This is a genomic window from Pseudonocardia sp. DxW (assembly GCF_058448985.1).
The window spans coordinates 1-55,731 of sequence record NZ_JBZFLK010000011.1; the positions used below are offsets into that span (position 1 = coordinate 1).

General features: G+C 75.3%; 55 protein-coding genes and 1 pseudogene (1 of these 56 only partly in view). 40 read left to right on the forward strand and 16 right to left on the reverse strand.

What is annotated here, in order from left to right; genetic code table 11:
• The first annotated feature begins 160 nt into the window (after positions 1-160).
• Positions 161-550, forward strand: a complete 390-nt coding sequence (locus ACVJO7_RS17995; RefSeq protein ID WP_344017535.1) for a DUF2267 domain-containing protein — start codon at positions 161-163, stop codon at positions 548-550.
• 8 nt (positions 551-558) lie between these two features.
• On the opposite strand, the gene ACVJO7_RS18000 is transcribed toward ACVJO7_RS17995, so the two are convergent.
• Complete coding sequence (locus ACVJO7_RS18000) at positions 559-1,698, reverse strand: hypothetical protein (RefSeq protein WP_491673842.1); 1,140 nt, start codon at positions 1,696-1,698, stop codon at positions 559-561.
• 113 nt (positions 1,699-1,811) lie between these two features.
• Between ACVJO7_RS18000 and ACVJO7_RS18005 the strand changes: the two genes are divergently transcribed.
• From ACVJO7_RS18005 to ACVJO7_RS18030, 6 genes are all read left to right on the forward strand, one after another.
• The gene (locus ACVJO7_RS18005) at positions 1,812-2,807 is read left to right on the forward strand and encodes a methylenetetrahydrofolate reductase (protein ID WP_491673843.1); all 996 of its coding nucleotides are present in this window, start codon (positions 1,812-1,814) and stop codon (positions 2,805-2,807) included.
• Between the two features lie 28 nt (positions 2,808-2,835).
• Complete coding sequence (locus ACVJO7_RS18010; RefSeq protein ID WP_491673844.1) at positions 2,836-3,603, forward strand: class I SAM-dependent methyltransferase; 768 nt, start codon at positions 2,836-2,838, stop codon at positions 3,601-3,603.
• Between the two features lie 72 nt (positions 3,604-3,675).
• Complete coding sequence (locus ACVJO7_RS18015) at positions 3,676-4,869, forward strand: alcohol dehydrogenase catalytic domain-containing protein (protein WP_491673845.1); 1,194 nt, start codon at positions 3,676-3,678, stop codon at positions 4,867-4,869.
• A 60-nt stretch (positions 4,870-4,929) separates the two neighbouring features.
• Entirely contained in the window at positions 4,930-6,303 is a 1,374-nt protein-coding gene (locus ACVJO7_RS18020; RefSeq protein ID WP_491673846.1) for a DUF2252 domain-containing protein, read from the forward strand.
• A 61-nt stretch (positions 6,304-6,364) separates the two neighbouring features.
• Positions 6,365-7,270: a hypothetical protein gene (locus ACVJO7_RS18025; protein ID WP_491673847.1), complete on the forward strand. Its 906-nt coding sequence runs from the start codon at positions 6,365-6,367 to the stop codon at positions 7,268-7,270.
• 34 nt (positions 7,271-7,304) lie between these two features.
• On the forward strand, positions 7,305-8,159 hold the full coding sequence (locus ACVJO7_RS18030) for a universal stress protein (RefSeq protein ID WP_491673848.1): 855 nt from the start codon (positions 7,305-7,307) through the stop codon (positions 8,157-8,159).
• On the opposite strand, the gene ACVJO7_RS18035 is transcribed toward ACVJO7_RS18030, so the two are convergent.
• From ACVJO7_RS18035 to ACVJO7_RS18060, 6 genes are all read right to left on the reverse strand, one after another.
• Positions 8,134-9,105: a heme-dependent oxidative N-demethylase subunit alpha family protein gene (locus tag ACVJO7_RS18035; protein ID WP_491673849.1), complete on the reverse strand. Its 972-nt coding sequence runs from the start codon at positions 9,103-9,105 to the stop codon at positions 8,134-8,136. The two genes, ACVJO7_RS18030 and ACVJO7_RS18035, sit on opposite strands and share 26 nt — an antisense overlap.
• Positions 9,102-10,022 carry a PDR/VanB family oxidoreductase gene (locus ACVJO7_RS18040; RefSeq protein ID WP_491673850.1) on the reverse strand — a complete coding sequence of 307 codons (921 nt, stop codon included), beginning with the start codon at positions 10,020-10,022 and terminating at the stop codon, positions 9,102-9,104. Before ACVJO7_RS18040 ends, ACVJO7_RS18035 begins: the two co-directional genes overlap by 4 nt.
• Positions 10,019-10,516 (reverse strand): dimethylamine monooxygenase subunit DmmA family protein, encoded by a 498-nt coding sequence (locus ACVJO7_RS18045; protein WP_491673851.1) that lies wholly within the window; start codon positions 10,514-10,516, stop codon positions 10,019-10,021. Before ACVJO7_RS18045 ends, ACVJO7_RS18040 begins: the two co-directional genes overlap by 4 nt.
• A gap of 97 nt (positions 10,517-10,613) precedes the next feature.
• Positions 10,614-11,657 carry an ABC transporter ATP-binding protein gene (locus ACVJO7_RS18050; RefSeq protein ID WP_491673852.1) on the reverse strand — a complete coding sequence of 348 codons (1,044 nt, stop codon included), beginning with the start codon at positions 11,655-11,657 and terminating at the stop codon, positions 10,614-10,616.
• Complete coding sequence (locus ACVJO7_RS18055) at positions 11,657-13,207, reverse strand: ABC transporter permease (protein ID WP_491673853.1); 1,551 nt, start codon at positions 13,205-13,207, stop codon at positions 11,657-11,659. The genes ACVJO7_RS18050 and ACVJO7_RS18055 overlap by 1 nt, the downstream gene beginning before the upstream one ends.
• Before the next feature lie 2 nt (positions 13,208-13,209).
• Positions 13,210-14,283: an extracellular solute-binding protein gene (locus tag ACVJO7_RS18060; protein ID WP_491673854.1), complete on the reverse strand. Its 1,074-nt coding sequence runs from the start codon at positions 14,281-14,283 to the stop codon at positions 13,210-13,212.
• 218 nt (positions 14,284-14,501) lie between these two features.
• Here ACVJO7_RS18060 and ACVJO7_RS18065 point away from each other — a divergent pair, with 218 nt between their 5' ends.
• From ACVJO7_RS18065 to ACVJO7_RS18090, 6 genes are all read left to right on the forward strand, one after another.
• Entirely contained in the window at positions 14,502-15,113 is a 612-nt protein-coding gene (locus ACVJO7_RS18065) for a hypothetical protein (protein WP_491673855.1), read from the forward strand.
• Between the two features lie 309 nt (positions 15,114-15,422).
• Positions 15,423-16,994, forward strand: coding sequence for an ABC transporter substrate-binding protein (locus ACVJO7_RS18070; protein ID WP_491673856.1), 1,572 nt, complete (start codon positions 15,423-15,425; stop codon positions 16,992-16,994).
• Positions 16,995-16,996: 2 nt separating this feature from the next.
• Positions 16,997-17,929, forward strand: coding sequence for an ABC transporter permease (locus ACVJO7_RS18075; protein ID WP_491673857.1), 933 nt, complete (start codon positions 16,997-16,999; stop codon positions 17,927-17,929).
• Entirely contained in the window at positions 17,926-18,807 is an 882-nt protein-coding gene (locus tag ACVJO7_RS18080; protein WP_491673858.1) for an ABC transporter permease, read from the forward strand. The genes ACVJO7_RS18075 and ACVJO7_RS18080 overlap by 4 nt, the downstream gene beginning before the upstream one ends.
• Positions 18,804-20,213 carry an ABC transporter ATP-binding protein gene (locus tag ACVJO7_RS18085; protein WP_491673859.1) on the forward strand — a complete coding sequence of 470 codons (1,410 nt, stop codon included), beginning with the start codon at positions 18,804-18,806 and terminating at the stop codon, positions 20,211-20,213. The genes ACVJO7_RS18080 and ACVJO7_RS18085 overlap by 4 nt, the downstream gene beginning before the upstream one ends.
• Positions 20,206-20,901, forward strand: coding sequence for a hypothetical protein (locus ACVJO7_RS18090; RefSeq protein WP_491673860.1), 696 nt, complete (start codon positions 20,206-20,208; stop codon positions 20,899-20,901). The genes ACVJO7_RS18085 and ACVJO7_RS18090 overlap by 8 nt, the downstream gene beginning before the upstream one ends.
• Here the strand turns inward: ACVJO7_RS18090 and ACVJO7_RS18095 are convergent.
• Positions 20,874-21,005 carry a hypothetical protein gene (locus tag ACVJO7_RS18095; protein WP_358488202.1) on the reverse strand — a complete coding sequence of 44 codons (132 nt, stop codon included), beginning with the start codon at positions 21,003-21,005 and terminating at the stop codon, positions 20,874-20,876. The genes ACVJO7_RS18090 and ACVJO7_RS18095 overlap by 28 nt on opposite strands.
• Positions 21,006-21,264: 259 nt before the next feature.
• On the opposite strand from ACVJO7_RS18095, the gene ACVJO7_RS18100 reads away from it, so the two are divergent.
• Both ACVJO7_RS18100 and ACVJO7_RS18105 read left to right on the forward strand, forming a co-directional pair.
• Positions 21,265-22,434: a serine hydrolase domain-containing protein gene (locus ACVJO7_RS18100; protein ID WP_491673861.1), complete on the forward strand. Its 1,170-nt coding sequence runs from the start codon at positions 21,265-21,267 to the stop codon at positions 22,432-22,434.
• Positions 22,435-22,667: 233 nt separating this feature from the next.
• The gene (locus tag ACVJO7_RS18105; RefSeq protein ID WP_491673862.1) at positions 22,668-24,095 is read left to right on the forward strand and encodes an AI-2E family transporter; all 1,428 of its coding nucleotides are present in this window, start codon (positions 22,668-22,670) and stop codon (positions 24,093-24,095) included.
• Positions 24,096-24,175: 80 nt separating this feature from the next.
• Here the strand turns inward: ACVJO7_RS18105 and ACVJO7_RS18110 are convergent, their stop codons facing one another.
• Positions 24,176-26,683, reverse strand: coding sequence for an HAD-IC family P-type ATPase (locus tag ACVJO7_RS18110; RefSeq protein WP_491673863.1), 2,508 nt, complete (start codon positions 26,681-26,683; stop codon positions 24,176-24,178).
• A gap of 293 nt (positions 26,684-26,976) precedes the next feature.
• Between ACVJO7_RS18110 and msrA the strand changes: the two genes are divergently transcribed.
• Positions 26,977-27,489, forward strand: a complete 513-nt coding sequence (gene msrA / locus ACVJO7_RS18115) for a peptide-methionine (S)-S-oxide reductase MsrA (protein ID WP_344017562.1) — start codon at positions 26,977-26,979, stop codon at positions 27,487-27,489.
• A 94-nt stretch (positions 27,490-27,583) separates the two neighbouring features.
• Here the strand turns inward: msrA and ACVJO7_RS18120 are convergent, their stop codons facing one another.
• Positions 27,584-27,763 carry a hypothetical protein gene (locus ACVJO7_RS18120; RefSeq protein WP_344017563.1) on the reverse strand — a complete coding sequence of 60 codons (180 nt, stop codon included), beginning with the start codon at positions 27,761-27,763 and terminating at the stop codon, positions 27,584-27,586.
• 183 nt (positions 27,764-27,946) lie between these two features.
• On the opposite strand from ACVJO7_RS18120, the pseudogene ACVJO7_RS18125 reads away from it, so the two are divergent.
• The 9 genes and pseudogenes from ACVJO7_RS18125 to ACVJO7_RS18165 all read left to right on the forward strand — a co-directional run bounded on the left by ACVJO7_RS18125 (position 27,947) and on the right by ACVJO7_RS18165 (position 36,910).
• Positions 27,947-28,878: pseudogene (locus tag ACVJO7_RS18125) on the forward strand (universal stress protein).
• Between the two features lie 145 nt (positions 28,879-29,023).
• Complete coding sequence (locus ACVJO7_RS18130; RefSeq protein WP_491673864.1) at positions 29,024-29,617, forward strand: Rv1733c family protein; 594 nt, start codon at positions 29,024-29,026, stop codon at positions 29,615-29,617.
• 103 nt (positions 29,618-29,720) lie between these two features.
• Positions 29,721-30,692, forward strand: coding sequence for a LysR family transcriptional regulator (locus ACVJO7_RS18135; protein WP_491673865.1), 972 nt, complete (start codon positions 29,721-29,723; stop codon positions 30,690-30,692).
• Positions 30,693-30,775: 83 nt separating this feature from the next.
• On the forward strand, positions 30,776-32,083 hold the full coding sequence (locus ACVJO7_RS18140; RefSeq protein ID WP_344017567.1) for an FAD-dependent oxidoreductase: 1,308 nt from the start codon (positions 30,776-30,778) through the stop codon (positions 32,081-32,083).
• An 81-nt stretch (positions 32,084-32,164) separates the two neighbouring features.
• Positions 32,165-33,445: an aconitase X gene (locus ACVJO7_RS18145; RefSeq protein ID WP_491673866.1), complete on the forward strand. Its 1,281-nt coding sequence runs from the start codon at positions 32,165-32,167 to the stop codon at positions 33,443-33,445.
• On the forward strand, positions 33,442-33,873 hold the full coding sequence (locus ACVJO7_RS18150) for an aconitase X swivel domain-containing protein (protein ID WP_491673867.1): 432 nt from the start codon (positions 33,442-33,444) through the stop codon (positions 33,871-33,873). The genes ACVJO7_RS18145 and ACVJO7_RS18150 overlap by 4 nt, the downstream gene beginning before the upstream one ends.
• A gap of 29 nt (positions 33,874-33,902) precedes the next feature.
• Positions 33,903-34,943: an ABC transporter substrate-binding protein gene (locus ACVJO7_RS18155; RefSeq protein WP_358488221.1), complete on the forward strand. Its 1,041-nt coding sequence runs from the start codon at positions 33,903-33,905 to the stop codon at positions 34,941-34,943.
• 38 nt (positions 34,944-34,981) lie between these two features.
• Positions 34,982-35,809 carry an ABC transporter ATP-binding protein gene (locus tag ACVJO7_RS18160; protein WP_344017572.1) on the forward strand — a complete coding sequence of 276 codons (828 nt, stop codon included), beginning with the start codon at positions 34,982-34,984 and terminating at the stop codon, positions 35,807-35,809.
• Between the two features lie 333 nt (positions 35,810-36,142).
• On the forward strand, positions 36,143-36,910 hold the full coding sequence (locus tag ACVJO7_RS18165) for an ABC transporter permease (RefSeq protein WP_358488222.1): 768 nt from the start codon (positions 36,143-36,145) through the stop codon (positions 36,908-36,910).
• Between the two features lie 30 nt (positions 36,911-36,940).
• On the opposite strand, the gene ACVJO7_RS18170 is transcribed toward ACVJO7_RS18165, so the two are convergent.
• Positions 36,941-37,678 (reverse strand): sulfite exporter TauE/SafE family protein, encoded by a 738-nt coding sequence (locus ACVJO7_RS18170; protein WP_491673868.1) that lies wholly within the window; start codon positions 37,676-37,678, stop codon positions 36,941-36,943.
• Positions 37,679-37,825: 147 nt separating this feature from the next.
• On the opposite strand from ACVJO7_RS18170, the gene ACVJO7_RS18175 reads away from it, so the two are divergent.
• Positions 37,826-38,410, forward strand: a complete 585-nt coding sequence (locus ACVJO7_RS18175) for a DUF4232 domain-containing protein (protein WP_491673869.1) — start codon at positions 37,826-37,828, stop codon at positions 38,408-38,410.
• Between the two features lie 86 nt (positions 38,411-38,496).
• Here ACVJO7_RS18175 and ACVJO7_RS18180 read toward each other — a convergent pair whose 3' ends face one another.
• Together ACVJO7_RS18180 and ACVJO7_RS18185 are read right to left on the reverse strand one after the other, a co-directional pair.
• Complete coding sequence (locus ACVJO7_RS18180; RefSeq protein WP_491673870.1) at positions 38,497-39,099, reverse strand: NADPH-dependent FMN reductase; 603 nt, start codon at positions 39,097-39,099, stop codon at positions 38,497-38,499.
• A 96-nt stretch (positions 39,100-39,195) separates the two neighbouring features.
• A complete protein-coding gene (locus ACVJO7_RS18185) occupies positions 39,196-40,701 on the reverse strand; it encodes a PucR family transcriptional regulator (RefSeq protein WP_491673871.1) in 1,506 nt (501 codons plus the stop codon).
• A 105-nt stretch (positions 40,702-40,806) separates the two neighbouring features.
• On the opposite strand from ACVJO7_RS18185, the gene ACVJO7_RS18190 reads away from it, so the two are divergent.
• The 10 genes from ACVJO7_RS18190 (at position 40,807) to ACVJO7_RS18235 (ending at position 50,576) form a co-directional block, all read left to right on the forward strand.
• Positions 40,807-43,209, forward strand: a complete 2,403-nt coding sequence (locus tag ACVJO7_RS18190; protein ID WP_491673872.1) for a xanthine dehydrogenase family protein molybdopterin-binding subunit — start codon at positions 40,807-40,809, stop codon at positions 43,207-43,209.
• A gap of 22 nt (positions 43,210-43,231) precedes the next feature.
• Positions 43,232-43,954 carry a LamB/YcsF family protein gene (locus ACVJO7_RS18195; protein ID WP_344017580.1) on the forward strand — a complete coding sequence of 241 codons (723 nt, stop codon included), beginning with the start codon at positions 43,232-43,234 and terminating at the stop codon, positions 43,952-43,954.
• Positions 43,955-43,965: 11 nt separating this feature from the next.
• Positions 43,966-44,211: an acetyl-CoA carboxylase gene (locus tag ACVJO7_RS18200; protein ID WP_344017581.1), complete on the forward strand. Its 246-nt coding sequence runs from the start codon at positions 43,966-43,968 to the stop codon at positions 44,209-44,211.
• A gap of 10 nt (positions 44,212-44,221) precedes the next feature.
• Positions 44,222-45,574, forward strand: coding sequence for an acetyl-CoA carboxylase biotin carboxylase subunit (locus ACVJO7_RS18205; RefSeq protein ID WP_491673873.1), 1,353 nt, complete (start codon positions 44,222-44,224; stop codon positions 45,572-45,574).
• The gene (locus ACVJO7_RS18210; RefSeq protein WP_344017583.1) at positions 45,574-46,446 is read left to right on the forward strand and encodes a 5-oxoprolinase subunit B family protein; all 873 of its coding nucleotides are present in this window, start codon (positions 45,574-45,576) and stop codon (positions 46,444-46,446) included. Before ACVJO7_RS18205 ends, ACVJO7_RS18210 begins: the two co-directional genes overlap by 1 nt.
• Positions 46,443-47,423, forward strand: a complete 981-nt coding sequence (locus ACVJO7_RS18215; RefSeq protein WP_491673874.1) for a 5-oxoprolinase subunit C family protein — start codon at positions 46,443-46,445, stop codon at positions 47,421-47,423. Before ACVJO7_RS18210 ends, ACVJO7_RS18215 begins: the two co-directional genes overlap by 4 nt.
• A gap of 123 nt (positions 47,424-47,546) precedes the next feature.
• Positions 47,547-48,476 (forward strand): hypothetical protein, encoded by a 930-nt coding sequence (locus ACVJO7_RS18220; RefSeq protein WP_491673875.1) that lies wholly within the window; start codon positions 47,547-47,549, stop codon positions 48,474-48,476.
• 107 nt (positions 48,477-48,583) lie between these two features.
• On the forward strand, positions 48,584-49,285 hold the full coding sequence (locus tag ACVJO7_RS18225) for a hypothetical protein (protein WP_491673876.1): 702 nt from the start codon (positions 48,584-48,586) through the stop codon (positions 49,283-49,285).
• A gap of 88 nt (positions 49,286-49,373) precedes the next feature.
• Complete coding sequence (locus tag ACVJO7_RS18230) at positions 49,374-49,841, forward strand: hypothetical protein (protein ID WP_491673877.1); 468 nt, start codon at positions 49,374-49,376, stop codon at positions 49,839-49,841.
• A 69-nt stretch (positions 49,842-49,910) separates the two neighbouring features.
• A complete protein-coding gene (locus ACVJO7_RS18235) occupies positions 49,911-50,576 on the forward strand; it encodes a hypothetical protein (protein WP_491673878.1) in 666 nt (221 codons plus the stop codon).
• Positions 50,577-50,580: 4 nt separating this feature from the next.
• On the opposite strand, the gene ACVJO7_RS18240 is transcribed toward ACVJO7_RS18235, so the two are convergent.
• Both ACVJO7_RS18240 and ACVJO7_RS18245 read right to left on the reverse strand, forming a co-directional pair.
• On the reverse strand, positions 50,581-51,237 hold the full coding sequence (locus tag ACVJO7_RS18240) for a pentapeptide repeat-containing protein (RefSeq protein ID WP_344017590.1): 657 nt from the start codon (positions 51,235-51,237) through the stop codon (positions 50,581-50,583).
• 38 nt (positions 51,238-51,275) lie between these two features.
• A complete protein-coding gene (locus tag ACVJO7_RS18245) occupies positions 51,276-52,232 on the reverse strand; it encodes an esterase/lipase family protein (protein WP_491673879.1) in 957 nt (318 codons plus the stop codon).
• Positions 52,233-52,373: 141 nt separating this feature from the next.
• On the opposite strand from ACVJO7_RS18245, the gene ACVJO7_RS18250 reads away from it, so the two are divergent.
• The gene (locus ACVJO7_RS18250; protein ID WP_491673880.1) at positions 52,374-52,562 is read left to right on the forward strand and encodes an antitoxin VbhA family protein; all 189 of its coding nucleotides are present in this window, start codon (positions 52,374-52,376) and stop codon (positions 52,560-52,562) included.
• The gene (locus ACVJO7_RS18255; RefSeq protein ID WP_491673881.1) at positions 52,559-53,134 is read left to right on the forward strand and encodes a Fic/DOC family protein; all 576 of its coding nucleotides are present in this window, start codon (positions 52,559-52,561) and stop codon (positions 53,132-53,134) included. The genes ACVJO7_RS18250 and ACVJO7_RS18255 overlap by 4 nt, the downstream gene beginning before the upstream one ends.
• A gap of 2 nt (positions 53,135-53,136) precedes the next feature.
• On the opposite strand, the gene ACVJO7_RS18260 is transcribed toward ACVJO7_RS18255, so the two are convergent.
• On the reverse strand, positions 53,137-53,871 hold the full coding sequence (locus ACVJO7_RS18260; protein ID WP_491673882.1) for a 2-phosphosulfolactate phosphatase: 735 nt from the start codon (positions 53,869-53,871) through the stop codon (positions 53,137-53,139).
• A 94-nt stretch (positions 53,872-53,965) separates the two neighbouring features.
• Here ACVJO7_RS18260 and ACVJO7_RS18265 point away from each other — a divergent pair, with 94 nt between their 5' ends.
• Entirely contained in the window at positions 53,966-55,363 is a 1,398-nt protein-coding gene (locus tag ACVJO7_RS18265; protein ID WP_491673883.1) for an APC family permease, read from the forward strand.
• Between the two features lie 171 nt (positions 55,364-55,534).
• A protein-coding gene (locus ACVJO7_RS18270; RefSeq protein ID WP_491673884.1) for an antibiotic biosynthesis monooxygenase crosses the window boundary here: on the forward strand, positions 55,535-55,731 show its 5' end (the start). 445 nt of this gene lie beyond the right edge of the window; the window shows 197 of its 642 coding nt (coding positions 1-197); the start codon lies at positions 55,535-55,537; the stop codon falls past the right edge of the window.

A 55,731-nucleotide genomic window follows, 5' to 3' on the forward strand; every position in this document is an offset into this window, starting at 1 on the left:
TCATCATGTCTTCGCAAACACGATCATCGCAGGTCAGCGGGCACCTATCGTCATCTCCCCACCGGCAGGCCCGTCGCTACTCGCGGATTCGGGTCTGACCGGCCGGACCGATGACCGCCCGGCAGGTGTCGGGGACCGGTGGCCCGGGTAGCCCCGGGTGATGCAGTACGAGATGTTCCTCAGCACCGTCCGCGACAGCGCCGAGCTGCCCGACCAGGCCGCCGCCGACCGCGCCGTCCGATCCACCCTGCGCGTGCTCGGCCATCGGCTGGCCGGCGGCCGGCCGGGGAACCTGGCGGCGCAGCTGCCCGGCGACCTCGGTGCCGCACTGGGCTCCGAGGGGGCCGGCGAGCGGTTCGACCTCGACGACTTCTACCGCCGCGTCGCCGACGACGCGGGCGTCCCGCAGCCGCAGGCCCGCCGGAACGCCCGCGCCACGATGGCCGCGATCTCGGTCGCGGTGACCGACGAGGAGTACGGCAAGCTCGCCGCGCAGCTGCCCGCCGAGTACGCCGACCTGCTCCTGACCGACGCGGTGCGGCACCGCTGAGCGGTCCCTCAGCGGCCGGACCCGGACTCGTCCTCCCGGTCGAGCCGGGCCCGCCGCTCCTGCTCGCGGCGGCTGTACGCGGCCTGCCGGACGGCGCCCTCGTCGGCGAAGCCCGATCCCAGCGCACCGGCGATGGTCCCCATCGACGCCGACAGCACGGCGATCATCAGGTAGTCGCCGATCCCGGCCTCGCGCATGATGTTCGTGCCGAGATAGTCCGGCGGGATCACCAGCACCGCCGCGGTCAGCGTGATCCCGAACAGCAGCACGTACATGGTGAGCACGCCGAACGCGACCGTCAGCACCGTCGACAGGTTCGACAGCAGCATCTCCTCGCGCAGCGACCGGCTGCGCCGGGACTCCCACAGTCCGTTGTCCAGGATCAGCCAGGTGGTCATGCCGGTCAGCGCGACCAGCATGATCGTGGCCTGCCTGCCGACGCTCAGCGCGCTCGCCAGCTCCCAGATGTTCGAGTAGAAGATGCCGAACGCCGCTCCCGCGGCCGCCGCCGCGATGGCCGGCGACAGGCTGGGCACCAGCCGCCACGGCCGGTTTGCCCGGACCAGCCCGGCGAGCAGCCGGACCCGGCCGCGCAGACCGGTGAGGGAGAGCCGGACGTCGACCTCGTCCTCGACGCCCGCGCTGCCGGCGCCGTCGTCGGGAGAATCGCTGTCGGCGGGATCGAGCCGGGTCAGCGAGCCCGCCCGGCCGGCATCGCTGTCCTGGCCGACCCCCGCGCGCTCACGGGATGGGAACAGGTGCCGGGTGACCAGCCGGACCACGGTGTCCCGGCAGCGCCGGTACTGGTCGAACGCGCCCAGCGCGGGCAGCGACACCAGCCCGACCCGGGCGCCGGTGGCACCGTCGGCGACGACCGGGTCGCTGCCCGCCCGCCGCGGCAGGTCGGTGATCAGGACGACCGCGTCGAGACCGTCCTGCTCCCGGGCCCGCTCGCCGATCTCGATCATCGGCAGCGCGCCGTGCCGGTCCAGCGCGATCCGGTGGTCGGTGACCCGGACCTCCCAGCTGCCGTCGGCGTCGCGATCGAGCAGCTCGGGCAGGTCGCGGGCGAGCCGGTGGGCGAACTCGGTGGGCAGGCCGGGATCGGCGAGGAGGCCGAGGACGGTGGGACGGGACGATTCGGTCACGGCGCGGCACGGTAGGCGCCGGGCGCGGTCCCGCGCATCCCGGGGCCACCGGTGTCACGATCGGCGATCACGAACATCGATCACGAAGGGCCTTCACGGAAGGGGTGACGCCGGTGTCCGGCGACTGTCCGAAGCGGATGCGCTTCGGGCCCTGCGGCGGGGTCCGGCCGGACCTGGGCTGTGAGCTCGGGACCGGCCCCTGCCCGTTCACCGCGGGCTCGGTGGTGCGTTGGCCGGACCCGCCCGGGCGGTCCGCCCGCCCACGGGCGCTGGCCGGGGTCGGCCCGGTGGTGCTCGCCGACCTGACCTCCCCGCCCTACGACGCCGCGGCGCTCGCCCGGCACGCCCGGATCCTGTCCGGCAGCTGTGACGCGCTGCTGATCGGGCAGTACCACGACGCCCCGGACTTCCCGCCGACGCTGCTCGCCGCGCTGGTCCGGGAGGCCGGCGGGCGGCCCTGGGTGACGCTGACCTGCCGGGACCGCAACCGGGTCGTCCTGGAGCAGGACCTCGCCGGACTGGCCGCCGCGGGCACCGACGCCGTGTTCTGCGTGACCGGCGACGCCCGCGCCCCCGGCGTGCGCCCGGACGTCAGCCAGGTGTTCGACCTGGACGGCACCCGGCTGGCCGGGCTGGCCGCCGGGGCCGGGCTGGCCGCCGTCGTGCCGGAGTCGCCCGCCGCGCCGCCGGTGGACCTGCGGCCGGCCCGGCTCGCCGAGAAGCAGCGGGCCGGGGCCGGCGCCGCCGTGCTCAACCACGCCGGATCGCCGGCGCGGGTGGCCCGGTTCGTCGACCGGGCCCACGGCGCCGGCGCGACCCTGCCGGTGCTGGCCGGGGTCGCCGTGTTCACCGACGAGGCCGGTGCGCGGACCCTGCAGGCGTTCCCCGGCCTGGAGCTCGATCCGGCCACGGTGCGGGCGGTGCTGGCCGCACCGGACCCGGTGGAGGCCGGGATCGGTGCCGCCGTCGACGAGGCCGTCGCGCTGCTCGCGGTGGACGGCGTCGCCGGGGTGAACCTGTCCGGCCGCGGCACCTCCGCCGACGACACCGCCGCCACCGGGATCAAGGCCGAGATCGCCCGCCGGATCCGGGACCGGGTCCGCGGGTAGACCGCCCGGCACCGGGTAGCCCGCACGCATGGCCGATCCCGTCCCGGAGCGCATGGAGCTCGAGTTCGACACCGTCGCCGGCTGGACCGGCCACGCGGTCGCCGAGCTCGGCGACGACCATGCCGAGCCGGCCGCCTGCCGCGGCAGCGCCAGCCCGGCCGGGCTGGACTGGCTGGCCGCGCGGTGCGGGCTGCGCCCCCGCGACCTGCTCGCCGACGTCGGCGGCGGCACCGGCGGCCCGGCCGCCTACGCCCGGCGGACCACCGGTGCCGCCCCGGTGGTGATCGACCCGATGCCGGCGGCGTGCCGGGCGGCCGCGACGATGTTCGGCCTGCCCGCCGTGGTCGGCGGCGGCGACGCGCTGCCGCTCGCGACGGTGTCGGTGCGCGCCTGCTGGAACCTCGGCGTGCTGTGCACGGTGCGCGACAAGGCCGCGGTGCTCGCCGAGGCGCACCGGGTGCTGCGTCCTGGCGGATCGCTGGGCCTGCTGGTGTTCGTCGCGGACCGGCCGCGCCCGCCCGGCGCGCCGGACGGGAACCTGTTCCCGGCCCGGACCGCGGTGCACGAGCTGCTGGCGGCGGCCGGGTTCGCCCGCACCGCCGAGGTGGCGCTGACCGAGCTGCCGCTGGCCCCCGCGGCGTGGCGGCAGCGGATCGACCGGGTCGAGAGTGTCCTGGACCGCGACCACGGCGACGACCCGCGGTTCGCCGCCGCCCAGGAGCAGTCCCGGCGGATCGGCGCGCTGATCGCCGACGGCGTCGTCGAGGGCAGGCTGCTGCACGCGACCGCCCACTGATCGGTTGTGCACCAGCGGTTTTCACCGGACGGACCCGGGTAGGCGGCGGGCAGCCGACAACGAGGAGAACACATGCGCGCACTGACCTGGCACGGCCACCGCGACGTCCGGGTGGACACCGTCCCGGACCCGGTGATCGAGCAGCCCGACGACGTGATCGTCCGGATCACCAGCAGCGGGCTCTGCGGCTCCGACCTGCACCTCTACGAGGTGCTCAGCCCGTTCCTCGATCCCGGTGACGTGCTCGGTCACGAACCCATGGGGATCGTCGCCGAGACCGGGTCCGCGGTGACCGCGCTGTCGGTCGGGGACCGGGTGGTGGTCCCGTTCAACGTGAGCTGCGGGAACTGCTGGACCTGCGGGCAGGGACTGCAGTCGCAGTGCGAGACCACCCAGAACCGCGAGATGGGGATGGGGGCGTCGCTGTTCGGCTACACCAAGCTCTACGGCCAGGTGCCCGGCGGGCAGGCCGAGTACCTGCGCGTCCCGTTCGGCAACTCGCTGCCGATCGCGGTGCCGGAGGGCCCGGCGGACGACCGCTTCGTCTACCTGTCCGACGTGCTGCCCACCGCCTACCAGGCCGTGCAGTACGCGGACACGCCGAAGGACGGCACGCTCGTCGTGCTCGGCCTCGGGCCGATCGGCGACATGTGCACCCGGATCGCGCGCCGGCTCGGCGTGGCCCAGGTGATCGGCGTCGACCTGGTCCCGGAGCGGCTGCGCCGGGCGCAGGCCCGCGGCACCACCGCGCTCGACCTGCGCGACGGCGACGACGAGGTGCGCGAGGCCGTCCAGGGGCTGACCCACGGCCGCGGCGCCGACGCCGTCATCGACGCCGTCGGGATGGAGGCGCACGGCTCGCCGCTGGCGAGCACCGGCCAGAAGCTGGCCGCGGTCGCGCCGTCCGGCATCGGGCAGACCCTGATGCAGAAGATGGGCGCCGACCCGACGACGGCGCTGGAGCTGGCGATCTCGCTGGTCCGCCGCGGCGGCACCGTGTCGCTGTCCGGCGTCTACGGCGGCAGCGCCACCCCGCTGCCGATGCTCACCCTGTTCGACAAGCAGATCCAGCTGCGGATGGGCCAGGCCAACGTGTGGCGCTGGGTGCCCGAGCTGCTTCCGCTGCTCGGCGACGACGACCCGCTGGGCGTCGACGACTTCGCCACCCACCGGCTCCCGCTGGAGCAGGCGCCCGACGCCTACGCGATGTTCCAGGAGAAGTCCGACGACGCGGTGAAGGTGCTGTTCACACCAGGCGCCTCCTGATCGGACCGGTCCTCCCCGTGGCTATCGTGATCGTCTGTCACACCCTCGGGGAGGAACCGGATGACGACCGTGCGGGACGGGGCCAAGCGGGCCAGGACGAACCTGAAGCGCCGTGACCAGGCGCGCCTGGTGCTGCCCGACGACCGCGACCCGGTCGGGCTGCTGGAGGGCCAGCACGCCTCCCGGCTCCCCGATCTCGTCCCGGTCCGGGTCGGGCGGATGCTCCAGTCGCCGTTCGCCTTCTACCGCGGCGGCGCCGCGCTGATGGCCCGGGACCTGCGCGACGCGCCGGTCTCCGGGATCGACGTGGTGCTGTGCGGCGACGCGCACATCTCCAACTTCGGGTTCTACGCCTCGCCGGAGCGCGAGCTCGTGTTCGACCTCAACGACTTCGACGAGGCCGGCGTCGGGCCGTGGGAGTGGGACGTCCGCCGGCTCGCGGCGAGCGTCCACATCGGCGGCCGGGACATCGGCCTGTCCGAGGACACCTGCTCGGACGCGGTGGTCGCCGCCGCCGACTCCTACCGCCGGGTCCTGCGGCAGTTCGTCGAGCTGTCCGCGGTGGAGCGCTACTTCTACCGGGTGGACACCTCCGACGTCGCCGAGCGGCTCGGCGAGGCGGGCCGCCGGACCTGGCTCAAGGCCACCGACAAGGCCCGCGGCCGCACCTCGGAGCAGGTGCTGCGCAAGCTCACCGTGCAGTCCGAGAACGGCGTGCTGCGGATCGACGACCAGCCGCCGGTGCTGCAGCACGTGAACCACGCGTCCGCCGACGACATCCCGGAGCTGTTCGACCAGTACCGCTCCACGCTGCGCGAGGACGTCGCGTTCCTGCTGGCCCAGTTCCGGCCGGTGGACTTCGCGCTGCGGGTGGTCGGCGTCGGCAGCGTCGGGACCCGCTGCTACCTGATCGCGCTGGAGGGGCCGGCCGGGGAGGTGTTGTTCCTGCAGGCCAAGGAGGCGCAGGCGTCGGTGCTGACCAGCCACGGCGGCCGCCCGGCGGTGATCCCCGGTTACGAGGGCGCCGCCGACCACGTCGAGGGCCACCGGGTGGTCGCCGGGCAGCGCATCCTGCAGGCCACCTCGGACCCGTTCCTCGGCTGGATCACCGGCTGGGCGGGGGAGTCCGACGACCGGCCGCGGGTCGACTACTACTGGCGCCAGTTCCGCGACATGAAGGGCTCGATCGACCCGGCCGCGCTGTCCCCGGTGGAGTTCCGCGCCTACGGCGCGCTCTGCGGGGCGCTGCTCGCCCGCGCGCACGGGCAGTCCCCGGGCGGCCGGGTGATCGCCGGCTACCTCGGCCGGTCCGAGCGGTTCGCAGTGGCGACGGCCGGGTGGGCCGCCGGGTACGCCGACGTCGCCGAGGCCGACTTCGAGGCGGTCACCGCCGCCGTCGCGGCCGGCCGGCTGCCGGTGGAACGCGGCGTCTGATCCCGCCGGCCCGTAGTGCTACGCAGGTGGCGGCGCGCGCCGGGGGGCTAGGTTGCGGCGCATGAGCCGAGCCGAGTCCGTGACCTCCGCCGGGACCGTGCGCGGGGTGCGCCGTGCGATGATCGTCGCGGTGGTCGGGGCGCTGCTCGTCGCCTCCCTGCTGGGCATCGTCGCGCTGCTCGGCGGGGACTTCGGCGAGCTGCAGTTCCGGATCGTGCTGACCACGCTGGTGGTCGCCGCGTTCGGCACGACGGCGCTGTGCCATCTCGCCGTCGTCACCCGCGCCGTGCGGGTGGTCGGCTTCGCCGGGATCGTCGCCGGCGCCGGGGCAGCGGTCTGTGCGCTGGCGCTGATCTGGCGGGACTGGGCGTCGACGACCGGGCCCGAGGAGGGCATGTTCAAGTCGTTCGTCGTGCTCAGCGTGCTCGCGGTGAGCCTGGCGCACGCCAACCTGCTCCTGCTGCTCGCCGGCAACCGGCACCGGGTGATCCGGGCCGGGCTGGCGGCGACGCTCGCCGCGATCGCGGTGGTCGCGACGATGATCCTGCTCCCGGTGCTCACCGACGGCGCGATCCCGGGCAGCGGCGACGACGGGTACTGGCGGTGGCTGGGGGTCGCCGGGATCGTCGACGCGCTCGGCACCATCGCGCTGCCGGTGCTCGCCGCGGTGCTGCGCCCGCGCCCGGCACCCGACGGCGGGGCCCCTGACCCGGCCACGGCACCGGCCCAGGTCGGTGGCGGGACCGGGGCCGGGGAGCCGGTCCGGCTGCGCCTCGACCTGCCCGCCGGCCTCGCCGACCGGCTGGCCCGGCACGCCGGCGGCGGCGCCCTGGAGAACGCCGCGCTGGACGCGATCGACCGCGGGCTCGCCGCCGCCGAGTCGTCCCGGCCGGTTCCGGTGGGCGACCCGCCGACCCGTTCGGTGCCGGATCCGGCGCGCCCGGCCCCGGATGTGCCAGGGTCGTAGCCCCTACGCACGCGCGAACGACCGAGGAGGCCGCATGACGGAGGCGACCGGGGAGGCGACCGGGACCGAGATCGCGGTGGCGGTCGACGGTTCATCGGGCGCGGCCCGGGCCGCCCACTGGGCGCGTGACCTGGCAGAGGTGTGGCGGATGCAGGTCCGCCTGCTGCACGTCACCGCCGGGCCGGACGCGCCGGCGGACCTGGAGCGGCTGGCCGGGGAGACCGGTGCCGGGCTGCAGCTGCTGCCCGCACCGCCCGGCGCGGGCACCGACGGGATCGCCGACGCGGTGCTGGCGGCGACCGGGCCGGCCCGGATGCTCGTCGCGGGCAGCCACGGTGCCGGGGCGACCGGCGCGATGCTCGCCGGCCGGTTCGCCGACCGGGTGGCGCGCAGCGCACCGGTCCCGGTGGCGATCGTGCGGGACGCCGAGCCGGGGGCCGAGGGGGTCGTCGCCGGCGTCGGCGGCGGCGAGTGCGACCACGACGAGGCCGTCGTCGCCGAGGCCGCCGCGCTGGCCGCCGCCTGGGCGGCCCCGCTGACCCTGGTGCACTCCTGGTCGGACGTCGTCGCCCGGGCGGGCACCCGGCTGCACCGGGTGCAGGCCGACCGGGAGACGGTCGCCGGTGCGGCGCACGCGGCGCTCGAGGCCGCGGCCACCACCGCCCGCGACCTGGTGCCGGACGTGCACACCCGGATCGTCGAGGGCACCGCACTGCGGGCGCTGCTCGACGTCGCCGGGACCGCCAGGGCGGTGGTGGTCGGCCCGTACGGCGCCACGCCGCCGGTCGGGATGCAGCTCGGTTCGACGAGCCGGTCGCTGGTCGCGTTCGCGCCCTGCCCGGTCGTCGTGCTGCCGGCCCGGGTCAGCGCCGCAGGTACGCCAGGGTGAGCGCGGCCAGCGGGCCGAGATCCTTGTAGTCGGCCACCTCGGGCGGCAGCGTCTGCAGCACCGACACCAGCCGGTCGCGCCACGCCGGTACCCGTTCGAGCCGGTCCAGCGCGAGCAGCCGGATCCCGATCAGGAACAGCACCGAGCCGGTCAGCGGGAGCCGGACCAGGTGCTGCACCTCGGTCCGCAGGTGGATCTCCCGGCCCGGGTCGGTGACCCGCAGCGGACGGCGGGCCGGTGCCCAGGACGGCGCCGCGTCCAGCGACAGGTCGAGCCGGTCGTCGGGCTGCAGCCCCCAGTTGAGCCGCCGGTAGACCTCGCCCGGCGCCATCCGCAGCAGGAACCCCTCGGCCCGCTCGAACACCCCGCCGGGACCGTTCCCGGGCACCGGGCCGTGCAGCTCGCGGAAGCTCATCCCGGCGTCGAACCCGACCGACCAGACCGACGCGGCGGCGACCGCGCCGGCGTCGAGCCAGAGCCGTCCCTCGCGGGCGCCGAGCACGACGACGTCCTCGGTGAGCTGCCTGGAGGCGAACCGCAGCGGATGCTCGGGCAGCGTCGACCCGTCGCCGAACACGAACTCCTGATCGACGCCGAGCCGGGTGTTGCGGAAGCGGTACCGGTCGCCGTCGCGGACCAGTGAGCAGGTGTCCGGCTGCTCGGCGGCGAGCCTGCCGGTGAGGTGGAGCAGCGCGTCCCAGCAGGCGGCCCGGCTGTGCCCGGCGGCGACGAACCGGGCCGGTTCCCGGTCCAGGATCGCGGCCCGCTGCGCCGCGACCGCCTCGTAGCCGTCGGCGGAGCCGGGGACGTGCAGGACCGTCCCGCCCCACGAGCCGGCCTCGGTCGGCCGGGCGACACCGGCCGGCTCGACGTTCGCGCTGATCCGGTAGGTGCTGTGCGGCAACGGGAACGGGTAGGACGCCAGGTCGTCCGGGTAGGCGGTCACAGGTCCAGCTCCAGGACCGGGCCGGCGGCCCGGGACACGCAGAGCGCGATCCGGCCGTCCCGCCCGGCGTGCACGGCGTCCCGGTGCTCGACGGCGCCGTGGCGGACCGGGGTCAGGCACTCGCCGCAGACGCCGCTGCGGCACAGGCTGGGCGCGGCGACCCCGATCCGGTGCACCGCGTCGAGCAGCGACTCGGCGGCCCCGACCTCGACGGTCCGCCCGCTGCGCCCCAGCACCGCCCGGAACGGCCGCCCCGGGTCGGTCCGCGGCTCGAAGGTCTCGCTGTGCACCCGGGCGTCCACCCAGTGCGCGTCCCGGGCGGCCGCCCCGACGGCCGCCGTCAGGCCGGGCGGGCCGCAGCTGTACAGGTGGCTGCCGAACGGCGCCGTCGTCACCAGCCGGTGGATCCGCCCGGCCGCCGCCGTGCGCCCGGTGACGGTGGTCAGCCGGTCCCCGCAGAGCTCCCGCAGCTCGTCCAGGTGCGGCGCGGCACCGGGCCGGTGCACGTACAGCGCCGAGAACGGGTTGCCCCAGAACGTGTGCCAGCGGACGTGCGACAGCACCGGCGTCACCCCGATCCCGCCCGCGACGAGCAGGTGCCTGCGCGCCGTGTCGACCGGGGCGAACCCGCTGCGCGGCATCGTCGCCCGCATCCGGTCACCGGGCCGCAGCCGGTGCATCCGGCGGGACCCGCCGGAGCCGTCCGGGCGCAGCGCGACCGAGATGTGCCACCGGTCCGGGGTGATCGACGGGCCGGTCAGCGAGTAGGCGTTCCAGCGCCCGGGCGCCCACTCCAGGCCCAGGTGGCTGCCCGGCGGGTAGGACGGCGGCGGCCCGCCGTCGGCGCGGGTGAACGCGACCGAGCGGACCCCCGGGCACGCCTCGGTCACCGCGTCGACCCGCAGCTCCAGCGTCACACCGGGCTCCCGAGGAACGCGGCGTGCGTGCGCGAGTGGTGGTGCGCGACGACCAGCCGGTGGGCGCATCCCGGGCAGCGCACCGGGCCGCCGATCGCGGCGGTCGCGGCGAACCGCAGGTGGCAGTGTCCGCAGTGGATCGTGCGCGGCCGGGCCCCGTGCGGGTCGGTGTCCACGTCGGTCGGCCGCAGGTCCAGTTCGGAGTCCAGCGCGCCGCGGGCCAGCGCCGCCGCCCGGACCTGCTGGGCCTCGCTCTCGGTGCCGGTGACCAGGATCCGCCAGCCGGTGACCATCGTGGGCAGCTCGGCGTCGAGCAGCCCGCCGGCGTCCGCGGCGGTCCCGAGCACCCGCAGCCGGTCACCGGCGCGCAGCGGCGGCGGCACCGCGGTGCCCACCGCGACCACCAGGTGCGGGGCGGCGGAGCGGCCGGCCGCGGGATAGCGGGGCAGCGTCGTCTGCTCCACCGCCAGGTACGGCGGGACGGGCGTGGGCATGGCGGTCCTGTCCTGGGCACGGGCTGTGCCGGTCTGTGCCGGGCTGTACCGATCCGGGCCGATCCGGGGCCGGGCCGATCCTACGGCGGCCCGGGGCTCAACCGCTGCCGTGCCCGGCCGGGAAGAATCGCCCTTCGCCCGCGACCTCGACCACCACCCGGTCGCCGGGCCGCACGTCCGACCGGCCCGGGACCCTGGCCAGCAGGCCGGTGCCGTCGAGATCGAGCACCACCGTGGCGTCCGGGCCGTGGAAGACGACGTCGGAGACCTTGGCGGTGGGTTCGCGGTCGCCGTCCGGGGCCCGCAGCCGCAGCTGCTCGGGACGCAGCAGCAACCGGCCCGGCCCGGTGCCGGCCGGGACCGGGATCCGGCCGAGCACGGTGCCCGCGGCGCCGTCGGCGACGTCCGCGGCGAGCACCACGGCGTCGCCGACGAAGCTGCCCACCCCGACGTCGGCGGGGGAGTCGTAGAGGGTGCGCGGCGGCGCGCACTGCACCACCCGCCCGCCGCGCAGGACGGCGACCAGATCGGCGGTGCCCAGCGCCTCCTGCTGGTCGTGGGTGACCAGCACCGCCGTCGCACCGGCGGCGGTGAGCGCGTCGCGCACCTGACCGCGCACCTCCGCGCGCAGCCCGGCGTCCAGCGCGACGAACGGCTCGTCGAGCAGGACCAGCGCCGGGGCGGGCGCCAGCGCCCGGGCCAGCGCCACCCGCTGCTGCTGGCCGCCGGACAGCTCGGCGGGCATCCGGTCGCCGTACCCGGCGAGCCCGACGAGCTCCAGCACCTCGCCGATCCGGTCGCCGCGGCGGGCCCGGCGGTCCAGCCCGAACCCGACGTTCGCCGCGACGTCGAGATGGCCGAACAGCGCGCCCTCCTGGGAGACCAGGCCGACCCGGCGGCGCTCCGGGGCGACGGCCACGCCGTCCCCGGCGACCAGCCGGCCGCCGAGCCGGATGCTGCCCCGCTCGGCCGGATGGAACCCGGCGACCGTGCGCAGCAGCGTCGTCTTGCCGCAGCCGGAACCGCCGAGCACGGCGGTGAGCGTCCCGGCCGGCACGGCCAGGTCCACGCCGGACAGCACCGGGGTTCCCGGATGTCCGGCGTGGACACCGTCCAGCACCAGTGCGGGCTCCTCGTCCATCAGTCCCCTCCCCTGCGCCGGAGCACCCGGTCGAGCACGAGCGTCGGAATCGCGGCCAGCAGCACCAGCAGCACCGCGTACGGGGCGGCCGCGGCGAACTGGCTCGCCCCGGTCCGCGACCAGATCGCCATCGCCAGGGTCTCGGTGCCGGTCGGCCGGAGCATCAGCGTGGCGGGCAGCTCGCGGGCGACCGACACGAACACCAGCGCCGCCGCCGCCACGATCCCGGGCGCCGCCAGGGGCACGGTCACCCTGGCCAGGGTCTGCAGCCGGCCGCGGCCCAGCGACCGGGACGCCTCCTCCAGCCGCACCGGGGCGTCGGACACGGCGGTCCGCACGATGCCGACGGCCAGCGGCAGGAACAGCACCGCGTAGCCGGCGATCAGCATCGGCAGCTGCTGGTAGAGCTGCGGGAAGACCCGGATGCCCAGGTAGACCAGCGCCAGCCCGACGGTGACGCCGGGCAGCGCGAACCCGAGATAGGTGACGTTCTCCAGGGCCCGCACCAGCCGCCCCCGGTGCCGGGCGGCGAGCACCCCGACCGGCAGCGCCAGCGCGACGGTGAGCAGCGCGCCGAGCCCGGCCACCTGGAAGGTGTCCAGCGCGGTCGCGGCCAGGTGCGGGAGGTCGATGCCGGCCGACGCGCCGGCGATCGTCCAGACGGTGAGGCTGTAGGCCGGGACGCCGAGCGAGATCCCGATGACGACGAGCACGAACAGCAGCCCGGCCGGCGTCCACCGGCCCAGCGGGGTCGGCCCGGCCCGGCGGCCCGCGCCGCGCCCGACCCGTTCGGTGGACCGGCCGCGCACCCGGGCCTCGGCGATCGTCACCACGATCGCCAGCGCGACCAGGGCCAGCCCGAGCACCGCGGCCGGCGTCGGGTCGAAGGTGGACCGGTAGCGGGTGAAGATGCCGAGGGTGAAGGTGTCGAAACGCATCAGCGACGGCACCCCGAAGTCGCTGATCACCGAGAGCGCGACCAGCAGCGCCCCGGCCAGGACGGCCGGCCACACCCGGCGCAGCGTGACGGTCAGCAGGACCCGCACCGGGCCCAGGCCGAGCGACCGGGCAGCCTCCTCCATGCCGGCGTCGCCCCGGGAGAGCGTGGCCGACACGGCGAGGAAGACGTAGGGGAAGCTGACCGAGCTGAGCACCAGCAGCGTCCCGCCGAAGCCGACGATCCCGGGGAAGCCGGAGATCCAGCCGAATCCGGCGACGTAGGACGGCACGGCCAGCGGCAGCGCGAACAACACCCCCCACACCCGGCGTCCGGGCAGGTCGGTGCGCACCACCAGCCACGCCGCGACGGTCCCGACGACCATGCAGACCAGTGTCGCGCTCACGGTCAGCACGACCGTGTTCGCGAACAGCTGTCCGGTCCGCGGCCGGGTCAGCACGTTCACCACGTAGTCCGGGCCGCGTTCGAACGACCGGATCGCGAGATAGACCAGCGGGGTGAGCATCAACAGCCCGGCCAGGGCGGCACCGGCGACCAGCGCCGGTGCCGGTGCCGCCCCGCCGGACCGCCGTCGGACGGCGCTGCGGAGCACGATCAGCTCATGCCGGCTTCTTGCAGCATCTCCAGGGTCTCCTCCAACGTCCGGAGATCCGCCAGGTCGATGTCGGGCTGCTCCAGCTCGGTGATGTCGGGCATGTCGTAGACCGTGGAGGTGATCCCGGACCGGACCGCGTACTCGCCGGAGGTGTCGACGAAGTACTGCTGGGCGACCTCGGAGGTCAGGAACGCGACCAGCTCCTGGGCGCGGGCCGGATCGTCGGCGGTGTCCATCACGCCCGCTCCGGCGACGTTGACCAGGCCGAGCGGATCACCGCCGACGTGGTGGTTGCGGGTGCGCAGGTTCTCCTCGCCGAGCTCCTCCATCTTGGAGTAGATGTAATAGTGGTTGACGAGTCCGATCTGGATCTGGCCGTTCTCGATCCCGTCGATCACGCCGTGGTTGTTGTTGAACCGCTCCGGGTTCTGCGCGTCGAAGTCCGCGAGCCACTGCCGCGCACCGTCGTCGCCCCGGTCCAGGCGGACCGCGGTGACGAAGGTGTTCCACGACGAGTTGCCCGGCGGGAAGCCGATCTGGCCCGCCCAGCGCGCATCGAGCAGATCGTCGAGGCTCTGCGGCAGCTCGTCGGGGGTGAGGTCCTGCGAGTCGTAGGCGATCACCCGGGCGCGCGCGGAGGTGGCGGTCCAGGAGCCGTCGGCGGCGACGTAGCCGTCGACGACGCCGTCGTACACCTCGTCGTCGAGGGGGACCAGCCGGCCGGCCTCGGACAGTGCGCCGAGCGCCCCGGCGTCCTGGGCGAAGAACACGTCGGCCGGGCTCGCCTCGCCCTCCTCCAGGACCTGGGCGACGAGCTCGGCGGTGTCGCCGTACCGGATGTCGAGCGGGATGCCGGACTCGGCCTCGAACTGGTCGAGGAGCTCCTGGACCCGGCTCTCCGAACGTCCGGAGTAGACGGTGAGCGGGGCGGCGTCGCCGGCGGTGGTTCCGTCCGGTGGTGCGGCGGCGTCGTCGGCGGGGGCGCCCGCGCAGGCGGTGAGGGCCAGTGCAGCTGCGGCTCCTGCGGCCAGCAGTCTCCAGTGGTGGGACGTCGGTCGTTCGGTGATCTGCATTGATCGCTCCGGGGTCGTGTCACGACGGTCGCCGGCGCGACGCTACCTCCCAAACGTACATTCAGGATGAAACAGATCTTGCGGATTGATCAGTCCAACCGGTCACCCCGGACGGGTGACCGGGGTCACCAGGACTGATGAACTCCGGCCCGCGGAGCTAACGCTGCTGGTCGGAGCGCGATGAACCGGCATCGGAGGCGACCGGGAGGGGGTGCGTCGTGGAACAGCACGGACCGTCGTACCGCCCGCGACACGCCGCGCCCGGGACGCGCCCGGCGGCGCCGGTCGAGCCCGCAGCGGGCCCGGGCCCCGACGGACGGCTGCCCGGGTTCCCGGACGCGCTGCTGCCCCGCCGGCGGTCGCCGCGACTCGTCGGCGCCGGGCTGGTCGCCGCGATCGCCGGCCTGCTCGCCGTGTTCACCGGGGTGGTCGTGGCTGCGGACCGGGCCGGGCCGGCCGCCGGGCCCGCCGCGGCGGCGACCGCGGCGATCACCGAGTGGCGCGACGGCGGTGGGCAGGTCCGGGTCACCCGGATCACCGAGGATCTCGCCGCGATCACCCGGGCGGCCGATCTCGCCACCATGCGGGACGCGTGCCGCGACCTGCGCGACGACGTCGCCACGGCCCGCGCCTACCCGCCGATCCCGGACCCGCGCGCCCAGGCGTCCTGGGGTGCGGGGCTGGACGCCGGTGCCGACGCGGCCCGGAACTGCGTCGCCGGGGCCTCGCTGGGGGACGCGGGGCTGCTCGGGGCGGCCGCGGACGACCTGGACGGGATGAGCGGGCACCTCGCCGACGTCGCCGCCCGGATCGCGGAGCTCGCGGCCTGAGCCGACCCGGCCGGGCCCGGCCGGACGAACCCGCACCTGCCTCACCGAGATGCAGCTCAGCGGGAATTGTCGATCTCCGCGGCCCGCTGAGCTGCATCTCGGCGACCGGAGGGGTGCGGCGGGGCGAGCAGCGGCGCGCGAAGGGCGTGGCGCCGGACGTCGCCGGCGGGGGAGTGCCGGTTCCCGCGCGCGGCGAACATCACTAAATATGCCCAGTTGTTCAAGTGTGGGGTATGACTCTCTCCGATCGGTCGCGATCATCCGGTTCGTCCGGTGCGCGGCCCGCCCGACGCAGCGCAGGAGGACCCCGTGACCCGCATACGTGCCCTGACCCGGCTGGCCGCCGCCGCGGCCGCGGTCCTGCTCACCGCGGGATGCGTGCAGACCACCGGCGGCGGCGAGGCCGGCGGCCACCCGCCGAACACCGTCACCTTCGCGACCGGATTCGCGATCGACGACCTCGATCCGCTGGAGAACGGCTTCTGGGGCCCGGAGTTCGGCTACGTCGAGCTGCTGATGCGCCCGGACCGGGCGGGCGAGCCGACCCCCTGGGTGCTGACCGACCTGACCTCGACCGGCCCGACCACCTGGGAGCTGACCCTCCCCGAGGGTGCCAGCTTCGTGAACGGCACACCGCTCGACGCCGACGCGCTCGCCGCACTGCTCACCTTCCAGCTCGCCGAGAACGCCTCCTTCGCGGCGGCCCTGCCCGGCGCCACGGCCGAGGCGACCGGACCGCTGGCGGTCACACTCGTCACCTCGCGGCCGGCGCCGAACGTCCCGGCACTGCTGGCCGACGAGTCGATGGTCCCGGTCTTCGACGTCGCCGCCTACCGGGAGCACCGCGACTCCGGCGCACCCGCGTCCGAACTGGTCGGTGCGGGCATCTACACCGGACCGTACGTCGTCGACTCGCTCGACGGGGCCGCCGCGCAGCTCTCGCCGCGGGCCGACCACTGGCAGGGCCCGCCCGCGCTCGCCGCGGTGACCGTGCGGTTCGTGCCCGAGGCGTCCGCCCGGATCCAGGCCGTCCAGTCCGGCGAGGTGGACATCGCGCTGTACCCGCCGACCGCCACGGCCTCCACCCTGGAGGGCCGGGACGACGCCTTCTACGTCACCGGGGCGACGAGCGGCCCGACCTTCCAGCTCGAGTTCAACCACCGCGCGGCCCCGTTCGACGACGCGCAGGTCCGGCGGGCCGTCTACCGGGCGATCGACTACGACGCACTCGCGAACGACGTGATGAACGGGCTGTACCTGCCGGTGACCGGGATCTACGACGAGTCCCGCCCCTGGGCCGAGCCGACCACGACGACCGACCCGGCCGGTGCCGCGCGCCTGCTGGACGAGGCGGGCTGGACCCGCGACGGCGACGGCCCGCGCACCCGCGACGGCGCCGAGCTGCGGTTCTCGATGCTGACCTACCCGCAGCAGCCCGACTCCGACGCCCTCGCACTGGCCGTCCAGGCGCAGCTGGCAGCGCAGGGCATCGGCGTCGACATCCAGCAGGTACCGGACATCACCGACGCCGTGGAGCAGCCGACCGGCTGGCAGGCGTCGGTCCGGGCGAGCGGGATGCTGTCGTTCGGCGGCGACTACGTGCTCCCGCTGGTCAACACCGTGCGCAGCGACGGACCGAAGAACTACACCGGTACCGCGGATCCCGAGCTGGACGCGCTGATCGACCAGGTCGCGGTCGAGCTGGACACGGCGGCCCGGGACGATCTGCTCCGCCGTATCCAGCACCGGATCGCCGACGGCGGCCACCTCGGCTACATCGGGCAGCGCAGGGGTGCGGTCATCACCGGACCGGCCTGGCAGGGCTACGAGATCGAGGGCTCCAACCTCTGGGTCTCCCGCGACACGGCACCGACCGGCTGACCGTGCTCGCCGTCCTCAACCGGGTCGGCCAGGCAGTGCTCACCCTGGCCGCCGCAGGCGCGCTCGTCTTCGGGATGCTCGCCGTCACCCCCGGCGACCCGGCGCAGCGGGTGCTGCAGGCGCGCGGGATCACCGAACCGACCCCGGCCGCGGTCGCCGCAGTGCGCGCCGAGCTGCGGCTCGACGAGCCGCTGCCGGTCCGGTTCGGGCGGTGGGCGGGCGACGCCGTCCGCGGCGACCTCGGCGTCTCGTGGCGGACCGGCCGGCCGGTGAGCACCGAGTTCGCCGACCGGCTCCCCGCGACGCTGCGGCTGACCGTGGCCGCGCTCGGCCTGGCCGTCGGGGCGGCGCTGCTGCTCGGCACGGTCGCCGCACTCGGCGCCGGCCGGTGGCCGGACACCCTGGCCCGCGGGATCGCGCTCGGCGCGCTGGTGGTGCCGAGCTTCGTGCTCGGCGTGGTGCTGATCGACGTCCTGGTGGTCCGGGCCGGTCTCGGCCGGGTGATCGCCGACGGCACCTGGGCGACCGTGTTCCTGCCCGCGCTGGTGCTCGCGCTCGGCTCGGTCGCCACCTGGTCCCGGGTCCTGCGCACCAGCCTGCTGGAGGCCGGCTCGGCGACGCACCTGCGGGTCGCCGCCGCCCGCGGCGCGGGCCCGGTCCGGCTGCTGCTGGTGCACCAGCTGCCGAACGCGCTCGCCCCGTTCCTCACCATGGTCGGGCTCGGCACCGCGTCGCTGATCGGCGGCGCCGCGATCGTCGAGAGCGTGTTCACCTGGCCCGGGGTGGGGCGCTTCACGGTCGAGGCGATCAACGGCCGCGACATGCCGGTGGTCGTCGGGTTCACCCTGGTCGCGGTGGTCGCCTACGTCCTGGCGAGCCTGCTGATCGACCTGCTGTGCGCCGGGATCGACCCGCGCCTGCGGAGCCCGCGGTGACCGGCGCGGGGATCCTCACCCCGGTCGCCGAGCCGCCGGTCCGGGCGGTCGGGCGCGGGCTCGGCCGGGCGCTGCTCGCCCGGCCCGCAGCCCGGGTCGGCCTCGCCTTCGCGGTGCTGCTGGTGGCCGCCGCCGTCGCCGGGCCGTGGTTGCTGCCCGATCCGGACCTGCCCGACTACACCCGCCAGCTCGCCCCGCCGGGACCGGAGCACCTGCTCGGCACCGACCAGGCCGGCCGCGACCTGCTCGCCCGCACGGTCGCGGGCGCGCGCAGCTCGCTCGGCGCCGCGGTGCTGGTGATGGCGCTGTCCGGGGTGATCGGGCTGGTCGTCGGCACCGTCGCCGGGGCCGTCGGCGGGATCGTGGACGCTGTCGCCACCCGGATCACCGACGTGCTGCTCGGGCTGCCGACGCTGGTCCTGACCCTGGCCGTGGTCGGCGTCCTCGGCCCCGGCCACCTGAACCTGGTGCTCGCGATGGCGCTCACCAGCTGGGCCCACCTGGCCCGGATCGCGCGCAGCGTGGCCTGGGGAGCGGCGTCCCGGCCGGACGTCGTCGCCGCCCGGATGGCCGGGATCGGCCCGCTCCGCGCCGTGCTCACCCACGTCGTGCCGGGGGTGGCGGTGCAGGTGTCGGTGGCCGCCACCCTGGGACTGGGCGAGGCGGTGCTGGCGCTGGGCGCGCTGTCGTTCCTCGGGCTGGGCGCCCAGCCGCCGACCGCGGAGTGGGGCACCATGCTCGCCGCCGGCCGGGAGACCTTCGCCGCGGCGCCGTGGCATCTGATCGGCCCGGGTGCCGGGCTGGTGCTCGCCGTCGCCGCCGCGACGCTGGTCGGCGACGCGCTGCGCGACGTCACCGATCCGGAGCGACGCCGGTGAGCGCGCTCTCGGTCCGCGGGCTCACCGTGGTGCACCCGGGCTGCGACCCGGCCCGGCCCGCCCTGCACAACGTCGACCTGGACATCCCGCCGGGCGGCCGGTGGGCCGTGGTCGGGCGGTCCGGCTGCGGCAAGACGACGCTGGTCCGCACCATCCTCGGCCTGCTGCCCCCGGGCGCGATCGTCACCGGCAGCGTGCGCGTCGACGGGCGGGAGATCCTCGGGCTGCCCGAGGCGGAGCTGCGCCGGCTGCGCGGGCGGACCATCGGCTACGTCCCGCAGGACCCCTTCGCGGCCTGCGACCCGCTGCGGACGGTCGGCCATCACGTGACCTCGGCGTGGCGGTCGCACCGGATGGTGCCGCCGCCCGGCCGGGTGGCCGCCGATCTGGCCGGGGTCGGCATCGACGACGCCGCCCGCTGCGCCGCCCGGCACCCGCACACCTGGTCCGGCGGGATGCTGCAGCGCGCCACGATCGTCGCCGGGACCGCGCACGGTCCGCCGCTGACGCTGGCCGACGAGCCGACCAGCGCACTGGACGCCGAGCTCGCCGACGACGTGCTCAACCTGGTGCGCCGGTGCAGCGGGGCGCTGCTGCTGGTCAGCCACGACCTGGCGCTGGTGGCCCGGCACGCCGGTCACGTCCTGGTGCTCGACGACGGCCGGGTCGCCGAGCGCGGACCGGCCGACCGGCTGCTGTCGGCCGGCCCGGCCACGGCCGGGCCGGTGGACCGGTCGTCGGCGCGGGGGAGACCGGACGGCGCGGTCGTCGTGCGGGGCACCGGGCTGACCCGCCGCTACGGCCCGGTGACCGCGGTGCACGACGTGTCGGTGACCGTGCGGGCCGGTGAGGTGCTCGCCGTCGTCGGCCGGTCCGGTTCCGGGAAGTCGACCCTGGCCCGGCTGCTGGCCGGGATGGAACGCCCCGACGCGGGCACCGTCGAGATCCCGGGAGCCGGGCCCGGGCACGTGATGCCGGTGTTCCAGGACCCGGTCGCGTCGCTGGACCGGCGGTGGCCGCTGTGGCGGACCCTGACCGAGCCGCTGCGGGCCCGCGGGGGACGTCCCCGCCGCGCCGCCGCCCGGGCGATCGCGGCCGGGATGCTGGACCGGGTCGGGCTGGCCGGGATCGACCCGGACCGGCGACCGGCGACGCTGTCGGTCGGCCAGGCGCAGCGGGTCGCGATCGCCCGGGCGCTCGCCGCCCGGCCCGCGCTCCTGGTGGCCGACGAACCCACCGCCAGCCTGGACGTCGCGACCGCCGACGCGATCACCGCGCTGCTCCGGTCGCTCGCCGCGTCCGGGACCGCGGTCGTCGTCGTCAGCCACGACCGGGAGCGGCTCGCCGGTTACGCCGACCGGACCCTGGTGATGCGGGACGGCACAGCGGAGGAGACGGATGCCTGAGACGTCGGAACGCGCCCTGGTCCTGGTTGCCCGGCCGACCCCGTCCGGGGTGGACGGCCGGTCGCTGGCCCGGCTGGCCGCCGCGGTCGCCGGGCGGGTGCCCGGCCCGGTCCGGGTGGCGCACCTGGACCAGGAGGACCCCTCGGTGCCGGCGGTGCTCGACGCGCTCACCGCCGAGCGGGTGCCCGCGGTGCTGCTGGTACCGCTCGCGGTGCCCGCCGACCGCTACCTGACGACCTGGATCGGCCGGGCCGTCGCGCACTGGCGGGCGGGGTCCGGCCCGCCGGGCGCCTGCCCGGACGTCCGGATCGCGCCGGGCCTGACCGGGTTCGCCGCGGACGCCGTCGCCGAGCTGGCGCAGGGCGACGGGGACCCGGTCACCGCCTCGGCCGCCGGGTTCGCCAGCCCGGCGTGGTCGGTGCTCGACGTGCCGGACCGGCACCTGCTCGTCTGCCGCGGGCCGCGCTGCCTGGTGCACGGCGCCGGTGCCACGCACCGGGCGCTCAGCGACGCGGCGCGGGGCAGCTCGACGCAGGTCACCCCGTGCGGCTGCCTCGGGCCGTGCAACCTCGGTCCACTGGTGGTCGACCATCCGGACGGGACCTGGCACACCGCCGTCGATCCGGCGCGGGCCCGTGAGCTGGCGGGCCCGCGCCGTCCTCAGAGCGACGGTGACCGGGTGTCGTAGGCGTGCCGGGTCCGGAGCCGGCGCGGCCGGCCGCGCAGCACCTCGCGGAAGGTCGCGGCGGAGCCGACGACGACGGTCGCGAGCATCAGGATCTGGATCCACACAGGACTACCTCCGTACGGTTCTCCCTGCGGCGGTGCGTCCTGCAACCCGCCGATGACCAGGATCCGCCCGGCCCGCGGGGGCGGACAGAGGCAGGAAGGACAGCGGTCCACCAATTCCTGCCATGGCGTTCGGCGGCGACCGGCCCACCCGTTGGAGGGGGTCGGGCCGCGACCGGATCCGACAGGATGGCGCCGGGAAGGCCCGTGGCTCACGTCACATCGAGGGCTCGACGTCACTGCGAGGGTCGTGGAGGACCGGATGGCGAACAAGATCGACGGAAGCGCGATCGACCAGCTGCTGCAGACCGCCGTGCAGGACGGCGCGGTGCCGCACGTGGCGGCGATCGCGGCCGACCGGGACGGGATCATCTACGAGGGCGGCGCCGGCCCGCGGACGGTCGGCGAACCCGGCGACGTCGACACCGGAACCCAGTTCCGGATCATGTCGATGACCAAGATCATCGCCACCACGGTGGCGCTGCAGCAGGTGGAGCGGGGCGCGCTGGAGCTCGACGCCCCGGTCGACACCTACCTGCCCGAGTTCGCCGACCTGCAGGTGCTGGAGAGCGTCGACGGCGACACCCCGAAGCTGCGGCCGGCCGGGGCCCGGGCGACGGTGAAGAACCTCATCACCCACACCAGCGGCCTGGGCTACTGGTTCTTCAACGAGAAGCTCGCGCGCTTCGAGCAGGTCACCGGGACGCCCAACGTGCTCGGCGGCGCCGGGGCGTTCGGCGCCCCGCTGCTCGCCGACCCGGGCACCACCTTCGAGTACGGCATCAACACCGACTGGCTCGGCCGGGTCGTCGAGAAGGTCACCGGCAAGGGCCTGGACGTGCTGGTCAAGGAGGGCGTCACCGGCCCGCTCGGGATGAACGACACGATGTTCCTGCTCGACGACGGCCGCACGGCCAACGCCGTGACCGTGCACGTCCCGGCCGAGGGCGGCGGCTGGGCGTCGGCGGGGGAGCTGCTCCCGCAGGAACCGGAGTGGTGGGCGGGCGGCCACGGCCTCTACTCCACCCCGCGCGACTACATCCGGTTCGAGCGCGCCCTGCTGCGCGGCGGCGAGCTGGACGGCGAGCGGATCCTGTCCCAGGAGACGGTGGACGCCGCGTTCACCAACCAGATCGGCGACCTCGACTTCCCGGCCGAGATCCCGACCGCCGACCCGCCGATCACCGCGACCTTCGCGCCCGGCCCCGGGTTCAAGTGGGGCTACGGGCTGCTGCTCAACACCGCCGACGTCCCGGGTGCCCGCCGGGCCGGCACCGGGGCCTGGGCGGGGCTGTTCAACACCCACTTCTGGGTCGACCGCAGCACCGGCGTCTGCGCCTCGATCTACACCAACTCGCTGCCCTTCATCGAGGAGGGCGCGCTCACCCTCTACGGGAACTTCGAGGGCGCCCTCTACGCGGCCCTGCGGTAGCACCGCACGTCCCGGCCGCCCCCGGATCCCGGTCCGGGGGCGGCCGTGGTGTGTCCGGACCGTCCCGGCGCGCTTCCGGCGGACGCGTCCCGGCGCCGTTAAGGTTGCGCCGCACAGCGCCCGGCAGGACCGGGCCCGGTACGAACGGGGTGGGGAAGATGGAGTCGCGGTCGCAACCGGCCGTCCGGGGGACGGGGCAGCTCTCCCCGCGCAGGGACCCGGCGGGAGGATCGGTGCTGAGCCCGGCCCCGGTGACCGCATTCGCCAGCCGCGGGACGCTGATCGGCAACGGCCTGACCTGGATGGCGGCCTGGAGCCTGCGGCTCGCGCTGATCGCGGTCGGGTTCGTGCTCATCGGCTACGTGATCGGCAGCTTCTGGGTGGTCGCCTGGCCGGTGCTGCTGGCCATCCTGCTCACCACGGTGCTGCGCCCGCCGGCCGCCTGGCTGATCCGGCACAAGGTGCCACCGGCGTTGGCGTCGATCATCGTGCTGCTGGTCGGGATCGGCGCGATCACCGGGCTGTTCGTCGCGATCGCGCCGTCGGTCATCGGACAGTCCCAGCAGATCGTCGACGGGGTGATCGCCGGCCTGGCGCAGATCCAGGAGTGGATCTCCGGGCCGCCGCTCAACCTCGGCGAGGGCCAGGTCGGCGATCTCGTCGCCCAGGTCACCACGCAGCTGCAGCAGAGCGCCAGCGCGATCGCCGGCGGCGTGCTCACCGGCGTCTCGACGATCGCGTCCGGCCTGCTGGCGATCGTGCTCGCGCTGGTCCTGACGTTCTTCTTCGTCAAGGACGGCCCGCGCTTCCTGCCCTGGCTCACCTCGATCACCGGCCGCACCGCGGGCGGGCACCTGACCGAGGTGCTGTCCCGGATGTGGGCGGTGCTCGGCGGGTTCATCCGGGTGCAGGCGCTGGTCAGCCTGATCGACGCCGTGTTCATCGGCATCGGGCTGGTGCTGCTGAGCGTTCCGCTGGCGCTGCCGCTGGCGATCCTGACCTTCCTCGGCGGGTTCATCCCGATCGTCGGTGCGTTCGTCGCCGGCGCGCTCGCCGTGCTGATCGCCCTGGTCACCCAGGGCTTCACCACCGCGGTGCTGGTGCTGATCCTGATCATCGTGGTGCAGCAGGTCGAGGGCAACGTGCTGCAGCCCTTCCTGCAGGGGCAGAGCCTCAAGCTGCACGGCGCGGTCGTGCTGCTCGCGGTGACCGCGGGCGGCACACTCGGCGGCATCGCCGGGGCATTCCTCGCCGTGCCGGTCGCCGCCGTCGCCGCCGTGATGCTGCGCTACCTGGGGGAGCAGATCGACCGGCACGACCAGCGCTTCGCCGAGCACACCGCCGAGCACGCCGCTGGGTCCACCGACGGTGCTGCTGCGCTCGGGGCCGCCGAACGCCCCGCGTTCGGCGCTGCTGCCGAGTCCGCCGACGGGACTGCCGGTGAGTCCGCCGACGGTGCTGCTGACGGCTCTGCTGACGGGTCCGCCGAGAACGGCGCTGCTGACGGGCCTGCTGACGGGTCCGCCGCGGGCGGCTCTGCTGACGGGTCTGCCGAGGGGCCCGCCGGGGACGCGGCGGGCCGGAACGGCTCGGCCGGGGAACCGGACGACGGGGACACCGCCGGAACGGCCGGGAAGGCACGCCCGGGCACCGACGGCTGATCCGGCCGCCGGTCGGGACCCGGTCGCCGCGCGCACGGCTCCCGGCCGCGGTCGCCCGGACCGCGCCGGGCCGGCCCCGGTCAGCGCCGCCCGGGGAGCCGGTCGATCCCCAGCACCCGGTCCATCAGCCGGAACCGGTAGGTCACCCACAGCACCACGGACCAGGACGCCAGCGCCGGGAGCACCACCAGGAACACCGGCCACGCGGCCCCGGTCAACCCGAAGTACGACGACAGCGCCGGGGTGAACAGCACCCCGGCGAACACAACGGTCAGCGCGAGCACCAGCCAGGCCGGGCGCCGGTCGGTGACCGGGCGGGTCCAGGCCGCCAGGAACCGGTGCGGCGGCCGCAGGAACAGGATGAGCCCGAACGAGGCGAGGCCGATGAACGTCGACAGCCCGGTCTGGGCGCCGATGGTGGCGGCCGCCTCGGCGAAGCCGGTGTCCTCGCCGTAGGTGAGCCCGGTGTAGCTCTGGAACTCCGCCAGCACCTGGGCCGGCGTCCGGCCGCTGCTGAAGCCCTTGAGGATCTGCTGGTAGAGCGCGGTGTAGACGACGGTGCCGATCCCGGCGGTGACGACGGCGGCCGGGATGACGAACCGGCCCAGGCTGCCGAGCAGGTTCGGGTCCGGCTCGTCGGGTTTCGCCCACATGGTCAGGAAGAACGTCGGCACCCCCACCGTCAGCAGGGTCAGCCCGACCTGGGTCGGCGAGTAGGGGAAGCCGAGCCCGAGCATGGTGACGGCGAGGATGACCAGGCCCTGGGTGGCGACCCGGGACAGGAACACGTACATCGACAGCGCGATGCCGTCGATGACCCGCCTGCCCTCGGCGCGGGCCGGCAGCAGTGCCGAGAACGAGTCGTCGACCAGCACGATGTCGGCGACGTCGCGGGTGACCGGCGATCCGCTGCGCATCGCGACGCCCACGTGGGCGCCCTTCAGCGCGCGGGCGTCGTTCACGCCGTCGCCGAGCATCGCCACATAGCTGCCGCGGCGGCGCAGCGCGGCGACGATCCGCTCCTTCTGCTCGGGGGCGACGCGGCCGAACACCGACGTGCGGGCGACCAGACGCTCGAGTCCGGCGTCGTCGAGCCCGTCGAGCTCCGGCCCGGCGACCGGCTCGCCCGGTTCGAGACCGGCCTGCACGGCCAGCGCGGCCACCGTGCGCGGATCGTCCCCGGACAGCACCGCGACCCGCACCCCGTTCTCCCGGAACCGGGCGATGCTGTCGACGACCTCGGGACGCAGCTCGTCGGCCAGCGCGACCAGTGCGACCGGCTCCAGCCGGGGCAGCGACGGGCGCCCGTCGGCGGCCCGCAACCCGGCACCCGGGTCGGCGGCGCGGGCGAACAGCAGCACGCGCAGGCCGCGCCCGGTGCGGGCGGTCACCGCGTCCGCGGGCAGCGCGGTCTCCAGCTGCGGGGCCAGCGCGTCGGGCGCGCCGAGCACCCAGGCGCCGTCCTCGGTGACCTGCCCCGACCAGCGCAGCGACGAGGTGAACGCGATCTCGTCGCGCAGCTCCCACGGGCTCCCCGGGAGCGCCCCGGCCAGCGCGGCCGAGGTGAGGTTCGGATCGGAGACCGCCGCCGCGAACCGGGCCAGCGGCTGCTCCGGATCGGCCGGGCCGAGCGGTGCGAGCTCCTCGAGGCGCAGCGCCCCGGTGGTGAGCGTGCCGGTCTTGTCGGTGCACACGACGTCGACGTGGGTCACCGACTCGACGGCGTTCACCTGTTGCACCAGCGCCCCCCGCCCGGCGATCCGGGCGGCACCGCGGGTGTAGGCGACCGCGATCAGGAAGAACAGGCCGTAGGGCACCAGCCCGGACAGCACCGCGGTGATCTGGACGACCCGCAGCAGCGAGAAGCCCTCCAGGAACGCCTGCGCCAGGATCGCGCCGCTCATCAGGACGACCAGCGCCATCGTCAGGCGGACCACGAAGTCGATCCGGCGCTGCAGCGGGGTTGCGTCGGTGGTGGCGCGGCGGGCGTCCAGGGTGAGCCGGCCCGCGTAGGAGTCGGCGCCGACGCCGTCGGCCCGCTGCCGCGCCTCCCCGGCGATGCAGTGGCTGCCGGAGCGCAGCACGTCACCGACCGCCTTCGGGACCGGCTCGGACTCACCGGTCAGCAGCGACTCGTCGGCCTCCGCGTGCCCGGCCAGCACCGGCCCGTCGACGACGATCTGGTCACCCGCCCGGACCACCAGGATGTCGCCCGCGACGACGTCGGTGGCCGGGATCCGGATCTCGTCACCGTCCCGGACGACGGCGACGTCGGCCTCGTCGAGCAGCTGCAGGTTGTCGAGCTGGCGCTTCGCTCTCGCCTCCTGGACCGCGCCCACCACCGCGTTGATCAGGCCGAGGCCGACGCTGATCAGCGCGTCGTTGTACCGGCCCAGTACCAGCAGGATCGCGCCGATCGAGAACAGGATCGAGTTGTAGAACGAGAAGACGTTCGTCCGCAGGATCGAGGTGTAGCTGCGCGAGCCGCCGGTCACCGGGGAGTTGACCCGCCCGGCTCGGCGCTGCTCGGCGACCTGTGCGGCGCTGAGACCGCGCTCCTGCGACGTGCCTACCGTGCCGGTTGCCATCGACGTCCCCCGGGTGCTGTGCGACCGGCCGATCATGGCACCCGGTGCTGTGCGTGAGCTGGGAGGTGTCCTGTCGGGCCGGCCCGCCCCGCGCCGGGTCGGGGGCGGTGGCTCGACGGAGGCGGGCCGGCCCGGGCGACCCGGCCCGGAGGAGGATCGCGGGTCGCCGCACCCAGCGTCCGTCGGCCGGTGCGCCGCACCCGGGGGCGAAGGTCCCCCGCGGTCGTGCGCGACGGAACATCCAGTGCGGACGTACTGTTGTACGGGGCGAACCCGACACAGGAGGCCGTGAGATGACCGAGACCGCGATCCTGGCAGGCGGCTGCTTCTGGGGAGTGCAGGAGCTGCTCCGCAAGCGGCCGGGCGTCGTCTCCACCCGGGTCGGCTACTCCGGCGACCCGAACACGCCGAACGCGACGTACCGCCGGCACGGCGACCACGCCGAGGCCGTCGAGATCGTCTTCGACCCGGAGCAGATCAGCTACCGGGAGATCCTGGAGTTCTTCTTCCAGATCCACGACCCGTCGACGAAGGACCGGCAGGGCAACGACATCGGCCGCAGCTACCGATCGGCGATCTTCTACACCGACGACGAGCAGCGCCGGGTCGCCCTGGACACGATCGCCGACGTCGACGCCTCCGGGCTGTGGCCCGGGCGGGCGAGCACCGACGTCGAGCCGGCCGGCGACTTCTGGGAGGCCGAGCCGGAGCACCAGGACTACCTGCAGAAGTACCCGTACGGCTACACCTGCCACTTCCCGCGGCCGAACTGGGTGCTGCCGCGGCGGGCGGCGAGCACGAGCTGACGCTCCCACCACACGGCCGGGCCCCGGGGGACATCCCCCGGGGCCCGTTCCGTTCCCGGTCCCGTTGTGGTGCGCCGGATCAGTGGCCCTCGACTCAGCGGCCCTCGACGTGGCCGAGCACGACGTTCCCGGGATCGCGGACGACGCCGTCCCCGCCGACCGAGCCGATCCGGACGCCGCCGAAGTCGCGGACCTCGCCGCGCTCGTCGGCGATGCCGATCCGCACGCCGGAGTAGTCGACGACGACGGTGCCGGAGCTGGTGGATGCGGTCATGGTGTCCTCCCGGTGGCTGGTGGTGCGCTCAGCCTGCGCGCACCGGTGCCGCCCGGCCAGGGCGGAACGGCCCGGGCCGTCCGGCGCGGGCCGGAGGTCCCGCGCCGCACGGGCCGTCGGGCCGCTGTGCCGCGCCGCCGGACCGGCCACGGTGGCCGGGAACCACACGGACGGGAGCGGGCCATGAACGACGACGACGGCGGCGACGACGGCGGGCGGCGTCCGCGCGCGCGGGCCGGGAACGAGATCGCCGTCGGCTGGGACGGCTCGCCCGGCGCTCACGCGGCACTCGCACTGGTGCACCGGGTGCTGCCCGGCCGTCCCGTCGTGACCGTCACGGTCGGCGACGCACCCGGCCCGGACGATCCCAGCGTCGTGCGCCGGGTGATCGTCCCGGCCCCGCCCGCCGTGCCCGGGCGGATCGGGCGGGCGGTGGCGGTCGCGCTGGTCGAGGGCGCGGACGGCTGCGACCTGCTGGTGCTCGGGGCCCGCTCGACCGGGCGGGCCGACCTGCTCGGGAGCACGGCGTCGGCGGTCGTCGAGCACGCCGGGATCCCGGTGCTGGTCGCACCCGTCCCGCCCGGCACCGGCGGCGGTTTCGTGCCCGCCGAGACCCGCACGGCCGTCACCGACCTGCCGCACCCGCGGACCGCCCCCGGCGCCGCGCCCGGCGGCACCGGCCCGGTGGTGGTCGGCGTCGACGGGTCGGCCTCCGGCCGGGCCGCGCTGCGCTGGGCGGTGGCCGAGGCGGCCCGGACCGGGCGGACGGTCCGGGCGGTCCGGGTCTGGGACCCGGCGCCGCTGCCGGTGGACGCGCCGCTCGCCGGGCTGCGGTCCGCGGAACGGGCCGCGCTGGCCGCCGACGTGGCCGGCGGTCCGGTCGTCGCCGAGCTCCGGGAGGGCCGGTGGCCGCCGAGCTGTGCCGGGCGGCCGACGCCGCCGCGATGCTCGTCGTCGGCAGCCACGGCCGCGGACGGCTCGGCCGGATGCTGCTCGGCTCGGTCAGCGCCGCCTGCCTGCAGCACGCCCGCTGCCCGGTCGTCGTGCTGACCCCCGCCGCGGCCGGTGCGGATCCGGCCACCGACCGGCCGGCGGCCGCGGCACCGGCGGGCTGACCCGATCCGCTGTGCACCGTTTCACCAGTGATCCTCGTCCCGACCGGCTGTCGTGGCAGCGCATCGCGGGTACGTCTCGGTGCACCGGCCACCACCGTGGGTCGTGACGGACCGGCGGACCAGGAGATCCCGGCGAGGAGAAGCGATGCGTACAGCGGACGACCACGGGCGGTCCGGGGCGCGCCCGGCGCCCGGCCCGGCCGACCGGCTGCGGCGCAGCGCCGCCCGCTGGGAGGACCTGCTCTCGGTCGGTCTGGGCCTGCTGGTCGCGATCGGCCTGGTGCTGGCCTGGCTGGTCGGGACGGCGGCGTACGGGGCCGTCGCCGAGCGCGGCGCCGCGGAGCACTCGGAGCGGGCGGCGACCGAGGCGGTGGTCACCGAGCGGGCCGCGCCGATCGGCGACCTGCAGGCCGGGATGCAGGCCGTGACCGTCCGGTGGACCGCGCCGGACGGGACCGAGCGGACCGACCGGACGTCCACCCCCGGCCTGCACGAGGTCGGCGACCGGATCACCGTCTGGGTCGGCCCCGGCGGGACGCTGACCACGCCACCGGCCACCGCGGAGGACGCCGTCACGGTCGGTTTCGGCGCCGGTTTCATGACCGTCCTGCTGTGGGGGGTGCTCGTGCTGGGCGCCGGGTTCCTGGCGTTCCGCTGGACCGCGGGCCGGTTCGCCCGGGCCTGGGAGCTGGACTGGGCCGGCGTCGAACCGCAGTGGACCGGTCGCCGCGCCGGCTGACCGCCGGCGGCGGCCCGGGTGCGCCGCGCCGGCCGGGGGTTCCCGGCCCGCGAATGTCAGGCTGATTGACGCTCCGACCGGCCGCGGATAGCGTCCGCGGTTCGTGGACCCGAGCCCCCGGATCAGCGCCCCGACCGCCCGGCTCGCCAATCTCGACCTGAACCTGCTCGTCTCGCTCCGTGAGCTGCTGCGCGAGCGCAACGTCACCCGCGCCGCCGCCCGGATCGGGATCTCGCAGCCCGCCGCCAGCGCCGCGCTGTCCCGGCTGCGCAGGCACTTCGACGACGAGCTGCTCGCCCGCCGCCCCGGCGGCTACGTGCTCACCCCGCTCGCGTCCCAGCTGGTCGACCAGGTCGAGGGCGTCTGCTCGGCGGCGGAGCGGCTGTTCGACACCGGGCACCGGTTCGACCCGGCGACGGCCCGGCGCGGCTTCACCCTGCTCGTCGCCGACTACACGGTCGCCGTGCTCGGCCCGGCCCTGTCCTCGGCGCTGGCCGCCCGGGCGCCCGGGGTGGAGCTGCGCCTGCGCCTGGTGCGCGAGTCGTTCTCCGCCGACATCGGGGAGACCATCCGGCTGATCGACGGCATGATCGCCCCGCACGCGGTCCGGTTCGAGCGGCCCGAGCTGCACTCCACCGGGCTGTTCTCGGACCGCTGGGTGTGCGTCGTCGACCGCGGACACCCCAGCGCCGCGGCCGGCGAGCTCACCCTCGACGAGCTCGCCGCGATGCCGTGGGTGGTGCCGTTCGCGCCGGACCGGGGCATGTCCGCCGCCGCGCCGATGACCCGGCAGCTGAACCGGCTCGGGCTCGAACCGGACATCCGGGTCCGGGTCGAGAGCTACCTGTCGGTGCCCTACCTGGTGGCCGGCACCGACCGGGTGGCGCTGCTGCAGGAGCGGCTCGCCCGCCAGGTCGCCGACCGGCTCGGGCTGGCCGTGCTGGACTGCCCCGGCGAGCCGGGACCGATCGCCGAGCGGCTCTGGTGGCACACCGATCTCGACGCCGACCCGGCCCACCGCTGGCTCCGCGACGTCGTCGTCGAGATCGCGGCAGGCGTCGGGACGCCGCGCTGAGCAGGAACTATTCGTCCGGTCGATGATCCGCAGGCGGAAGCTCTATTTCCGGAGCCCCGCGTGCCGTGCCTAGCGTGTGAGCCATGCCTCATCCGCTGACCGACCTGCCGGTGCGCACCGTCGTCCGGGACGCCCCGGTCCGCGCCGGCGATCCGGCGGAGCACGCCGTGACCACCGACGTCTGCGTGGTCGGCTCCGGCATCGCCGGACTGTCGGCAGCCGTCGAGTCGGCCCGGCTGGGCCGGCGGGTGGTGCTGGTCGACGCCGCGCCGGTGCTCGGCGGGCAGATGGTCAACTCGCTGATCGGGCTGTTCTGCGGCGCCTTCGGGAACGCGCCGGAGCACCGCAGGCTGACCCACGGGATCCTGGACGGGATCTTCACCGACCTGGAGGCCGCGGGCGACCTGTTCTACCGGGTCGGACACACGGTGACGGTCGGCTACGACGAGGTCCGGCTCGGCCGGTGGGTGGAGGACACCGTCCGCGAGCACGGCATCCGGGTGCTCACCAACGCCACCCTCACCGGGGTCGAACGGGACGGCGACCGGCTGCAGGCCGCCCGGTTCGCGACCCGGTACGGCTCGGTCGAGGTCCGCGCGTCCGGCTTCGTCGACGCCAGCGGGGACGCCGCGCTGTGCTGGTCGGCCGGGCTGGCCTGCCGGCTGCCGGAACGCGAGATCTACGGCAGCCAGCAGCTCGTCGTCGAACACCTGGACACCGACGCCGCACCCGAGCCCGCCGAGCTCGCCGGGCGGGTCGCGGCCAAGGCCGCCGAGTACGGGCTGCGGCGCCGCGACGGCCTGGCGTTCTACTTCCCCGGGCGGGGGACCGCGGTGCTCAACATGACCCACATCGAGGCGCCGCTGGACCCGGTCGCGGCGGCCGACGCGCAGCTGGAGGGCAAGGCGCAGGCCGACCGGGTCGTCGGGTTCCTGCGGGCCGAGTTCCCGGAGGTGTTCGGCAAGGCCACGGTGCGCTCCTACGGCCTGCCCGGGCGGCGGCAGACCCGCTGGCTGGCCGCGGCCCACCAGCTGACCGTGGACGAGGTGCGGGCAGGCACCCGCTTCCCGGACTCGGTCGCCCGCACCGCCTGGCCGATCGAGCTGCACGACACCCCGGACGGCTACGTCTGGGAGACCTTCGGCCCCGACCACCTGCACTACGTGCCGCTGCGTTCGATGACCCCGCCGGACGCGTCGAACGTGCTCGCCGCGGGCCGCTGCGTCGACGGCGATGCGGCGGCGCTGTCCAGCGTGCGGGTGATGGGGCCGTGCGCGGCGATGGGGCACGCCGCCGCGCACGCGCTCGACCTGGCGGGCCCGGACGGCAGCGTGCACGACGTGGACGCCGCCGAGCTCACCGGCCGCATCCGGGAGAACGTCGACGACTGATCCGGCCCACCGTCCCACCACGAGGAGACCGGCAACGATGCCCAGTCCCAGCACGAGCGAACCCACCGCGGCAGGTGCGGCGTGATCCTCACCGACGACGAGCGCAGGATGCGTGACGGCGCGGACGGCCCGGCCGTCGCCGCGGCGATGGACCTGCTGATCCGGTACGCGGCCGCGCTGGACGCCGAGCGGCTGTGCACGGTGCGCAACGTCGCCGGGACGACCACCCAGCCGTCGCCGCTGAAGGCCCGGCTGGTCACCGAGGGTGGCTGGGACCGGGCGTTCTCGGTGATCAACCTGGACGCCGACGAGACACTGCCGATCCCGCCGATGGCGGTCCCGACCTGCCAGCTGCAGCAGGGGTTCGGGCCGGACTCGGCGGGCGTCGTGCCGTACCCGGCGGAGTTCGTCGCGCTGCAGAGCGACGCCGAGGTGTTCTACGGCGGGCGCGGCGTCTCGGTGCTCGCCACCTGCACCCCGTACCAGGTGGGGAACCTGCCGGTGCGCGGCGAGCACTGCGCGTGGATGGAGTCGTCCGCGGTGGTCTACGCGAACGCGGTGCTGGGCGCGCGCACCAACTGCGAGGGCACCGCGTCGACCGGCGCGGCGAGCCTCACCGGCCGGGTGCCCTGCTGGGGCAACCACCACGACGAGCACCGGCGCGGCACCCACCTGGTCCGGGTGGACACCCCGGTCGCGACGTTCCTGGACTGGGGCCTGCTCGGGTACTTCACCGGCGACGCGGTGCAGGAGGCCCGGCCGGTCGTCACCGGGGACCACGCGCTGCCCGACCTGACCGATCTCAAGCACTTCGGGGCGGCCGCGGCGTCGTCCGGCGGGGTGGAGATGTACCACGTACCGGGCGTCACCCCGGAGGCGCCGACCACCGGGGCCGCGTTCGGCGGTGCGGGCGTCCCGGAGCCGATCGTCTACGGCGCAGCGGAACGCCGGGCGACCTACGAGCGGCTCAACGACCAGGGCGGCAGCGAGGACGTCGACTTCGTGCTGCTCGGCTGCCCGCACGCCTCGCTGGACCAGATCCGCGACGCCGCCCGCGCGCTCGACGGCCGCCGGCTGCACCCGGGCACCGAGCTGTGGATCATGGCGCCGCGTGCGCTGGCCGCCGTCGCCGAGCGGTCCGGCTACACCGCGGTGATCGAACGCGCCGGCGGGCGGGTGCTCACCGACTCCTGCCCGGCGATGTCGCGGGCCGCGCCGGCGGGCACCCGGGTGTTCGCGACCGACTCCGCCAAGCAGGCCCACTACCTGCCCGCGATCCTCGGGATCGAGGCCTGGTTCGGCAGCACCGCCGAGTGCGTGGACGCCGCCGTCACCGGCCGCTGGCGGGGTGAGCTGCGGTGAGCGCGGCGCGGACGGTGCTGCGCGGGCGGACCGTGGTGCCCGGCGTCGTCGAGGGCGAGGCGCTGGTGTCGGCCGACACGATCTCCGGCTGGGGCGGCATCGATCCGGCGACCGGCACGATCATCGAGGCCCGGCATCCGCTGGCCGGGGTGTGCTTCACCGGCCGGATCCTGGTGTTCCCCGGGGCGAAGGGCTCCTCGGGCTGGTCGGGCTTCTTCCAGACGACCCGGCTGCTCGGCACCGGGCCGCTCGGAATGATCTTCACCGTCACCACCACGAAGGCCGCGCTCGGCGCCGTCGTCACCCGGGTCCCGGCACTCGCCGACCCGGACGGCGACCCGGTCCGGCTGCTGCACACCGGCGACCTGATCCGGCTGGACGCGACCGCCGGGACCGTCGAGCTGCTGAACCGGGCGGTCCCCGGATGACGCTCCCCACCACCCACGGAGGTACCCCGATGGCACGCACCACCACCGGCCGGCTGGCCGCCGCGCTGCTCGCCGCGGGGCTGGTGCTCGCCGGCTGCGGCGGGTCCGGCGGCGACGGCGGCGCCGACGGCCCTGATGAGATCACCTTCCTGAACATCCTGCCGATGGAGTCGCTCGGCTACGCGGCCGAGATGGTCGCCGACACGAACGGCCACTTCGCCGAGCACGGGCTGGACGTGAACTTCGAGGCCACCCAGGGCTCCGCGCCCGCCATCCAGACGCTGCTGGCCGGATCCGCCGAGATCTCCCGGATCGGCGACATCGAGACGATGGTCGCGGCGGGGGAGCGGGGTGCGCCGCTGGTCGCGATCGGCTCGGTGGTGCACCGCGGCCCGATCCGGATGATCTCCGCGGAGCGCGCGCCGGTCACCGAGGCCGCCGACTTCGCCGGGAAGCTGGTCGGCACGCCGTCCGAGGGCGGCACCAGCTCCATCACCCTGGACCTGGTCGCGGGCTCGGCCGGGATCCCGGCCGAGGACGTCCGCCGGCAGGTCGTCGGGCTCAGCCCGGGCGTCTTCGAGCTGGTGCAGGCCGGCCGGGTGGACGCCTTCATCGTCTCCCTCGACACCGCGATGGTGCTCGACGCCACCCGACCCGAGGCCGTCGTCTACGACCCGAACGACGCGATCTCCGCCGGCTCCCAGGTGTACGCGACGTCCGCCGCGATGCTGGACGACCCGGCCGAGAAGGACAAGCTGCGCCGCTACCTGGCCGCGATCGCCGACGCCACCCGCTTCATCACCGAGGACGAGGCGAACGGGTTCGCCGAGACCATGCGGCTGATCGGCTCCGCGTACCAGGTGCCCGCGCTGGCCGACCCGCAGGTGGCGACGGCCGCGCTGTCCGCCTATGTCGAGTCCTACAACGCCGGCGACGGGCCCACCGGGATCTCCCCGCAGCGCTGGCAGGCGACCTACGACGAGATCGCCGGGATCGGTCAGCTCCCGGCCGGCCTGGACCCGGCCGACTGGCTGGACGGCTCCGTCGCCGCGGCGGAGGCCACACCGTGACCACCACCGGGAGCGCTCGACCCGAGGAGGAGAGGGACATGACGCAGGAGACGGCACCACGCGCGGCGGGGGACCTCGCGTCCCGGGCGGTCGGGATCCGGGTGTCCGGAGTGGACAAGATCTACCCGACCCGCCGCGGCGAGGTGCACGCGCTGTCCGGGATCGACCTCGACGTCGGCCGCGGCGAGTTCGTGTCGCTGGTCGGCCGCTCGGGCTGCGGGAAGACGACGCTGCTGCGCATCCTGTCCGGCCTGCTGGCGCCCTCGGCCGGCACCGTCGAGGCGGGCGGCCGCCCGGCGTGGGTCGCCGGTCGCCGCGACGACGCCGTGTTCGCCGAGTTCGGCCTGGTCTTCCAGGAGGCGAACCTGTTCCCGTGGTTCACCGTCGCCGAGAACGTGGGCCTCCCGCTGAAGCTGCGCGGGGCCGGACGCGCGGCCCGGCGGGCCCGCGCGCTGGAGCTGTGCGCGACGGTCGGGCTGTCCGGGTTCGAGGACTCCTACCCACGCGAGCTCTCCGGCGGGATGCGGCAGCGGGCGGCGATCGCGCGGGCGCTGGCCTGCGACCCGTCGGTGCTGCTGATGGACGAGCCGTTCGGCGCACTGGACGCGCTGACCAGGGACCGGATGAACCTGGAGCTGCAGCAGATCCACGCGGTGTCCGGGGCGACCGTGGTGTTCGTGACGCACTCGATCCCGGAGGCGGTGTTCCTCGCCGACCGGGTGGTGCTGCTGACGCCCCGCCCCGGACGGATCCGGTCGATCGTGCCGGTGGGACTGCCCCGGCCGCGGTCGGCCGGTGTGGAGTCGCAGCCGGAGTTCGGGGAGATCGTCGCGGAGCTGCGGCGCGAGCTGGACCGGGAGGACTGAGGCGCGATGACGACGGTCGAGCGGGGTGGGCAGGTGCCGGAGCGGGGCCGGGATGCCGGTGGTGCAGGTTCAGGCGCTGCAGGTCCGGGCGCTGTGGGTCCGGAGCCGCGGGACGTGGATGGCCCGGGCGGCGCGGGTCCGGGCGCTGCCGGTTCGACTGCCGCGGTCGCCGCCGCGGGTGAGCCGGATCGTGCCGGTCCCGGTGCCGTGCGGGCGCCGCGCGGAACGGTCCCGGCCGGCCCGGATGCGGCGGGCCCGGACGGCGCGGGGCCACCGGGTGCGGCCGGCCCGGGCGCCGACGGTGGCGCGGGACCGGACGGGGAGTCGGTGTGGATGCGCCGGCTGCCGTGGGTCTCCGGGCCGCTGATGCTGGTGTTGCTGCTCGGCGGCTGGCAGTTCGCGGTGTCCGTGGTCGGCGTCTCGGAGTTCATCCTGCCCGCCCCGGCCGCGGTGGCCTCGGCACTGGTGCAGCTGTTCTCCGGCCCGGAGATCTGGGGGCACGTGGGGATCACGCTGTTCGAGGTCCTCGCCGGGTTCGGGATCGCGCTGGTCGCCGGTGTGACGGTCGGGGCGGTGCTCGGCCGCGTGGTCTGGCTGCAGCGCGCCGTCCAGCCTGCGCTGGTGGCGTTGCAGGTCGTGCCCAAGGTCGCGTTCGTGCCGATCTTCGTCATCTGGTTCGGGTTCGGCCCGACCTCGAAGATCATCATGGCCGCGCTGCTGGCGTTCTTCCCGATCATGCTCAACGTGATGCTGGGCGTCCGCTCCGTGGAGCGGGGGCACCGCGACGTGATGCGCGGTCTGGGTGCGGGCCGCTGGGCGACGTTCCGGAACCTGGAGCTGCCCTCCACGTTGCCCTACGTCTTCGCCGGCGCCGAGGTGGCGATCGTGTTCTCGGTGATCGGCGCGATCGTCGGGGAGTACCTCGGCGGTAGTGCGGGCCTGGGCTTCCTGGTCGTCTCCAGCCTGAACGCCCTGGATGCACCGCGGCTGTTCGCGGTGATCGTGTTGCTCGCGGTGCTGGGCTCGTTGCTCTACCTCGCGGTGACGACGGCCAAGCGGCTGGTCATCCCGTGGCACGAGTCGGTCTCCACCGGCGTGTGACCGCGCACCCCGCGCCGGCGCCGGCGCGGGCTACAGCCAGGCGTCGACGAAGAGCCGGACGGCCAGCCCGAGACCGGCGGCGGCGATCGCGATCCGCAGTGCCCGGGTGGGCAGCCGGCGCGCCAGCGGCGGACCGAGCCGGGCGCCCAGCAGCAGGCCCGCCGCCAGGGCCGGCACGGCCGCCCAGGCGACGTCGCCGAACACCGCGAACCCGACGGCGGCGACCGCGTTCGCAGCCCAGCTCAGGACGTTCTTCAGGCCGTTCGCCCGCAGCAGCGTGGTGCCCGGCAGCGTGGCGAGCAGCGCCAGCATCAACACCCCGGCGGCCGCGCCGAAGTAGCCGGCGTAGACCGCGACCGCGAACACCCCGGCGGCGACGCCCGGGCCGGGTTCGCGGGGCGCGGCCGGGCGCGGTGGCCGCAGCAGCAGTGCTGCCGCACCGCCGACCAGGAACGGCACGATCCGCTCGAAGCCGCCCTCCGGGGTGAGCAGCAGCAGCCCGGCCCCGGTCGCGCCGCCGAGCAGCGCCGGAACGACCCAGCGCCGGATCTGGGGCCCGGCCCCGCGCAGCTCCGGGCGCGACCCGGCGACCGAGCCCGCGCCCTGGAACAGCATGCAGACCGTGTTCGTGACGTTCGCGGTCGTCGCCGGGAGCCCGACGGCGAGCAGCGCGGGATAGGAGAACAGCGAGGCCAGCCCGGCGACCGCGCCGGTCAGGCCCGCGCCGATCCCGGCGACGAACAGCAGGAGCACCTGGGCGGCGGTCACCGGCCGGGGCGGGGGAGCGGTACGACGTCGACGATGTGTCGATCATATCGAGATGCGTCGCTACGGCCCCGGTACCCCGACCGGGTGACGAGCCGGTCGCGGCAGAGGCCACAATGAACCTGTCGGTTCGACGGGACGGAGAGCGGGATGGCGGGTCTGCGCAGGTCGGGGGCCGCGATCGCCCTGCTGGCGCTGGCCGCGGGCTGCTCCGCTCCCGCACCGAGCGCCGTCCCGAACATCGCCGCGGCTCCGCAGCCGGCGATCGCCCCGGGGGAGATCGCCGCACCGGCCGCGCCGGATCCGGCCGCGCCGGCCGGCCCGTGCACCGGCGACACACTCGACGTCTCCGCCACCCCGGTCCGCCCGGACGGCGACGCGGGCGTGCAGGAGCTGGTCTTCCGCAACACCGGTCCCGCGACCTGCGTGCTCGACGGCTATCCGGGTGTCTCCTTCGTCGCCGGCAACGAGGGGACCCCGGTCGGTGCGCGCGCCGCGATCGACGGGCCCCGTGCCCAGGTCCGCCTCGAACCCGGGCGGGCCGCCACCGCGACGCTGCGCGTCACCGCCACCGAGAGCTACCCGGCGGGCGACTGCGACCCCCGGGAGGTCCGCGGGATCCGGGTCGCGCCGCCCGGGGGGACCGGCGGCCGCTTCGTGCCGCGGCCCGGCCCGGTGTGTGCGGCCGAGCCGGATCCGCCGCAGGCCACCGTCGCGTCGGTGGTCGCGCGCTGAGTCGCCGGAGTCTCGCCCCGCGGCCGTCGCGCTGAACCCGGGCGGACCCGGCCCGGCCGGACGCACCGGCGCCGGTCAGGGCCCGCTCAGGCGACGGACCCCTGCCGGGAGCGGGCGGCCCGCAGGGCCCGCCCCCACCACACGAGCTGATCGGTGAGCACCCGCGCGGCCTCCGCGGCGGAACCGTCGTCGGTGAGGCCGCCCTCGTCGTCGAACAGGGTCCAGAAGTCGTGCAGGCTGACCGAGTCCCGTACCGGGGCACCGTGCAGCTCGACGAACACCGTCCGCAGGTGCTCGACCGCCCGGACGCCGCCGGAGCGTCCCCCGTAGCTGACGAACCCGACCGGCTTGGCGGCCCATTCGGCGTGGAAGGCGTCGATCGCGGTCTTCAGCCCCGCCGGATAGGAGTGGTTGTACTCCGGGGTGACCACGGCGAACGCGTCCGCGCCGGCCAGCCGGGCGCCCAGGCCGGGATCGGGGTCGCGATCCATCCGCGGTGCGAGATCGGACCCGAGCAGGTCCACGACGTCGACGACGACGTCGTCCCGCCCGCCGGCGGTGTCGGCGAACCAGCGGGCGACGGTGGGCCCGGCCCGGCCGGTGCGCACGCTGCCGATGACGACGGCGACCCGGACGGGATCGTCGGTGCCGGTCCCGGTGCCTGCCGTGCTGTTCGAGGTCAGGGTCATGACTGCTCCCGCAGGGATTCGGCGGGTGGGCTCTCCACCCGGCGCCGACGACGCTAGGAGCTGTAGCTCACTACAGGTCAAGGTTCGGGGCGGGGCTCAGGCCGGCGCGTGCAGGGCGAACCAGAGCTCGGCCCGCACCCCGGGGGAGTCGAGGTCGCGGCCCAGCAGTGCGCCGGCCTTCTCGATCCGGGAGCGCAGCGTGTGCCGGTGCACGCCCAGCCGGGCCGCGGCCGGATCCCACTGCCCGTGGTGGGCGAGCCACTCGCGCAGCGAGGCGACCAGGTCGCCGCGGCGCTCGGTGTCGTGCCGCACCAGCGGGGCGAGCACCGACTCGGCGAACGCGGCCGCGTCCTCCGGGATCACCAGCGCGGACAGGCCGCTGCCGGCCAGGTCGGAGAACCGGATCACCGCGCGGTCCCGGCGTTCGGCGGCGTCCAGCGCCCGCCCCGCCTCCCGCAGCGCCCGGCCGAGGTGGGTCACCGGCGCCGGATCGGAGATCCCGGCCCGCACCCCGCGGACCTGGGCGGCGAGGCTCAGCACGGGCTCCACCGCGTCCGCACCGACGATCGTGGCGACCTGCCCGTCCAGCTCGGCGTGGAACCCGACCGACGCCCGTTCGAGCGCGTCGACCAGCACGTCCAGCCGGCCCGCGGCGGGCCGCCCGCCGAGCGCGATCGCGACCAGGTCGCCGTCGGGCAGCGCGCCCCAGGTGTCGGCGAGCACCCGGTCGGCGCCGCAGTCGGGCAGCGTGGCGAGGCTGCGCAGCACCGCGGTGCGCAGCCGCTGCTCGGCCCGCCCGGCCGCGGCGGTGCGCGCGTGCGCCAGGGTCAGCACCGACACCGCCGAGCCGATCACCTGCCGGTCGACCGGGCTGAACTGCCGGTTCCGTCCGACCACGAGCACCGCCGGGCCGATCAGCCGGACCGGCTGCAGCACGACCTGCCCGTCACCGGCGGACACGGTCACGCTGGACGGGCCGGAGTGCTCGCGGACCCGGGTGATCTCGCCGGCCAGTGCGACCGCCCGCCGGGACGCCTGGCGCGGCGCGGCGTGCCGGACCCGGTCGTCGGCGTCGGAGACCAGCACCCACGCCTCCAGGCGTTCCGCGAGCCGGTCCAGCACCCGGCCGGTGCTCTCGGCGCGGTCGTCCCCGAGCGCGGCCGCGGTGAGCGCCCGCTGGGCCTCGTCGGTGCGCACCACCTCGGCGTACCGTTCGGCCGCGCGGGCCTCGGTGACCGCCCTGGTCAACGCCAGGAACGGGGTGCGCTCGGGCACCTCGATCAGCGGCAGCCCCTCGTGCTCGCAGGCCGCGGCGACCGCCGGGAGGTGCTCGTCGTGCCCCAGCCCGGTGCCGAACCCGAGCGCCGCGAGCCCGTGCGCGGCGACCCGCCGGACGTAGGCGGCCGGATCGGCGGCCGGCCCCAGGCCGGTGGTGAGCAGCAGCTCGCCGCCGTCGAGGTACGGGGTGGGATCGGACAGCTCCGACGAGTGCACCCAGGAGATACGACGATCCAGATCCGCGGCGGGACACGCGGGCCGCAGACCGAGGCTGCGGTCGGTACACAGATCCCGCAGCGTGACCGGCACGGGTCCCCCTGACATGTTGGAGTGTCGCGAACGCTGAACTAGACGATCAGGACACTACCGCGACCCGGTGTCGTGGATCACGCTGTCCGGCACGGATCGTCGTCGAAGGGAAGTTCGAGCGTGACCACTGCCGAGAGGAGCGCAGGCGGAACGAGCCTGGGCTCTGCGCCGCGTTACGTCGGGACGAGCCTGCCCCGCAAGGAGGACCCGGCACTGCTGACCGGCCGGGCGACCTGGACCGACGACATCAGCCCGCCGGGGACGCTGCACCTGGCCGTCGTCCGCAGCCCGTTCCCGCACGCGAAGATCGTGTCGATCGACACCGCCGCCGCGCGCGAGCAGGAGGGCGTCCGGGCCGTCTACACCGCCGAGGACGTCGACCACGAGTTCCTCGCCGGCATCCCCTGCGGCTGGCCGGTCACCGAGGACATCAAGATCCCCGATCACCGCCCGCTGGCCCGCGAGGAGGTCAACCACGTCGGCGACGGCGTCGCCGTGGTCCTCGCCTCCAGCGCGCGCGCCGCCCGGGACGCCGCCGACCTGGTCGAGGTCGAGTACGACGAGCTGCCCGCCGTCGTCGACATGGCCGACGCGCTGGCCGACGACGCCCCGCTGGTGCACACCGAGCTGGGCACCAACCACTGCTACACCTGGCCGCTCGCCACCGGCGACGTCGACGCCGCGTTCGCCGAGGCCGACGTCGTGGTCTCCGGGCGGTACCTGCAGCAGCGGGTGATCGCCTCGCCGATGGAGCCGCGCGCCGTGGTCTGCGTGCCGGACCAGGTCGGCGGCGGGTTCACCGTCTACACCGCCACCCAGGTCCCGCACTTCGTCCGCGACATCCTGGCCGCGGTCACCGGGATCGCCGACACCAAGATCCGGGTGATCGCCCCGGACGTCGGCGGCGGCTTCGGCGCCAAGCTCAACGTCTACGCCGAGGAGTTCCTCGCGCTCGTCCTCGCCCGCAAGCTCGGCGCGCCGGTCAAGTGGACCGAGACCCGCTCCGAGCACCACCAGGCCACCACGCACGGCCGCGGGCAGATCCAGGACATCTCGGTCGCCGCCACCTCCGACGGCAAGATCCTCGGGATGAAGATCGAGCTGCTCGCCGACATGGGCGCCTACCTGCAGCTCCTCACCCCGGGCATCGCCGTGTTCGGCGCCTTCACCTTCTGCGGGCTCTACGACTTCGGCAGCTACTCCTTCACCTGCCGCGGCGTGTTCACCAACCTCACCCCGACCGACGCCTACCGCGGCGCCGGCCGCTCCGAGGCCGCCTACGGCCACGAGCGGATCATGGACGACCTGGCCCGCGAGCTGGGCATGGACGCCGCCGAGGTGCGGCTGCGCAACCTGCACCCCAAGTTCGACGAGCCGCGCACCGTCCCGTCCGGCGTCCAGTACGACTCCGGCGACTACGAGACCTGCATGCGCAAGGCGATGGAGCTCGTCGACTACGAGAAGCTGCGCGAGGAGCAGCGGACCCGGCGCGAGTCCGGCGACGCCGTGCAGATCGGCATCGGCTTCGGCAACTTCACCGAGTCCGGCGGCCTGTCGCCGTCCAAGGTGGCGGCCGGGGTGCGGCTGCAGTCCGGCGGCTGGGAGCAGGCCACCGTCCGGATGACGACCAGCGGCAAGGTCGAGGTCGTCACCGGCACCTCGCCGCACGGGCAGGGCCACGAGACCGCCTGGTCGCAGATCGTCGCCGACCAGCTCGGCGTGCACCCCGACGACGTCGAGGTGCTGCACGGCGACACCCTGATCGCGCCGTTCGGGCGCGACACCTACGGCTCGCGCAGCCTCGCCGTCGGCGGCACCGCCGTGCACCTGGCCGCCGGGAAGGTGCTGGACAAGGCGATGCTGATCGCCGCGCACCTGCTGGAGGCCGATGAGAAGGACCTCGAGTTCGAGGCCGGCCGGTTCCAGGTCGCCGGCACCGCCGGCCCGTCGGTGACCATCCAGGAGGTCGCCGGGGCCGCCTCGCTGGCCGCGAACCTGCCCGACGGCATGGAGCCCAACCTGACCGCCGACTCGGCGTTCGACCCGCCGAACTTCACCTGGCCGTTCGGCACGCACGTCTGCGTGACCGAGGTCGACACCGAGACCGGCTTCACCCGGATCCGCCGCTACGTCGCCGTCGACGACTGCGGCGTCGTGGTGAACCCGACGATCGTCGAGGGCCAGCTGCACGGCGGCATCGCCCAGGGCATCGGCCAGGCGCTCTACGAGCACGCCACGTTCGACGACGCCGGCAACCCGACCGCGGGCAACCTGGCGTCCTACACCGTGCCCGCGGCGACCGACCTGCCGCACTTCGAGCTGGAGCAGACCGTCACGCCGTCGCCGACGAACCCGATGGGGGTCAAGGGGATCGGCGAGTCCGGCGCGATCGGCTCGTCCCCGGCGGTGGTGAACGCGGTGATCGACGCCGTCGCGCACCTCGGGGTCACCCACGTCGACATGCCCGCGACGCCGCAGGCCGTCTGGCGGGCGATCAAGCAGGCGAGCGAGCAGACTGCCTGAACCCGTAAGGAGGAGGCCGGACATGGTGGCCATCAACTGCGACATGGGCGAGTCGTTCTCGATCTACCACTGCGGCGACGACGAGGGGCTGATGCCCTACGTGACCGTCGCCAACGTGGCGTGCGGGTTCCACGCGTCCGATCCCCGGGTGATGACCCGGACCGTGAAGCTCGCCAAGCGGCACGGGGTCAGGGTCGGCGCGCACCCGTCACTGCCCGACCGCGAGGGCTTCGGCCGGCGTGAGATGAAGATGGACCGGGAGGAGCTGACCGCCGCCGTCGTGTACCAGATCGGCGCGCTGTCGGGCTTCCTGCGTGCCGAGGGCATGGACCTCAACCACGTGAAGGTGCACGGGTCGCTCTACGGGATGTCCTCCCGTGACCCGGAGGTGGCGCAGGCGATCGCGGACGCCGCGGACGTCTTCGGCGCACCCCTGATGGGGATGGTCGGCACCGTGCACGAGCAGGTGTGGGGCGACCGCGCCGCCGGGTTCATCGCCGAGTACTACGCCGATCTCGACTACCGCGACGACGGCTCGCTGATCATCACCCGGGAGCACCAGGCGTTCGACCCGGTGCGGTCCGCGGAGCGCGCGCTGCGCGCGGTCACCGAGGGGAAGGCGACCTCGGAGAACGGCAAGGAGCTCACCGTGCGCGCCGACTCGGTGTGCGTGCACTCCGACACCCCGAACGCGGTGGAGCTGGCCGAGGCCGTCCACGCCGCGCTGAAATCCCACCTGAACTGAGGAGTTCGTACGTGCCCCGTCATGAGGTCGTCTCCCCGATCCCCGGCGTCTTCTACCGCCGTCCCGACCCGGACAGCCCGCCGTTCGCCGAGGACGGCAGCACCGTCACCGACGACCAGGCCGTCGGCCTGGTCGAGGTCATGAAGTCGTTCCACCAGATCCCGGCCGGCGTGTCCGGCACGCTCGTCGAGTTCCTGGTCGGCGACGAGGACGAGGTGGACGCCGGCCAGCCGGTGGCGGTCGTCGAGATCGGCTGAGGGGTCCCGGATGAGAAAGCTGCTCGTCGCCAACCGCGGCGAGATCGCCGTCCGCATCATCAGAGCCGCCCGCGACCTGGGGATATCCACGGTCGCGGTGGCCTCGAAGGCGGACGGCGACGCGCTGCACACCCGGCTGGCCGACACCTCGGTCGAGATCGGCCCGTCGCCGGCGTCGAAGTCCTACCTGGTCACCGACGCCATCCTGGCCGCGGCGAAGGAGACCGGGGCGGACGCCGTGCACCCCGGCTACGGCTTCCTGTCCGAGCGGGCGTCGTTCGCGACGGCCGTCGCCGACGCCGGGCTGACCTTCGTCGGCCCGGCCGGCTCGGTGATCGAGCGGATGGGCGACAAGGTCGCCGCCCGCGAGGTCGCCCGGGCCGCCGGGGTCCCGACGGTGCCCGGCACCCCCGGCGGCGTCGCCGACGCCGACGCGGCGGTCGAGGCGGCCCGCGAGACCGGCTACCCGGTGATGCTCAAGGCCGCCGCCGGCGGCGGCGGGCGCGGCATCCGGGTGGTGCAGGACGAGGCCGGCCTGCGCAGCGCGTTCGGGCAGGCGTCCACCGAGGCCCAGAAGGCGTTCGGCGACGGCACCATGTACCTGGAGCGGTTCGTCGAGCGCGCCCGGCACGTCGAGGTCCAGGTGCTCGGCGACGGCTCCGACGCGGTGCACCTGTTCGAGCGGGAGTGCTCGCTGCAGCGGCGCCGGCAGAAGGTCGTCGAGGAGGCGGTGTCCCCGGGCATCTCCGCGGCCACCCGGGAAGCCATGACGACCGCCGCGGTCGACCTGTGCCGGGAGGTCGGCTACACCTCGGCGGGCACCGTCGAGTTCCTGGTCGACGACACGACGGGGGAGTTCTTCTTCATCGAGATGAACACCCGGATCCAGGTCGAGCACCCGACGACCGAGCTGGTCACCGGGATCGACCTGGTCGCCGAGCAGCTGCGGATCGCCGCCGGCGAGCCGCTGCGGTTCAGCCAGGACCGGATCGAGCGGCGCGGGCACGCCATCGAGTACCGGGTCAACGCCGAGGACCCCACCAAGGACTTCATGCCCCAGCCCGGCCCGGTCGGCCGGATCACCCTGCCCGCCGGGCCGTGGGTGCGCTGCGACACCTGGCTCGAACCCGACGCGGCCGTCCCGCCCTACTACGACTCGCTGCTGGCCAAGGTCGTCGTGTGGGGCATCGACCGCGACGAGGCGCTGGCCCGGTCCCGCCGCGCGCTGGACGAGTTCACCGTCGCCGGCATCCCGACCACCGTCGGGCTGCTCCGCGAGCTCGTCGACGAGCCGTGGGTCGGCGCGGCCGACTTCCACACCGGGACCCTCGAACAGTGGCTGGCCGAACGGAAGGAGACCTGATGAGCGCCCGCTACAGCTGGGGCGGCGACGAGTTCGTGTTCGTCGAGCTGGCCGAGGAGATGAGCCTGCAGGCCAACTTCAAGGCCGTCGCGATCACCAACCTGCTGCAGGAGGAACGGCCGGACGGTATCCTGGAGATCTGCCCGGCGAACGCGTCCTACCAGGTGCGCTACGACCCCGACGTGCTGGAGCCGCACGGGTTCCTGACCCACCTCAAGGAGCTCGAGGCGCGGGTCGGCGACGCGCTGGGCGTCACCCTGAACTGCCGGGTCGTCGAGATCCCGGTGCTCTACCAGGACCCGTGGACCACCGAGACGCTGCTGCGCTTCCGGGACCGCCACCAGGACCCGGACGCCACCGACATCGAGTACGCGGCCCGCATCAACGGCTACGCCGGCGTCGACGAGTTCATCGCCGCGCACTCCGGCTCCCCGTGGTTCACCTCGATGGTCGGGTTCGTCGCCGGGCTGCCGTTCAAGTACCAGATGGTGCCCCGCGAGCGGCAGATCGTCGTCCCCAAGTACCTGCGGCCGCGCACCGACACCCCGAAGCAGACCGTCGGTTACGGCGGCTGCTTCTCCTGCATCTACTCGGTGCGCGGGGCGGGCGGCTACCAGATGTTCGGCATCACCCCGGCCCCGATCTACGACCCGCGCCAGACCAAGCCGGACTTCACCGAGCACAAGGTGTTCATGCGGCCCGGTGACATGGTCAAGTTCCGGCCGATCGACCGGGACGAGTACGACGACGCCGAGGCGAAGGCCGAGGCGGGGGAGTACCGCATCACCACCCGGCCGGTCGAGTTCGACCTGCAGCCGTTCCTGGACGACCCGGACGGCTACAACAAGCGCCTGCTGGAGGTCCTGACGTGAGCGCGACGACGTCGATCGAGGTCCGCAAGCCCGGCCTGTCCACCACGGTGCAGGACGGCGGCCGGTCGGGCTACTACCACCTGGGCATCCCGCCGTCGGGCGCGCTGGACCAGTACTCGCTCGCCGCGGCGAACGCGCTGGTCGGCAACTCGCCCGACGACGCCGTGCTCGAGATCGTCTACATGGGCCCGGAGCTGCGCTTCACCGGACCGGCCGTGGTCGCCGTGACCGGTGCGGCGATCGCGCCGCGGGTGAACGGGGAGGCCCGGCCGCAGTGGGAGTCGTTCGCCGTCGCCGAGGGCGACGTGCTCGACTTCGACTACCTCAAGTCCGGTGCGCGGGCCTACCTGGCCGTGTCCGGCGGCCTGGACACCCGGGTCGACCTGGGCAGCCACTCCACCTACGTGATCGGCTCGCTGGGCGGGGTGGACGGCCGCCCGATCGCCGAGGGCGACGTGCTGCCGATCGGCTCCGGCGGGTCCGGGCGGGCCGGCCTGGTGGTGCCCGAGGACCTGCGGACGTCGACGTCCAAGGACGTCGAGGTGCGCGTCGTGATGGGCCTCTACGACCACCGGCTCACCGACGCCGGCCGGGCCACCTTCCTGGACACCACCTGGACGCTGACCCCGGTCGCCGACCGGATGGGCTTCCGCTACGCCGGTGGGCAGCTGGAGACGGTCGACCGGGAGCCGCCGTTCGGGGCCGGGCAGGACCCGTCGAACATCGTGGACTCGCCGTACCCGATCGGCTCCATCCAGGTGCCGGGCGGCGTGGAGCCGATCATCCTGCACCGCGACGCGGTGTCCGGCGGCGGCTACATGATGGTGGCGACAGTGATCTCCGGGGATCTCGACGTGGTCGCCCAGTCGGCGCCGCGGACCCGCACCCGGTTCGTCGAGGTCGACCTGGAGACCGCGCTGGGGCTGCGCGCCGAGCGGAAGGACCGCCTCGCCCGGCTGTACGCGGCGCTGACCTGACGGCCCCGGTTCCGCCGGACCGAGGTATGTGACTCACCCGTCCGGGGTGGCCGAACGCGATCATCTGGTCCAGACTCGACGCTCGGTCGTACCGGAACATCGCGGGGAGGCGGTCGGCGCACCATGGGCAGGCACCGGAGCACGGCGGGCACGAGCCTGGCCCGGAGGATCCTCGCGGTCGCGATCCCCGCGATCGGCGCGGTCGCGCTCGCCGCGGCCGTGGTGCTCGGGTCCGGGCCGGACCGGCCCGCCGACCGTGCCCCGGAGCCGGACACGTCCGCGCCCGAGCCGGGCACGACCGCAGGCACCCCCGACGGGATCCCGGCCGCGCCCGACGCCACGGGTGCACCGGGTCCCGCGCTCGCCGCCGGGGAGGCGGCCGGCGCCGCCGCGACCGCGCCGGCCGCCGTGGGCCGGGGCGCCGGGGGATCCGCAGCGGGTCCGGCCGGCTCGGGTACCGCCGGCTCGGGTACCGCCGGCTCGGGTTCTGCGGACGCGGGCGCCGGGGGATCCGGCGGGTCGGGATCCGGCTCGGGTACTGCCGGTGCCGGTGCCGGTGCCGGTGCCGGTGCCGGTCCGGCCGGCACCGGTCCCGCGGGTCCGGCTGCCGCGGGCTCTGCGGGCTCCGGTGGCCAGGGTTCTCCCGGTACCGGCCCGGCTGCCGCGGGCGCTGCCGGTGCGGGCTCAGCCGGTGCGGGCACTGCCGGTACTGGCCCTGCCGGGACTGGCCCTGCCGGCCCGGGTGCGGGCCCCGCCGCACCGGGCCGCGACCGCACACCCCCGCCGGCGCCGCAGCCCCGGACCGAACCCGCCCCGGTCGTCCCGCAGCAGCGCTCGGCCGACCCGGCACCATCGCGCAGCGCCACCCCACCCGGCAGCGCACCCCGTCAGCGCGCCGACCGCCCCGGCCGGGACACCCGCGACGAGGTCCGGCAGAAGGTTCGCGGCGCGGGCGAGAGCGGCGCCCTGCTCCGGCTCCGGCTGAAGCTGCAGGAGTCCGCGGAGCTCGACGTGCGGGTCCCCGGCCCGGCGCTCTCGCTGATCCCGGACTGACCCCCGGCCGGGCAGCGCACCCACCCGTTCGGCGCATGACCGCGGCGCACCCCGCCCGTCATCGTGATCAGCATGATTGGTCCGATCGGCCGTACTGATTGCTCCTGATGGCGCCACGCCATCGCCTGCCCGAGTCCCACGGCGCCGCTCCCCGGGCCGGGCACACCCGGCCGCGCCGCGGCCCGGGCCGTCCCGGACCGTGGCGGACGGTCCTGTACGGCGGGATCCCGCTGCTGCTGGTGACGGTCGCCGTCGTCGCGAGCCTGCTCACCGGCCGCGCCGCACCGGCCGACGAGCGGATCGGGGACAGCGTGCCGATCCCGACGTTCGCCGACCGGCCCCCGGCCGTCGCGGACGGCCCGGAGCCGACACCGGGCCCGTCCCGGACGGCCCCGCCCCGCACCACGGCCCCGCGCGGCGCGGTGCCCGGCGAGGCGATCCTGGCCGGCGATCCGGCCGCCCGCGCCGCGGGCGACGCCGTCCGCGCGGTCACCGTGCGGGCCGCCGCCGAGGAGCGTGCGGCGGAGCAGGCCCGCCAGGAACGGGAACGGGCCGCGCAGCAGCGCCGGGCCGCCGAGGAGGAGCTCCGCCGGGAACGGGCCCGGACCGCGGCGGAGCCACCCCCACCCGCCGGACCGGCCCCGGCCGAGCCCGATCCGCCCGTCCCCACCGAGCCCGAGCCGGCACCGCCCGCCCCGGCCGGGCCCGAACCGGCGGAGCCGCCCGGCCCGGGCTCCGACCGGCTCGCGCCGACCGGCGACGGCCCCGCGAACCCGCCGGGGGAGCAGCCCGGGGCCACCGGAGAGTGACCAGCCATCCGGGCGGTCGCGGTCCGGCCGCGCGCCCGCCATCATCGACGGATCCGTTGAGCTGTTCGGACCAGCCGGAGGGACGCTGATGGGCGGACGTCACCGCGCGCGGCGGGTACGCCGCGCCCCGACCCGCCGCGCGCTGCTCGAGGCGCTGCCGGTCGTCGTCGCGGCGGCCGCGGCGGTGGTCGCCCTGGTCACGGTGGTCGTCGGCGGCGGGCTGCTCACCGGTGTCGGCGCCCCCGCGCTCACCCAGGGGGCAGGCGTCGGGGGCCCGGCCGTGCTGGTCCCGCGTGCGGCACCGGTGCTGCACCTCCCCGCCACCGACGCGGTCGCCACGGCCGCCGGTGACGCGGTGCGTGCCGCGGCCCGGCAGGACAGCCGCGGGCCCGCCGCGGCCGCCGGCTGCGACCTCGACGGCCCACCCCGGTTCGACGACCCGGCCGATCCGCACCGGATCACCAACCGCGACTGCGGCTACCTCGACGAGCAGGGCCGGGAGCGCTCGCACGATCCGTGGATCGACGCTCAGCTCCTCGACGCCACCGGAAACTGAACCGGAGCCGACCCGGTGTTTCGCCCCGGACCGTTCGGGATACGGAGTCGGGGACGGGAGGCGATCACGATGACCGGACGGCATCGAACACCCACCACACCGGGCCACCGCGCCCTGCTCGGCACGGTCCCGCTGCTCGGCGGAGCCGGCGTCGCCGCAGGTCTGCTGGCCGGTGCCGCACCGGGGGACAGCCCGGCGCCCGCCCCGGCCGCGGCGACCCTGCCGGTGGCCGAGGCCGAGATCGAGCCCGCCGCGGGACCGCCCGGCACGGCCGCGGCACCGGTCACCGGGACCGGCACCGCGGGCCCCGGCGCCCTCCCGGGCCGCGGCGAGCTGCTGATGGACGCGGTGGGGGGCGCCCGCGATGCGACGCAGGCCCGGCAGTCGATGGACGCGCAGGCCGCCGCCGAGGTGAGCACCGTGGCCGAACAGCTGCGCGCCCAGGCCGAGGAGCGGGCCGCCCAGGCCCGCGCCGCCGGTGACGCCGAGTTCGCCGCCTACCACGAGGCGCAGGCCGAGCAGCAGCGGTCGGCCGGCTCGTCCCGGCCGGTCGTCCCGGCACCGCTGGACGCCGACCGCACCGGCGATCCCGTCGCGGACCCGGGTGCCACCTGCACGTCGTCGGACCTGCTGCGGCTCGGGCCGGTCGCGCTGGCCGGGCCGGACGATCCGGACTGCGAGCTGGACCCGTGGGTCGCCGGTCAGGTCGAGGACAGCCTGGACCGGATGCGCTGAGGCGCTACTCCAGCACGGTCAGCCCGAGCGCGGCGCAGATCGCCGCGGCCTGACCGGGCGAGACGACCGCGCCGCGCAGCTCCCGCGGGGTGTCCGGGGTGATCTCGCCCAGGTCGCTGGTGCGCAGGTCGGCCTGGTCCAGCCGGGCCGCCCGCAGCACGGTCCCGCGCAGCCGGCACCGGTCGAAGACCACCGTCCGCAGGTCGGCACCGGACAGATCGGCCTCGGACAGGTCGCACCCGCTGACCCGCAGCCCGCGCAGCGCGAGATCGCCGAGATCGGCGATCTGCAGGTTGCACCCGGACAGCACGAACGACGCGGCGAGCCCGCGCACGCCGCGCAGCACGGCACCGATCATCCGGCACCCCTCGAAGCGGGTGTCCCCGAGCAGCGCGCCGGCGAACCGCGCGCCCGACAGGTCCACCCCGTCCAGCACGGCGTCGGTCAGGTCCGCCTCCCGCAGGTCGGCCCCGGCCAGCGAGGTCCCCGAGATCCGGGCCCGGTCCAATCGCGCACCGCGCAGGTCCGCCCCGGCCAGCGAGCCGCCGCGCAGCTGCAGCCCGGCCAGGTCGACCTCCCGCAGATCGCCCTCCGGCAGGTCGGGATCGTGCACCGGCTCCCCGGACCGGACGGCGGCGATGAGTGTCTCGGCGGTCGTCACCCCGGCAGCCTGGCACGGCCCACCGACCGGTCCGGCGCTCAGGTCGCCGGTGGCGCGTCCGGCCCGACCGGGAAGCAGCGGACCGGCTGGGCGTTCGCCGGGTCGAGCGCGTTGGTGATGTGCTGCAGGGTGACCGGGTCGAACGCGACCGCGACGTGCTCGGCCAGGTTCGCCGGGCAGCCCTCCTGCAGCACGATGTTCGTCGCGCCGTCCATCAGCCCGGAGGTGTACGGGACGACCAGCTCGTCGTACCGGGTCAGGATCATCGTGTAGGTGACGCCGTCCACCCGCGGCCCGCCACCGGAGTTCAGCTCGGTCAGGAAGTCCGATCCGCGCAGGAACTGCCGGCACGAGGCGCACAGCGGATCCAGCACCAGCCCGATCGCCGGGCCGAGCCCGAGCTGCTGCCCGGTGCGGTTGAGGAACGCCAGCCCGGCGGTGTTCGTGCCGTCCCACAGCGGGGTGAGACCGACGTAGCGGTCGACGACCTCGGCCCCGCCGAGGAACTTCACCCAGTGGTTCGGCATCAGCGAGCCCTCGGAGTGGCCGACGACGTCGACCTTCTCCGCGCCGGTCGCGTCCAGCACCCGGTCGACGAACCCGGCCAGCTCCCGCGCGCTGTCCTCCATCGGCGCCAGCCCACCGACCTGGGTCAGCGGCGGCGGGGCCAGCGGATTGCGGCCGTAGGTCAGCGAGAACACGCAGTGCCCGCGCGCGGCGAGCTGCGGGGCGACGTAGGCCCAGTTGTTCGCCTGGTTCGCCGACAGCCCGTGCACCAGCACCACCGGGTTCGGGTGCTCCGCGGTCGGCGTGCAGGTCCAGTCGTTGGAGCCCGGCGGCGGCGGATCGATCAGGTCCGTCAGCGGGTCGGTCAGCCGGCCGGGAAGCTGTGCGGGCACCGCCGGGGCGGCCTGCGCGGGGGTCACCATCGCCGTGCCGACCACCAGGGTCGCCAGCGCGATCGACGCGATCGCACCCCATCGCCGCCGGTTCATCGCTGCCGCCTCCTCGCGTCCGTGTTACCGGTGGGTACAACGACCGGTGACGGGAAGGGATGCGCGCTGCTCCGGACGGGTGGCCGGATACGACACCCGCGGCACCGGCCACACCCGGCGTGGCTGGGTTACGCTGTGCCGGTGACGTCCTCCACCGCGCCCGCGGTCCGGGCCCCGACCTGGGCGGAAGCCGTGCGGTACGCGGCGGGCAGCATGGCGGTCGACGGGCTGGAGATCGACCGGGACGGGCAGGCCCTGCTCGACGCGGTCGCCCGCGAGGAGCTGACCGTCGACGAGGCGGTCGGGCAGGTGCTCGCCCGCTACCGGTGAGCCTCGATCCGTACCTCGATCTCGAACACGGCGTCCTCCGCAACCGGCTCGGCATCACCGACGCGGCCGAGCTCGCCGCGGTCGAACGGCGCCTCTCGGCCCTGCGCATCGCCGGGATCGAACGCTCCCCGGTGCCCGGCGGCTACGACCTGGCGCATCTGCAGCACGTGCACTGGCGGATCTTCTCCGACGTCTACCCCTGGGCCGGCACCCTCCGCACGGTCACCCTGGCCCGCAGCGGCCGCCCGTTCTGCGCGCCGGAGCTGATCCGCCACACCGCCGACGGGATCTTCGCCCGGCTCGCCGCCGGGGGCCCCTGGCGCGGCCGGGACCGCGCCGCGGTGCTCGACGGTCTCACCACCCTGCTCGCCGAGCTGAACGACCTGCACCCGTTCCGCGAGGGCAACGGCCGCGCCCAGCGGACCTTCCTGGGGCAGCTCGCCCGGGAGGCCGGCCGGCCGCTGTCCTGGGACGGCCAGGACACGGTCACCGCCGCGGCCGCCGCCCGGGCCGCCGCGGCCGGGGACCGGGCACCGCTGCGCGCACTGCTCGACCGCGCTCTCGCGCCCTGAGCTCACCGCCGGTCCGGCTCGAACACCCCGTCCCGCAGCTCCGGCACCGCGGTCCCGGCGTCCAGCTCCGCGGCCACCTCGACGTCGTCGCCGAACCCGATGGCGGCCAGCTCCCGCCCGCTCGCGCAGCCGGGCAGCATCCCGGCCGGGTCGGCGAGCACCGGCCCGGCCGCGGCGGCCGCCGCGGCCGCCTCGGGGGAGCGGCCGTCGGCGGGCAGCGCCGCGATCAGCGCCCCCGCGCCCCACAGGTCCTCCACGGCCGGGCGCAGCGACCCGTCCGGCCACCGCTCGCCCGCGGCGACCACGGTGATCCGCAGGCCGCGCTCCAGCAGCGGGCGGATCCGGTCCGCGGCGGCCGCCCGGTTCCGCAGCGACACCCCGAGCACCGGCCCGCGCGCCGCGGCGGCGATCGCGGAACCGTTGGGCGAGGGCAGCACCAGCCGCTGCAGCCCGGCCGCGGCCCGGACGGTGCCGGGGGACAGGCTGACCTCGCCCGGCCCGGCCGCCGAGCGCGGGACGGCCAGGGTCGCCCGGTGCGCCCGCGCGAGATCCGCCGCGCGCCCGTCGCACCACCGGCACGGGACGACCGGCACGCCGCGGTCCGCCGCGACCGACAGCGTCGTGCTGAAGCTCAGCACGTCGACGGCCACCAGCAGGTCGCCGGCGGTGGCGGCGGCGCCGACCGGTCCCCAGTCGAACCGGATCCGGTGGCCGTCCTGGCCGTGCACGCCGGACATCGCTGGTCCCCCCGACGGAGTGGTGCGTACCGGCGCCCGGACGCGACGATCTGGACCCTATCGGAACGAAACGCTCGTCCCGGACGCTGTCGCGATGGGCAACGACCAGACCTTCGTCAAGGCGCTGGGCCGGGCGGACGTGCTCGCCGTCGGCTTCGGCGCGATGATCGGCTTCGGCTGGGTCGTACTGGCCGGCGAGTGGGTGAGCGGTGCCGGGACCGCGGGTGCCGCGCTCGCCTTCGTGCTCGGCGGGTCGGTGATGGCCGTCGTCGGACTCACCTACGCCGAGCTGGTGTCGGCGCTGCCGAAGGCCGGCGGCGAGCACCACTACGTGCTGCGCGCGCTGGGATCGCGCTGGGCGTTCGTCGCGTCCTGGGCGATGGTGCTCGGCTACCTGTCGGTCGTCGCGTTCGAGGCCGTCGCGCTGCCCGAGACGGCGCTGTACCTGTTCCCCGATCTCAACGCCGGCCTGCTGTGGACGGTCGCCGGCTACGACGTGTACGCCACCTGGGCGCTGGTCGGGATCGTCGGCGCCGTCGTCACCACCTGGCTGAACTACGTGGGGATCCGGCCGGCCGCCGTCGCCCAGACGATCGCGGTCGCGTTCCTGGTGGGCGTCGGGATCGTGATGCTGACCGGCACCGTCGTCGGCGGCAGCGCCGCGACCGCGGAGCCCTGGCTCACCGGCGGGTTCGCCGGCATCCTCGGGGTGCTGGTGGCGGTGCCGTTCCTGTTCGTCGGCTTCGACGTCATCCCGCAGTCCGCCGAGGAGATCGACCTGCCCGAGCGGCACATCGGACGGCTGCTGGTGGTGTCGGTGCTGATGGCGATCGCGTTCTACGTGGTCATCGTGGTCGGGACCGGGTTCGCACTCGGCGACGACGCGCTGGGCGGCTCCCAGCTCGCCGCCGCCGACGCCATGGGTGTCCTGTGGGGGCATCCGGCGTTCGGGACGCTGCTCGTGCTCGGCGGCATCGCCGGCATCCTGACCAGCTGGAACGCCTTCCTGATCGGGGCGAGCAGGCTGGTCTACGCGATGGCGGCGTCCGGCATGCTGCCGCGCTGGTTCGCGTTCGTGCACCCGCGGTTCCGCACGCCGACGCACGCGATCCTGTTCATCGGCGGGCTGTCGGTGCTCGCGCCGCTGTTCGGCGACAACATGCTGACCTGGCTGGTGAACGCGGGCGGCCTCACCATCACGATGGGCTTCACCATGGTCGCGGTGACCTTCCTGGTGCTGCGCCGCCGCGAGCCCGGGCTGGTGCGGCCGTTCCGGGTGCGCGGCGGCCCGGTGATCGGGACGACCGCCGCCGTGGCGAGCCTGGTGCTGCTGTCGCTCTACCTGCCCGGGATGCCGGCCGCGCTCGGCCTGCCGGAGTGGACGATCGTCGGCACCTGGTGGCTCGCCGGGCTCTACTTCCTGACCCGCTTCCCGGAGACCGGCCCCGGCCCCGACGCCGAGAGCCGCCTCGTCGCCGCGACCGGCCGCTGAGCCGCCACCGCCCCGCGCGGCCGCCGTCCGCACGGGATCGCGGCGTCCGCACGGGATCCGATCCCGTGCGAACCGGACGAACCCGTGCGAACCCGGGTGAAGCGCCGCGCCCCCGATGTGACCTTCGGCGGGTGGGGTGCGACCGCGGGCCGGTGGGGCCACCATTCCGCTATGGCCGTTGACACCCCCACCGGCGTCCGCTCGCCCGGCACCACCCCCGCCGACGCGACCACCGCCCCCGTCACCGTCTCGTTCACCCGCCGCGCCGATCCCGGGCACGCCACCGAGATGGTCGCCTGGATCCGCTCCGGGCTGCTGCTGGCCGAGGGCTTCCCCGGATTCCTCGGCGGCGGCTGGGTCCGCACCCG

What these genes read in the sequence shown, in the direction of transcription:
- ACVJO7_RS17995 (WP_344017535.1), top strand. Translation starts at nt 161, where the DNA reads ATGCAGTACGAGATGTTCCTCAGCACCGTCCGCGACAGCGCCGAGCTG.
- ACVJO7_RS18010 (WP_491673844.1), top strand. Translation starts at nt 2,836, where the DNA reads ATGGCCGATCCCGTCCCGGAGCGCATGGAGCTCGAGTTCGACACCGTC.
- ACVJO7_RS18015 (WP_491673845.1), top strand. Translation starts at nt 3,676, where the DNA reads ATGCGCGCACTGACCTGGCACGGCCACCGCGACGTCCGGGTGGACACC.
- ACVJO7_RS18020 (WP_491673846.1), top strand. Translation starts at nt 4,930, where the DNA reads ATGACGACCGTGCGGGACGGGGCCAAGCGGGCCAGGACGAACCTGAAG.
- ACVJO7_RS18025 (WP_491673847.1), top strand. Translation starts at nt 6,365, where the DNA reads ATGAGCCGAGCCGAGTCCGTGACCTCCGCCGGGACCGTGCGCGGGGTG.
- ACVJO7_RS18030 (WP_491673848.1), top strand. Translation starts at nt 7,305, where the DNA reads ATGACGGAGGCGACCGGGGAGGCGACCGGGACCGAGATCGCGGTGGCG.
- ACVJO7_RS18045 (WP_491673851.1), bottom strand. Translation starts at nt 10,516, where the DNA reads ATGCCCACGCCCGTCCCGCCGTACCTGGCGGTGGAGCAGACGACGCTG.
- ACVJO7_RS18050 (WP_491673852.1), bottom strand. Translation starts at nt 11,657, where the DNA reads ATGGACGAGGAGCCCGCACTGGTGCTGGACGGTGTCCACGCCGGACAT.
- ACVJO7_RS18060 (WP_491673854.1), bottom strand. Translation starts at nt 14,283, where the DNA reads ATGCAGATCACCGAACGACCGACGTCCCACCACTGGAGACTGCTGGCC.
- ACVJO7_RS18090 (WP_491673860.1), top strand. Translation starts at nt 20,206, where the DNA reads ATGCCTGAGACGTCGGAACGCGCCCTGGTCCTGGTTGCCCGGCCGACC.
- ACVJO7_RS18100 (WP_491673861.1), top strand. Translation starts at nt 21,265, where the DNA reads ATGGCGAACAAGATCGACGGAAGCGCGATCGACCAGCTGCTGCAGACC.
- ACVJO7_RS18110 (WP_491673863.1), bottom strand. Translation starts at nt 26,683, where the DNA reads ATGGCAACCGGCACGGTAGGCACGTCGCAGGAGCGCGGTCTCAGCGCC.
- msrA (WP_344017562.1), top strand. Translation starts at nt 26,977, where the DNA reads ATGACCGAGACCGCGATCCTGGCAGGCGGCTGCTTCTGGGGAGTGCAG.
- ACVJO7_RS18120 (WP_344017563.1), bottom strand. Translation starts at nt 27,763, where the DNA reads ATGACCGCATCCACCAGCTCCGGCACCGTCGTCGTCGACTACTCCGGC.
- ACVJO7_RS18130 (WP_491673864.1), top strand. Translation starts at nt 29,024, where the DNA reads ATGCGTACAGCGGACGACCACGGGCGGTCCGGGGCGCGCCCGGCGCCC.
- ACVJO7_RS18140 (WP_344017567.1), top strand. Translation starts at nt 30,776, where the DNA reads ATGCCTCATCCGCTGACCGACCTGCCGGTGCGCACCGTCGTCCGGGAC.
- ACVJO7_RS18155 (WP_358488221.1), top strand. Translation starts at nt 33,903, where the DNA reads ATGGCACGCACCACCACCGGCCGGCTGGCCGCCGCGCTGCTCGCCGCG.
- ACVJO7_RS18160 (WP_344017572.1), top strand. Translation starts at nt 34,982, where the DNA reads ATGACGCAGGAGACGGCACCACGCGCGGCGGGGGACCTCGCGTCCCGG.
- ACVJO7_RS18165 (WP_358488222.1), top strand. Translation starts at nt 36,143, where the DNA reads ATGCGCCGGCTGCCGTGGGTCTCCGGGCCGCTGATGCTGGTGTTGCTG.
- ACVJO7_RS18175 (WP_491673869.1), top strand. Translation starts at nt 37,826, where the DNA reads ATGGCGGGTCTGCGCAGGTCGGGGGCCGCGATCGCCCTGCTGGCGCTG.
- ACVJO7_RS18180 (WP_491673870.1), bottom strand. Translation starts at nt 39,099, where the DNA reads ATGACCCTGACCTCGAACAGCACGGCAGGCACCGGGACCGGCACCGAC.
- ACVJO7_RS18185 (WP_491673871.1), bottom strand. Translation starts at nt 40,701, where the DNA reads ATGTCAGGGGGACCCGTGCCGGTCACGCTGCGGGATCTGTGTACCGAC.
- ACVJO7_RS18195 (WP_344017580.1), top strand. Translation starts at nt 43,232, where the DNA reads ATGGTGGCCATCAACTGCGACATGGGCGAGTCGTTCTCGATCTACCAC.
- ACVJO7_RS18205 (WP_491673873.1), top strand. Translation starts at nt 44,222, where the DNA reads ATGAGAAAGCTGCTCGTCGCCAACCGCGGCGAGATCGCCGTCCGCATC.
- ACVJO7_RS18210 (WP_344017583.1), top strand. Translation starts at nt 45,574, where the DNA reads ATGAGCGCCCGCTACAGCTGGGGCGGCGACGAGTTCGTGTTCGTCGAG.
- ACVJO7_RS18220 (WP_491673875.1), top strand. Translation starts at nt 47,547, where the DNA reads ATGGGCAGGCACCGGAGCACGGCGGGCACGAGCCTGGCCCGGAGGATC.
- ACVJO7_RS18225 (WP_491673876.1), top strand. Translation starts at nt 48,584, where the DNA reads ATGGCGCCACGCCATCGCCTGCCCGAGTCCCACGGCGCCGCTCCCCGG.
- ACVJO7_RS18230 (WP_491673877.1), top strand. Translation starts at nt 49,374, where the DNA reads ATGGGCGGACGTCACCGCGCGCGGCGGGTACGCCGCGCCCCGACCCGC.
- ACVJO7_RS18235 (WP_491673878.1), top strand. Translation starts at nt 49,911, where the DNA reads ATGACCGGACGGCATCGAACACCCACCACACCGGGCCACCGCGCCCTG.
- ACVJO7_RS18245 (WP_491673879.1), bottom strand. Translation starts at nt 52,232, where the DNA reads ATGAACCGGCGGCGATGGGGTGCGATCGCGTCGATCGCGCTGGCGACC.
- ACVJO7_RS18260 (WP_491673882.1), bottom strand. Translation starts at nt 53,871, where the DNA reads ATGTCCGGCGTGCACGGCCAGGACGGCCACCGGATCCGGTTCGACTGG.
- ACVJO7_RS18265 (WP_491673883.1), top strand. Translation starts at nt 53,966, where the DNA reads ATGGGCAACGACCAGACCTTCGTCAAGGCGCTGGGCCGGGCGGACGTG.